Here is a 57671-nt window from a genome sequence, read left to right as displayed (position 1 = left end):
AATTATACACAAGGATGGATGTTCTTTATGGGGGAAGCTTCATCAAAAAAACGACCGGATGGAATCAAACCTCCCATCTCAGTCGTTCATTGCACGCTATTCTATATCTTTTTTATTCGGACTTAAAGGCGTTTGCACCGGCTTTGTAAAAGAAAAACCATTCCATTGTGCCGGTTCGACGTTATGAAACTGCACTTGCTCAAAACCTGAACTTTTGGCTGTGAGGAGGATCCCTTCTATCATTTCCTGAGCAGCCTGAAAATTCATTGAATTGAGATCCACTTTATCACTAAATGAAATATTGACGATATTCTCCTCTTCTTTCACGCTCATTGAAAGATCTTTGGGTATGACACTTTTATAAAGGTCCGATTGTGTTTTTTTCATAGCATTTATCGATTGTTTTACATTTTCCCTGTTTATCGAATCCGGTACGAGATACCTGTCCCGGCCGTTAGGCGAATATAAATAAAACGAATGATGTAATGTCTGATCAAGCGGGATGGAAGATAACGCTCCGAGGTGGCCGAACTCAGGTGAGCTTCCATCTTGATTTTGCAGCTTGATTTCCTTGATATTTTTATCTTCAAAAGAATACAGGAGAGATTGATAAAAATTATACTCGTTTGCATTGCTTCCACTGTAAGGGTGATTATCCTCCAATGTCAGCAATACTTCATCCTTATTATCACTAAGGGATAAATCTCCCTTTATCGGCAGATAATCCTGAAACCCCCATTCCGATTCAGGTATCTGCTTTGAAATGGTTTCATAATGCTCTACCCAGCTCTGACTATCATCCGTAGATGTGATGACTGATACCGGAACCGGCACTGCATCATCCGAAACAAGTCCATAGGTATAGTACTCTTTCGCAGCGACATCTTCCTCGTATATAGACAGCCTTTCATGGGGTGAATTTTCAGGAGCTTTGATTTCCCTGTCTCCTTGATCATTATCTTCAGCCATTTTAAGCTGATTCTCTTCTTCTGGAGCTTTTAATATTTCCGCACTTGAGTCATTTGCGGAAGAATCTTTCTCGACTTTCTTATCTCCACCGGCAGAATCTGTGGAATGAGCCCCTTCCATTGCACTTTCTTCAGTCGATTGACTCATCTGTGAAATAAGGGCAGGAGACAGCAAAACGACAATGAACAGTGCAGCAATGGTCACAAGCACAGGAATGTATCGTCTGAAACTGCTCCTGGTCTTCTTGTTATTTTTCACCTTGGTATATATATAAGAAGGATGACGTTTATCTTTTATTTTCGGCAGCTGCTTCATCATCTCTTCAATGTCATGATCGTTCCATTCTGATTTCCTCAATATCTTCCCCCTCCTTCCCTAGCCGCTGATTCATCTCGACTTTAAGCCACTTTAATGCTCTATGTTGAGTTGTCTTCACTTTGCTCTCCGTCCAGTCCAGTATTTCCGCTGTTTCCTTGATGGAAAGTTCCTGAAGGTACCGCATGATGATCACCATCCGATAGTCGGTCGTACAGGGCTTCAGGCATTCATATAACATCTTGATTTCTTCATTGGCGACAACGATTTCTTCTGGCGGCACATCGTTGGACGACAACTCATCCCGGTTCCAGTCGAATTTGTCTAATAAGCGATTCTTCCAATTCTTCTGTTTCCTATAATGGTCGATCGCCACATTCTTCGCAATGGAAAACAACCATGTTTTCTCAGAGCTTTTCCCTTCAAAGTTCTGATGTGATTTAAGAACCCTTATATATACTTCCTGTACCAGATCTTCTGCAAGCTGCCGATTGTGAACCATGTAGATCAGAAAGTTAAAGACATCCTGGTGATAGTTAGAATATAATTCGTCAAAAACGGAGTCCATTTTATACCTCCCCGTCAACTGATTAGTCGATTATTTATTAAAAATGTTACACGGTGGAAAAGTTTTTCTGTATTAATCCGGACATTCATCTAAAAAAGCCAACAGTATTCCCTGCTGTTCGAGGTGTCTACTGTTGGCTTTTCAGGATAAAAATTGTTCCCCATGTAACAAGATTTATCGTCACATTTCTTCAAATTCCTTATTGGGCAGTGTTTTTCATCGATTTATGACTGAAAAGGAAGAAAGAAAGTGAATGTTGTCCCCTGATCAATTTTACTGTGGACCTGTATATGTCCACTGTGCGCTTCAATAATATTCTTAGCAATCGCCAAGCCGAGACCGGTGCCTGATTTCCCTCTGGTCCTTGCCTTGTCCGCCTTATAAAAGCGTTCAAAGACGAAAGGCAGATCTTCTTCCGGAATGCCCGATCCTGTATCTTTTACGTTAAATAAAAATCCACCATTTTCTTCCGTTAATGAAATGGTCACCGTTCCATCTTGAGGAGTGTGCCTCACTGCATTGTCAATGAGATTCGTTAATACCTGCTCAATCCTGTCAGGGTCCATCGCCATTTCCATTTGTGAATTCACATTGCTTTCAAAATAAATAGAGACGCTGTTTTCCCTTGCAATCCCAAGGAATTTATTCGTCACTCTTTCCGTAAACGGCATGATCGGAACAGACTCTTTATTTAACATGATATGTCCCGCTTCCATCCTTGCAAGATCGAGAAGGTCATTTACCAGGCGTCCCATCCTCAGGGATTCATCATAGATGATCCTTGCAATTTCCTTCTTTTCTTCTTCCGATTCTGCGATATCATCCACAATCGCTTCACTATATCCCTGCAGCATGGAAATAGGGGTGCGGAGTTCATGGGATACATTAGCTATAAAGTCCTTTCGAAGCTTATCCAGCCTTCTTTCTTCCGTCATATCACGCACCACCACAACCGCACCCCTGATGGTATTGTTGTTGTATAGCGGACTGACGATTACAACATAAGACCTTCCCTGAAGAGTGATTTCCCCTGTCTGTTCCGTCTCCGTGACCACTACATTCTGAAGTAGTTCCTTAACCGATGTCGGTATAGGTTCATCACTTTTGTCACTTTTTTCGTAATACCACTGCTGAAGGAACCGATCTGCCGGTGGGTTGGTAATCAGTATCGTCCCATCCCGGTTGAACGTAATAACACCGTCAGCCATACTGCTCAGAATGCTTGAAAGCTGTTCTTTCTCCTGGCTCAATGCATTGATATGAAACTTAAGCTGTCTCCCCATCTGATTGAACCCGGTAGCAAGTTCCCCTATTTCATCTTTCGTCAGGATCGGCACCTTCGTATCGAACTTCCCTTTTGCCACCTCAAACGCTGCTTCCCTCATTTTTCTTAGCGGGGCTGTAATTCTGGTTGAAAGGAAGAAGGCAAAAATCGTCGTCAGGATGATCGCAATCCCTGCAGCAAGAAGGATTAATTTTGTCGTCTGCCTGGTAGTATCTTTAATCACGCCAAGTGACTGATATAAATAGACAGCTCCATCACCTTCTTCAATATGCAGCGGAGTTCCGACCACGATGATATTTTCATATCTGTTGGACGATGAATCAGCAGACAATTCGAATTCTTTTATTAACGTCTTTTCTGCATTGACTCTCTGCAGATAGTGATCGTTCATAATTAATTGGTGGATTTCCCGGTGACTTCCTTTTGAATCATGTGAATACACGGTTTTGTTGTCGTCGAGCACAATAAGGATATTGACCGGCTCGTCAATGATTTCCTTTCCAAGCTCCATGCCTAAGTCCAGGTCTTCATGGTTTTCAACGACCCTTGCCACTTTTTCTGCTGTATTCGTTAATTCATTTTTGACTTCGTCCACATGGTAGTTTTGAAAAAACTCCAGCAGTAAAATCGTCAAAATAAAGAGGACAAATGAGACCAGCAATAAGATGGTGACCCATAGTTTTCCTACTACACTGCGCCAAAGTCTCATTCATTCGTAACCTCGAACTTATATCCCACTCCCCAGACTGTGACGATCATTTTTGCAGCCATTTCAGATACTTTATTCAGCTTCTCTCTTAACCGTTTCACATGGGTGTCTACAGTCCGCAAGTCCCCAAAAAACTCATAATGCCATACTTCTTTAAGCAGGTGTTCGCGATCGAAAACTTTATCCGGAGCTTTCGCAAGGAAGTAAAGAAGTTCATATTCTTTCGGGGTCAAGTTAACATCCACTCCATCGGCCGTTACTCGATGAGCATCGTTATCGATCGTCAGATGAGGATATACAATCAGATCTTTCGCCTTTGCTTCTGTTTGTATGTAATTTGATTTCGAAGAACGTCTAAGCAGCGCTTTCACTCTCAACACCACTTCCCTTGGCGAAAATGGTTTTACGATATAATCGTCTGTCCCTACCTCAAATCCTTGCACCCTGTTTACTTCTTCACCTTTTGCCGTAAGCATAATAACAGGGGTGGATTTTGTCTCACGGAGATGTTTGCACACTTCGATTCCATCCATACCCGGCATCATAATATCCAGCAGTATACAATCATATTCGTTTTCTAATGCTTTTTCTAAAGCTTCTTCACCGTTTTCTGCTTCATCGATGAAATAATTTTCTCTTTCCAGATACATCTTCAGTAATCGCCGGATGCGGTCTTCATCATCTACAATCAAAATGCGAATGCTTTCTTCCACGGGTAAGTCCCCCTTTTATGTACTAGTATCATTACCTTTATTGTAATTGAAAAAAGAAGCTGACTCAAAGAGAATTTGATTCCCGTTTTCGTCAGCCTCCCGGTTACACGTATTTATGCATATGAATGTAATCCTGCGATGATAAGGTTTACAGCTACGAGGTTAAACATGATGATGACGAAACCGATAACGGCAAGCCATGCTGACTTTTCCCCATGCCATCCCTTCGAGAGCCGCAGATGCAGGAAAGCGGCATAAAACAAGAATGTGATAAGCGCCCATACTTCTTTAGGGTCCCAGCCCCAGAACCTGGTCCAGGCGATTTGGGCCCAGATCATAGCAAAGATCAATCCGCCCAATGTAAATACCGGGAACCCGATCAGGACTGATCGATAGCCGATTTCGTCCATCAAGTCCAAGTTGACATTCTTAACTGCAGGCTGCAGCTTGGCTGCGATGCGCTTTCTGAACACCAGGCGCAATATTGCGTATAATACGGTCCCGATGATAAATGACCAAATGACCGTGTTCAATTTCTTTGCATTGATCAGTCCCGGCATCTCAGCCAAAGGCTGCATGACGCCTTTCGTTACCAGCACACCTTCATTCGGTCCGACAATTGCAGGAAGTGTATATTCTGAAACGGCCTCCTGCCCCTGCTGATTAACGTAGTTAAAAGTTGCTTCATAATTCGATAGAGTAAATCCTGTGGATGCCACTATGAAACCGAGAACCACGATAATCCCATACATGACTGTTTCAAGCCAGAAGGACTGCCTGCTCCCTTTCACATGATCAACAGACTTCAATAAATAGATCAATCCTGCTACAAAGCTGATGGCGAGAATCGCCTCACCCGCAGCTACTGTCGTTACGTGTATCTTCAACCAGTCACTTTGAAGCGCGGGAATCAGCGGATTGATATCTTTAGGGAACATGCTGGCATACGCGATGATCAACAGCGCGATGGGCAGGGCCACCACACCGAGAATCGTTTTCCGGTAAATAAAGTAAATGATAATAAATGCCCCTACGAGTGTCATACCGAAGAAGGTCGTATATTCAAATAGATTACTTACAGGAGCATGTCCAGCCACTGCCCATCTCAAGAAGAAAAAGCCAAGTTGAGCCGCAAACCCTATTATGGTGATCACAATACCGATAAGTCCCCACTTGCGCTGATTTGTTTCTGTCGTATTCTTTTGACGGATGCTTCCGCCAAGAAACAATGTTGCAACTAAATACATGATAAAAGCGATATAGAGTAAATTACTGCTCCATTCAGCCATCGATGTCGCTGTCATCCTTGTTCCTCCTTACCTCTTCCTTTTCTTGCTGATCCTCAGGCATTTCGATATCCGTACCTTCAAGAATTCCTTTTAGCTCGTTTTTCAAGCCGAACCAGCCTTTATTTGTATGTCCGGCTGCTATTAAACTGCCAGCCCCGCTTCTTCTGAACCAGATTCTGCGGTGATGCCAATATGCACCTTGAACAACCCCTATCATAAATATAGCCCCTCCAAGAGCAATAATCCACAGGGTCAGATCCTTATGAACAGTCAATGCCGATACGTCACGGGTTTCCACACCTGCAAAAGAGAGCTTATATTCATTCTCACCAAGCGGTTCGAGGTTTTTTCTGATCCCGACAAAACTGATTTCACCTTCCGGCTTTTCAGGAGAGAACATTTTAAACAGGAAGGCGGGGTTATCAGGAATAGGTTTATCTGAAACCGGCTCCCCTTTTTCATCAAAGCCTGTAAAGTTAGGGTAGTATCCCATTAACTCAACACTGTATCCATCACCGAAATCATATTTGTGTTTCGGATCGAATAAATCAACGGTGAACTCCCCGAATGTCTTTTCGCTTTCCTTGTTATCAAATGTAAAAGACATCGACTTGAATTCATCTAATTTGTAACTGGTTTGATATACTGCGAAGTTTTCAAATTTTAATGGATGATTTACTTTTATTGAATCCTCTTTTTCCATTTTCAGTTCTGCATTTTCACCTGGAAGGGTATTTCCTGATTCTTTATACAGCACAACATCGGATTGATAATTTTTTGCAATCGTGCCTGCATTTTTAATTGTTTGCTGAAAGACCTCTTTATCCTCAGCATCATAATTCTCCAGAGTGAAATTTTTATTCTCGATGTAATACTCATCTTTTGTACCCGGAACGGCTTTCTTCTCACCTTCGCGGATCCAAACGGTTTCATCGATATACATCCCCGGGACGAATCGGAGCATCCCGCCGATCAGGAAGATGATCAGCCCTACGTGATTGACATAAGGACCCCACCTGGAAAAACGATTTTTCTCAGCAAGGATGTTTCCGTCTTCTTCACGGATCTTGTACTTCTTCGCTCTCAGCTTTTTCTTGATTGTATCAAGGTTATCATCTATGTTCGTCGTTTCTGTCACTCCGTATACCCGCTGACGCTTTAGAAAGCTTTCATGACGTGAAACACGCTGGGTCTTCAGAGCACGATGCAATGGAATAACGCGATCCAGGCTGCAGATGACCAATGATATCCCGATTGAAGCGATTAATAACAGATACCACCAGGAACTGTACAAATCGTGGAAACCGAGGGTGTAATACAATTTCCCGAAAAATCCGTATACTTCCTCATAATATTGTTCGGGCGGGAGTGCAGAAGGGATGTACTGTTCTTGAGGCAATATCGTCCCAACCGCCGATGCGATCAGGGTAATGACGATCAGCCATACTCCAACTTTAACAGATGAAAAGAAATTCCACACTTTATCGATGATCGATTTATTATACGTTTGAGATCGCCTTGCACTGCCTTCATAGCGCATATCATGCAGTTTTTCTTCTTGTGCTTTGGATGTTAGGGCACGTCCGCATGACTCACAGAGAACGGTCCCAATCGGGTTGACGTGTCCGCATTCACATTTTATTTCCTTCATGAATAAAACTCCTTAATCGTAGTTCAATGGATATCAAGGCGTGATACTTTCCATATGTTCTTTAATATCCTCTTCTGTCATGGTGCCTGTAATGACTTTAACGACTTCTCCGTCAGGATTGATCAAAAAGGTGGTTGGCAGCGGATCCACACCATAAGCATTCAATACTTCACCGTTTTTATCAATGACAATCGGGAATTCAAGGTTATGCTTCGAAACGAACCGATTGACCAAAAACTCTGACTCACTCACATTGACAGCGAGCACTTGAACGCCTTGATCTTTAAATTGTTTGTATTGATTGTTCATATATGGCATTTCTTTTTCACAAGGTTTACACCATGTACCCCAGAAGTTCAGGAATACCCCTTGGCCCTCATACTCCGAAAGTTTGTGTTTTTTACCTTCCATATCTGTCAGTACAAAATCAGGGGCTTTATCTCCTGCTTGTATCTGCCCTCTCTCGTCTTTTGTAAAATTGGCATACAGCGTATACACAACCGCAGAGATCAGCAGGATGAGTATGATGCTTCTTATAAGCAGTCTGCGTTTCTTTTTGTTCACGTAACGATCCCTCCACCAATGTAATCGTTCTCACAATTGGAAATGATACTCTTAACAACAGGAAAGGGCCTGATAATATGATCAGTCCCTACAAATAAGCCAGTTATCACTATTTCTATGTAGGGAATTCACCTTCACAGTAAGGAAAATTCCCTTCTCATTATATCATCTATCCCTTATTTCAAAGCTTGAATATATGAAGGATGTGTGACATTTCACTTCATTCTTATCGGATGCTGCCCGTTTCGGCAAGAGTTCTCAACTGTTTGACTTCATGAGGCGTCAGCTCGCGTCCTTCACCGGCATTTAAGCCGTGGAGTGTAAGAAACGCAAATCTCTCCCGCTTCAGTTTCTGTACGGGAAAACCGATTGCTTCGAACATTCTGCGGACTTGACGGTTCCTTCCTTCATGGATGCTGATTTCGGCAATCGATTTGCCTTGCTTTTTGTCGATGCTGAGTACTTTCACTTTCGCAGGAGCGGTCACGCCGTCTTCAAGCTTTATGCCTTTTTCTAGTTCCCGGATTTTGAATTTAGGGGGAATCCCTTTCAACCTTGCTACATAGGTCTTTTCAATTTGACTGCTTGGATGCATAAGTAGATTGGCGAATTCCCCATCATTCGTCAGAAGGAGCAGGCCGGATGTGTCATAATCAAGACGGCCGACTGGATAGATCCTTTCTTCGATTTCAGGGAAGAAGTCCGTTACAACTTTACGATCTTTATCATCCGTGACGGCTGAAATAACACCTCTCGGCTTGTATAACAGATAGTACACTTTGTTCTCCCGTTCGATCTGCACACCGTTCACTTCGACTTTGTCTGAAGACGATACCTTTGTCCCAAGCTCTTTCACGACATTTCCATTCACTTTCACTTTACCTTCTATGATTAACTGCTCGGATTTTCGTCTTGATGCCACGCCGCTGTGAGCAATTACTTTTTGTAAACGTTCCACGGTATTCCACCTCTTCTGATTTTCAAAACTTTTGTCTTCATGAATTATTACATAATCGGGACAAAATAGAAAGGCAAAAAGAAAAAACAGCTCGAGGGCTGTTTTGGTTTTGAATATCGCTTTACCGACTATTTCCATTCCTTCATGCTAATGAAGTTACTAGTTATCAAGCAAACATGATGGTGACGATGAAGATGGCGGCTGCTATTCCGACTATGTCTGCAAGCAGGCCGACTTTGAGGGCATCGCCCATTTTCCGGATTCCCACTGCACCGAAGTAAACTGTCAGGACGTAAAGGGTTGTATCGGTGCTTCCCTGCAGGGTGGATGCAAGTCTGCCGATAAAGGAATCAGGGCCGTATGCAGCCACGATATCGCTCATCATCCCGAGAGCCGCTGTGCCTGAGATCGGCCGGATTATGGCGAGCGGGACTATCTCAGGTGGAATGCCCAGAGCAAGCAGAGCTGGCTGCATGAGGCTGACAAAGAATTCCAATGCCCCGGATTCTCTAAAAACAGTGATTGCGACAAGCATCCCTATCAAAAAAGGAATGATGGATATCGCTATTTTTACTCCCTCTTTGCCTCCTTCGACAAACACTTCGTATGTGGGGACTTTCTTTAGCGTTCCATAGATTAGTATGAACCCGATCATGATCGGGATCAGCCACAGTGATATAGTAGAAATCCATTGCATCTATTTCACCTCGCGACGTGTACGTCTGTAATGAAAATACCGGTCTATCAATATAGCACCTATGGTGGATATCATGGTGGCGATTAACGTAGGACCGACTATTTCTGTCGGCGATGCCGAATCGTATTTCATTCGAATGGCAATGACAGTGGTAGGGATGATCGTAAGGCTTGATGTGTTGATGGCTAAAAAAGTGATCATGGATCTGCTTGCGGAATCCCGACCTCCGTTTAATATTTTCAGCTGTTCCATCGCTTTGATCCCAAGGGGAGTTGCAGCATTTCCCAGCCCAAACATGTTTGCGATCATATTTGAGAGGATATAACCCATGGCAGGGTGATCATCGGGAATTTCCGGAAATAAGCGTTTCACAAACGGCCGGAACAGTTTAGCGAGTTTCTCAAGCAATCCAGCTTCCTGTGCAATCCTCATGATTCCAAGCCAGAAAACGAGAACACTGATTAATCCGATACAAAGCGTAACCGCTTCATTTGCCGACTTGAAAATTGCTTCATTTATTTCTTCCATCCTTCCATTGATGATGGCAAATACAAGTCCGATAATGGTCATCCCCACCCAGATCAGATTAACCATGTTGACTTACTCCAAGGAATGCCTCAAATGAATACGCCCAAAACTTCCACCAGCTTTTCTCTTCCTGGGGTTCCTTCTCACTCTTAAAGAATACCGGGAGTGAATCTACTTCTTTATCATCTAAATAGATGACTGCCTTGCCTACAACGTCTGGTATTTTTTCTTTGTTCCTCCATTCTTGTTGAGGTTTAATCATTTTGTATTCTATTCTTACCAATTGATCTTCTTCATCCTTGAGAGACATAATCACATCGCGTTTTACATATATCCTGCCTTTATAAAATTCATCATCAAATTTCTTAATGATACCGTCTTCCAGGACTGTTTTATAATCAAATTGTTCAAATCCATATTCAAACATGCCGATGTGATCATTCCAATCATCCGGTGCATTCAATGTCACGGCGATTAGGTTCTCCCCGTCCTTAGAAGCAGTGGAGACAAGCGTTCTTTTAGCCCTTTTCGTATATCCGGTCTTGCCCCCTGTACTATGTTTATACAGCTCGGTCACCATCCTGTTTTTATTTTTCCATTTACGATCCCATTTTTCTTCAGGGTTAGGGGCAGTATGGACTTTGGTACCCGAGATCTTCTTATAATGTTCGTTTTCCATTGCATATTTGGTTAATAATGCCATGTCATAGGCTGTTGAATAGTGATCTTCATGATCATCCAATCCATGCGGGTTAGAAAAATGTGAATTCTTCATGCCGATTTCAGCAGCTTTTTGATTCATCAAATGCACAAATCCTTCAAGGCTCCCTCCTACTGCCTCTGCGATGGCAACTGCCGAATCATTTCCTGATCTGAGCATCAATCCATAGACCAGATCTTCAAGCTTTATCTTCTCCCCTGCTTTCAAGTAAAGTGATGACCCCTCCGTTCCTTCTGCATTCGGGGAAACAGTCACTTTTTCATCCATCTTACCGGATTCAATCGCAAGTACCGCTGTCATGATTTTGGTGATGCTTGCGATCCTGCTCGTGCTGTGAGCATCCTTTTCAAACAACACCCTTCCCGTCTCCCCATCCATCAGTATGGCTCTTTGGGCACTCACCGATGGGGCTGCTTGGACTTCCTTAGAGACCAGAACAAACAATAATGTGAATACCAGCATATAATATATGTATAATTTCATTTTTTTCCTGTACACACTCATCTACCCCTTTAATCGAACTTTGAAGTGTTTGTACAAGTTTATGCAGGACAAGTGCTAATATGAACGAAACCTGAACTTTCTCTTCCCTGTGCAGGAGATAATCACATGCCGTTTCTTTCCGGCGAAATGAAATCGATCCTCCAAAAAACAACAAAAAAACACGGCTGTACGTGCCGTGTTTTTTGTTATTCATCACTATTCATCTGTGTCCATCGTTTCCTGGAATTTCTCAAAGAACAAGTCTGCTTCATCCTGTGCAAAATCTTCCTGGATGCTCTCCGGAAGAGGAGGCAGTTCTTCTAGGTTGCTCAGACCAAAGTAATCCAGAAATTCCACTGTGGTCCCAAATAGATAAGCCCGTCCGGTTCCTTCGGCTCTTCCGATTTCCTTCACAAGCCCCTTTGACGTGAGGGTTTGAATCGGTCTTTCTGTTTTGACTCCTCTTATTTGTTCAATTTCCACCCTCGTTATCGGCTGTTTATACGCAATGATCGCGAGAGTTTCCAATGCAGCCTGTGATAACGAGCTGACACTCGGTGACTCCACAAGCTTTTTCAGATAGTCGGCATTACATTTCTTCGTGACGAGCTGGAACGTCCCTGCAAGTTCTGTCATATAAATGCCCCGGTCATGACAATCATCATAGTCTTTCTTTAATTCCTGCAGTAGGCCGCCCGCTTCTTTTTCGCTCAATTCAAGGACAGAACACACTTGTTTTAAAGAAAGACCTTCATCTCCCGCCGCAAAAAGTAAACTCTCCAAGATCCCTTTCCAATTAATGCTGACCAATAAGTCCTACCTCCTCACATGACTCCACGAAGATTTCCGTGAAATTATTTTCCTGATCCACAAAAATCTGCTTTCTCTTCATTAGTTCCAGAACAGCCAGAAAGGTAACAACTAAATGCTCTTTGTCATTAATGGGAAATAACGCAGTAAACGGTGTTCTTTCTTTCACCTTCCGCAAACTGTTTATGATTTCATCCATCCTCTTCTCGATAGATACTTCCTGCCTGGTAATTCTCGTCTGTACCGGTCTCTGGATTTTCTTGCGTCTTAATAATTTATGAAATGCCCCCAGCATATCATACAATGACACGTTCATTTCCGGGTTTTTCAAGCTATCTTCTTCTGTATACTCCGTGAGGTCGCTCGGGGGCTTAGTAAAGACTTGGCCTCTTTCTTCTTCGCGGGCTTTCAGTTCATTTGCCGCTTCTTTAAACTTTCTGTATTCGACGAGTCTCTCTACCAATTCATCCCGGGGATCTTCTTCTTCAAATTCTATGTCCTCATCCACAAGTCCATCATCGTGCTTGGGAAGGAGCATCTTGCTTTTGATGGCAAGCAGCGTTGCCGCCATCACCAGATATTCACTCGCCGCATCAAGCTGTAAGTCCTTCATTGTATGTACATATAATAAATACTGCTCTGTAATCTGAGCCATCGGTATATCGTATATATCCACTTCTAACGAATTGATAAGATGCAAAAGAAGATCGAGTGGACCTTCGAACGCATCGATCTTTACATTGTATTCCACTATATCACCAGTTTCTATTCCATTCTTTCCTAACAGCCGCTTCTATAAGTATAGTAGATTCAACTCTAATCTCCAATAGTAATTTTTTGAATCGCCTCCCGGAGTTTTGATACACTTTTTCCTGGAAGGAATATGATAAACTAGTTGAAAAGGAGGGATATCATGACATATCCTCAGGCATACCTTCAATACCTTGTCCATTTTCACGGAAATCGCGATTATTTTGAATGTCACGAAGTACTGGAAGAATACTGGAAAGAAGTCGATCCCGGTAATAGATCTTCCCACTGGGTAGGTCTCATCCAAATAGCCGTAGGTTTATACCATTACAGAAGAGACAATGTACACGGTGCTGAGAGAATACTTTCAAAAGCGTTATGTAATCTGAAGGACAATCAACCAGCCCTTGACGGACTTGGTTTGGATTCTTCCTCTTTGATACGGACCCTTGATAAGACCATCAGCAATATCGGGGAACAAGTTCCTTACAACAGCCTGGACCTTCCAATAAAAGATCCCGCCCTCCTAAATGAAGCCGAAGACTTATGCAGGAAAGAAGGGTATACGTGGTGCATGCCAAGTGACCTGTCAAATGAGCAGCTCATCCACCGCCATTCTATGAGGGACCGCACCCCAGTGATCGATGAACGTTTAAAAGCGCTGAATAAAAAGAGACTAACGTAGCAGGATGGTTCCGCCGGTTAGTCTCTTTTCTATTATTAAACGATATTTTCTTCGTCACATCTTTCAAAAAAAGAAGCCGTATCTGAATTAGGTTTTACCGATATCTCTGAATACATTTCTTTCAACTGTTTGATCATTGCTTTCCCAATGCCTTCATGACGATGTGAAGGGTTAACCGATATATGCTGGACTTCCATCGTACTATCTGTTTTATACACTCCGATTAAACCGACTATGTCTTCTTCTTTCCATAAAAAGAGCTGCCAATTGTCTTCCGTTTCATATTGTTTCATTGTTTGCTGAAGCTTTTTCAGATCTTTTTCATTTGGCATGAAAGATAGTAGACCCATTGCAATCTTTTCAAATGCCTTTTTATACCGAATTAACATAATTACCCCTCGTTACGTTTTATACCTATAATGGCGTTTATTCTCATTATAGCCAAAAACAATAGTTTTTAAATCTCGATCACGAATTAAATTAATCACGTCAATAAGATGAATGTTTTTATATCTTACTAAATTTGTTTTGTTTATTCAACCTGATTTTCCCTAGCTGGCGGCCAGCACAAACCAGTACAGTATTCCTCCCAAGAGGCCGATCATCAATAATATCAGGAACAGCAGCCCGTTTTTTAATTTCATGCTCTCCTTCACCTTCTGTCGTTTCATTTGAATAACACTGTTATTGTATAAAAAATCAGCCGGGAATGAAAGTATCATAAATAGTGGTGTATAAAAATCATCCATATATTTTATGAAGTTTCGCTGAAATGACTTTTTTTCAAACAATTTCAATAGAAAGAAGCAGTTTGAAGTTAAATGGAAGCTTCAAACTGCTTTCTCTCCTCTATATCAATGATTGGTCAAGTGTGATCAGGTCCTGGTAGGTTTCACGGCGTACAACCAGTTTAGATTGGCCATTCTCGACGAATACGACAGGGGGACGGGGGATGCGGTTATAATTATTCGCCATTGAATAGCCATATGCTCCTGTGCAGAACACGGCCAATATATCTCCCGGTTCCGAATCCGGCAGAGGCAGATCCCAAATGAGCATGTCACCCGATTCGCAGCATTTACCTGCAATCGATACTGTTTCCTCCGGGTCAGCATCCGCCTTATTGGCCATGATGGCTTCATACTTGGCACTATATAATGCAGGCCGGATGTTATCACTCATCCCGCCATCCACTGCAAGGTATTTACGGATATTCGGAACCTCTTTATTTGATCCTACCGTATACAAGCTTGTACCTGCATCGCCTACAAGCGATCGGCCGGGTTCTATCCAGATTTCAGGCATGTCCAGACTGAATTTCGCTGCTTCCAATTTGACTGCATTGATCATTTCCTTCACATATTGCGATGGAGGAATCGGGTCATCCTGCTTTGTATAGCGGATGCCGAATCCTCCCCCCAGATTGATGACCCTGGGGATGAAGCCATATGCCGCCTTCCACTCTGCAACTTTTTCAATAATTTTCTTTGCTGCAAGGATGAACCCGGTTGTTTCAAAGATCTGTGATCCGATGTGACAATGCAGACCCAGCAGTTCTATGTACTCGGATTTCAGTGAATGCTTCATTGCTTCTTCTGCCTGTCCGTTCTGAAGATCAAATCCAAATTTCGAATCTTCCTGCCCTGTCAGAATATAATCATGGGTGTGTGCTTCAATACCCGGGGTCACTCTCAATAAAATATTTATCTGCCGCTTCATTCCATTGGTGATTTCTGAAATAAGCTCAAGTTCATGGAAGTTATCAACAACGATGCAGCCGATATTATAATCAATGGCCATAACGAGTTCCTCCCGTGACTTGTTATTCCCATTGAAATGAATTCTTTCTGAAGGGAATTCAGCCTTCATAGCTGTAAATAGCTCTCCACCTGAGACTACATCCAGAGACATCCCTTCTTCCTTCATTAATTGAAAAATACCTATGCTTGAAAATGCCTTGCTTGCGTATGCTACTTCCGCTTTCACTCCAAGTTCCCGAAACGTCTCCTTGAAGCCTCTGGCTCTTTCCCTGATCAACGACACATCATAGACATACAGGGGGGTACCGTACTGTTTGACAAGATCGGTCGTACTTACCCCGCCTATCATTAAATGTCCCTCATTATTGATTTCTGCTGAACCATGAAGATGCATGAACCCTCTCATTCCCCTCTTTGATCCTTTTCTTGATTAAACGTAATTTACCACAGATCAGGAGGTGTTGCAATATTCTTACGATTTCACAGGCTGCTTATATTTGTTACGCGGCTTCACGATACTGGGACGGATCTTTGCGCCAGGCATCGAACGTCTGATCAAGATCTGCATGAATGCCATCGGGCTGAAAGGGATCAACGGCCACAAGTAAGGTGTATTAAGTGACTTGATATTTGCTACAAACAGGATATAAAGTGTAGAGCCGATGACAAGCCCGGGAATATGGAAGAAAGCCACCCCTACCAGCAGAAGCAGCCGGGCCATTTTATTGGCGACACTCAATTCATAGCTTGGTGTAGCGAAAGTTCCAATCGAGGCCACCGCTACATAAAGAATGACTTCAGGTTGGAACAGGCCGACATCAATCGCTATTTGCCCGATTAAGACCGCAGCGATCAGACCCATCGCGGTCGATAGCGGTGTAGGAGTATGAATGGCTGCTATCCTGAACATTTCCACCCCGAGATCGGCAATGAACAACTGAGCGATGATCGGAATGTTTGTCTGTTCGTTTGGTCCTATATATTCAAGTCCTTCTGGCAGCAGAGTGGGGTCCAGGACAAATAAATACCAGAGAGGTAAAAGAAACAGCGACGCCAGCAGCCCGAGAAATCTGGTCCATCTGACAAATGTTCCGACAGCGGGTGATTGTCTGTATTCTTCCGCATGCTGTAGATGGTGAAAATAAGTGGTCGGTGTGATGATGACACTTGGGGAGGTATCCACAAAGATGAGTACATGACCCTCCAGTAAGTGAGCGGCTGCCACATCCGCCCGCTCTGTATAGCGTACAAGGGGGTACGGGTTATATCCCTGCTTCACCAGGAATTCTTCAACCGTTTTATCGGCCATCGTCAATCCATCGATCTTAATGCTTTTCAATTCTTGCTTAATCACTTTTATCAGGCTGGGGTTTGCCACATCATCTATATAGGCAATTGATATATCTGTTTTCGAACGCTCCCCGATTCGGAAGATTTCAAATCTTAATCTTGGGTCTCTGATTCTGCGTCTTGTCAACGCTGTGTTGATGATTATATTTTCTACATAGCCGTCCCGTGATCCACGGACTACTTTTTCCGTATCCGGCTCCATCGGCTGTCGGCCGGGATAACTTCTTACATCGACGATTAAAGCTTCTGTATATCCTTCAACGACAACCGCGATCAACCCTGACAATACTTCATCTACCGCTTCCTCAATCGTTTTTACAGGTTCAACAGACTGATGGACCAGACGGTTATGGACAATATCGAATAGATGGGTGGAAAGGCGCTCATTATCGTTGATGCCAACAAGTTCTTCCACAAGTTCAATGATGTACCCTGCATCTGTCAAACCATTTATATAGTAAAAATGCACGTTTTTTCTAAGTATCTTTAACTTCCTGACGCCGAGGTCGAAGCTCTTGTTAAGACCGACATTCTTTTGCATATATTCTTCTAACACAGCCACATCCTTGGGAATGGGTGTCTTTTTATCTTCTGGCATGGTATCCGCTCCTTTCAAAAATGATTTCTACCGCTTTTTTTGTAATCGGCGCGCCTTGTGAGGAATCGTCCCTTTTCGCCATCTTCCCTATATCACCGATTCCGACAATGACGGGAACGTCCAGTTCATCCAGGCAATAAACGGTATCTCCGTTCATTCTCCCCATTTCAAGTTCGGGCACACCGAATTTGTCCACCCCAAAGGGCGTTAATTCACCAAACTTATCAATACAGACATCCACTCTTGTCCATTCTGCCTGCCGTGTTTTACTGGCCACTGCTATGATTCCCAGAACGTCAATGTCTGAGTGATTGGCGACGTATTTCAATGCCATTTCACCGGCACCTTCGCCAATGAAGCCGCTATCATCAAACATGACAAAGACAGGGTCATTCTTTGCTTTTTTTATGAGCTTTACAATTTCGGGGCCGGGCAGAACGGAAGGGTTCCCTTTAGAACTCGAAATACAGCGTCCTCCATAATCTATCGCCACCCGTTCGATTGCTCTTTTTGCATATTCATCACCATCAGTTATCAAAACCACTTTTCTTCTTTCACTCATAAAAAAACCCCTGCCTCACACCTATTTATTGATGAACTAAGTACAGCCAATGAAAAAGGGAGCCGAAGATCTTACCTAATACAATAGCCATGATTAATACAACGATCTGCCCTTCGATTCCAATCCGTTTAGCAAGGATCGGAAAGACATTCAGCACTTCAGTCAACGCCGCAGCCAAAAGTCCGATGAATATTCCGCTGGCTAATCCAATCGGTATGAGGATAAGCGGGTTCATATGCATCGTGTAATCGTTGAGACTGATGAACCCTCCCATCAGCGCACCCGTGATAACCGCGATTTCATAATAGTGAATCATTTTCATCGTCTTGGTCAATTGTGTCAATCTTGGAATGATCCCCAGAACAGTTAAAAATGCCACAAATCCCGACCCTACTGCCAATCCTCCTGCAAATCCTATAAATAATGTGAGGATCACACTAATTGTCATCTAGCCGCTTCATACTTTCTTTATTTTCGTGCATTATGACATATTGATCCAAGTCCTGCTGATAATTGAACATCTCCACTTCCAGCGGACTCGGCTCTTCATTAAGCCTTTTCCGGAAGATATGATTAAAGAAGAGGATCATCCCGAGGCCTAGACCAAATGAGTACGGGATTTGAAAGAGTAATGGATGCGGATCTTCATCACCGGTCACAAAATGATAAAGTGTCTGATGGACCTGCCTCATGCTGACATCTTCATGAAAGTTCATGATCGCCATTGCTGCACCTATAAACAAAAGCATCCAAACCCCAATGAATAATGGGAGAGATACTTTCTTCTTCTCATAGATGACTTCAATGATGCTTTGCGCCGGCCCGATCGTCTGAATATCCAAATGAGGGTGGTAATCGGTAATTCTATTGATTACAGTCATGACATCAATGACGACGATGTTTTTATCAGAGGGTGTCACCTGATGAATGCTTATGCTTTTCAACCCGCTGAGTACAGCTTCCGGGGCGATGATCTGCGCTAGTTGACCGAGAGTCACTATACTTTCTGATTTTACCTGCACGCTATGCCTCAACCGAATGTACACAATTCCTTCCATTCTGTTCACTTCCTGAAAACATAATTTTCCCCTCTCGTACCAATAGTATGGGTTAAAGGAAGTAATTTATGTAATAGCAGCAAATCGTCCATATGCTGGATTTTGTTATTTTACCTTGCAAACTGACAAAAAAATAACCCTACCACTCTTACCCACCAAATACGTTGTGGGTGAAGAGGATAAGGTTATTTTTTTATTCTGTATACATATGGTCCTTCATGGTCTGTAATATTTTCTTCTCGAGCCTTGATACCTGTACTTGTGATATACCGAGCCGGTCGGCTACCTCTGATTGGGTCTGGTCTTTGTAATACCTTAAGTATACGATCAGACGCTCTCTGTCATCGAGTTCCCTGATGGCTTCTTTCAACGCGATTTTATCGAACCATTTATGATCTGAATGATCCGCTATCTGGTCCAATAAGGTAATCGGATCACCATCATTTTCATAAACCGTTTCGTGTATGGATGATGGAGCACGACTGGCTTCCTGAGCCATGATCACTTCTTCAACAGAATATTCGAGGTGCTCAGCGAGCTCACTGACAGTCGGGACCCTTCCAAACTTCTTCGAAAGCTCATCTTTCGCCTTCCGGATCTTATTCCCCATTTCTTTCAGGGAACGGCTTACTTTCACAGTGCCGTCATCTCTGATGAATCGCTGGATCTCCCCAATGATCATCGGTACAGCATAGGTCGAGAATTTCACGTCATAGCTTAAGTCAAACTTATCCACTGATTTCAGCAGCCCGATACAGCCTATTTGAAACAGATCATCAGGTTCATATCCCCTGTTAAGGAAGCGCTGAACAACGGACCAAACGAGCCTCATGTTTTTTTGCACGATGGTATCCCTGGCTGACTGATCACCCGCCTGGCTTTGTTTAATAAGTTCCTTCACTTCATGATCCTTCAAAAAAGGCTGGGATTTTTCATTTTTCACTTCGACATCCATAGGCACGACTCCTTAATTGCATAGCGCTTTACTATTGGTCAGGTGCTTCTTCAGTCTTACAGTGGTGCCTGTACCCGGGTGTGATGACACTTCTACCTCGTCCATGAAATTTTCCATAATGGTAAAGCCCATTCCCGACCGTTCCAGTTCGGGCTTAGAAGTATATAAGGGCTGTCTTGCTTCCTCCACATCACCGATTCCGATCCCTTCATCCCGGATCGTCATGTCGATGTATCCGTCCTCATCCATGACTACGGAAATATACACAATGCCATTCGGCTTGTTTTCATATCCGTGGATGATGGCATTGGTGACGGCTTCGGAGACGACTGTCTTGATTTCTGTCAATTCATCCATCGTCGGATCGAGCTGCGCAATAAACGACGCTACGGTCACTCGTGCAAATGATTCATTCTGGCTAAGGGAACTGAATTGGATATTCATTTCATTTCTCATGTTCAGGCGACCCCCAATCTTTGTAATGCATTTTCTTCAGATGGCTCAAGACGGATGATCTTGAACAATCCTGACATTTCAAATAATCGGTTGACAGCCGGGGAAATCGCACAAACCACCATTTCGCCGTGCTTTTGTTTGATTTGCTTGTATCGGCCAAGAATGACGCCCAGCCCTGAACTGTCCATGAAGCCCAGTTCCTCTAAGTTCAGAATGATATGCTTGATATTTTCACTCTCGATAAGCTTTGAAGACTTTTCCCTTAATTCTTCTGCCGTATGATGGTCCAACTCTCCACTTAAACGTATACACAACACATCTTTTTTTACTTCCAGGTTAATAGCAAGACTCACTATCAGAAAGCCTCCTTCTCTGTCGTATAGTGAGTCATTTCGCTATGATTGTGCCGAACTCCTTCTCTCTGACAAAACTAGAAGAAATTCGCCATAATGTGTGCTGATTTTTAATGGATCAGTTCCCAACTTTTGAAAACATTCCAAATGATCGTTTGTATAGCTGCCACCAGCTTGCTTCGTTGACGTCCTGTTTCGCTACGAGTTCGCTCTCAAGAACTTTTCTTCCATTGTTGTTGATTACGAGGGTACCGACTTTGTCGCCTTTTTTAATTGGTGCTTGCAAGTCTTTTGAAAGTGTTACCTTTTGTTCAACTTTATCCAGTTTTTCACCTTTTTTGGTTAGTAAGGATATGGGTTCGTCTGTCACTGCCTGAACTTTATTTTCCTGTCCTTTGGACACTTTTACTTGAGAGAGCGAATCACCTTTCTTGAACATCGGCTTGGTTTGATATTGATTGAAGGCATAATCAAGCATTTTGGTCACTTCACTGTTTCGTTCCTTCGGAGTGGATGCACCAAAAACAACGGCAATGACTCTCATGTTACCTTTCTTGGCGGTCGCCGTCAGACAATATTTCGCTTCATTCGTAAAGCCTGTTTTCAATCCGTCTACACCATCATAAAACCTAACCAGCTTATTCGTGTTGACCAGCCAGAATTTATTCTCGGTGTCTTCTCTCAGATAGGACTCATATGTGCCGGTGAATTTAGTGATTTCATTATATTTCAGCAATTCTTTTGCCATCATGCTCATATCGTGTGCAGAACTGTAATGGTCTTTTGCCGGCAGTCCGGTCGGATTTTTGAATTGAGTATCCTTTAATCCGAGCTCCTTCACCTTTTGATTCATTTTTTCCACGAATGCCTCTTCGCTGCCTGCAATTTGTTCGGCCATCGCTACAGACGCGTCATTTGCAGAACCGATGGCGATTCCTGTCAGCATTTCCTTGACAGTCATCGATTCACCAGGCTCCAGAAAGATTTGTGACCCTCCCATTGAGGCCGCATATTCGCTTGTCCGGACATCGTCCCCCCATTTGATCTGACCCTTCTCAAGGGCTTCCATGATCAGGAGCATGGTCATGATTTTTGTCATTGATGCAGGGGCTAATTTTTCATGACTGTTCTTATCATAGAGAACTGCTCCTGTATCCCGTTCGATCAATATTGCTGACTTCGCTGCCTGAGCTAATTCAGTCTTATTTTCCTGAGCAAACCCAAACGAAGGAAATAAGGAAGCTATAAGAAAGAATGCTGACATTATACATATAAGACGTTTCATTTAACTGTCCTCCAATCAAAATCCATCATTTTAATCAATAATACTTATAGAATCATTTTTTCCACTGCAACCATTTTTATACAATTAAAAATAAAAATTGTCTCTTATTTCTTCAATACCAACATTTTATCAACAAATAAAAAAAGCCTTTGTGAAAGGAAATTTCCTTTCACAAAGGCTATTCAGATCAACTTGTGATTTCGGTGTGGATCAGCGTCGGAGCATCCACTTTCTGAGAGGAGAGCTTGATGCTCTCATATAATTTGTTTTTCACATTTTCAATATCTTCCTGATTACTGTAAATCGTCGCCAGGGATTCTCCTGCTTTGACTTCATCCCCGATTTTCTTGCACAGTTCAAGCCCGACAGCCAGGTCGATTACAGAATCTTTCGTAGCTCTTCCAGCCCCTAGCCACATTGCGGCTGTCCCTACTGAATCCGCAATAATTTCTGAAACAAAGCCATCTTCCTTTGCTTCCAGTTCAACCTTGTATCGTGCTTGAGGAAGCTTGGATGGTTGATCAACTACCGAAGCATCTCCACCCTGGGATTCAAGGAAAACCTTGAAGTTATCAAGGGCTGATCCATCATTCATTGCTTTTTTCAGTAATTCTCTTGCTTCAGTTAATGAAGAAGCTTTTTCAGCCAGATAAACCATATGGCTTCCTAGTGTTAAGCATAATTCTGTCAAGTCGTCCGGACCTTCACCTTTCAAGGTATCAATCGCTTCTTTCACTTCTAAAGCATTTCCGATCGCAAACCCAAGCGGCTGGCTCATATCAGAGATGACTGCCATCGTTTTTCTCCCGACATTATTTCCGATGTTGACCATTGCTTTTGCAAGGCTTTTAGAATCTTCAAGCGTCTTCATGAATGCACCTGCACCCGTCTTTACATCAAGGACAATCGCATCAGCTCCTGCAGCGATTTTCTTACTCATGATGGAACTTGCAATAAGCGGGATAGAGTTAACAGTCGCTGTCACGTCACGTAATGAGTAGAGCTTTTTATCTGCAGGCGTCAGATTTCCGCTTTGTCCGATGACGGCTAACTTGTTCTTATTGACTAACCGGATGAATTCATCATTTTCGATCTCAACGTGAAATCCTTCAACCGCTTCAAGTTTGTCAATGGTTCCACCGGTATGACCAAGTCCCCTTCCGCTCATTTTAGCGACAGGCACACCGACAGAAGCCACTAATGGACCAAGTACAAGCGTGGTCGTATCTCCAACACCGCCTGTCGAATGCTTATCAACCTTGATGCCTTCAATGGCAGACAGGTCAATCTGATCTCCCGATTCGACCATCGCCATCGTCAAGTCAGCACGTTCTCTTTCACTCATATCCTTGAAGAAAATCGCCATCGTCAATGCACTTACCTGATAATCAGGGATTGATCCGTCTGTATAACCATCTATGATAAATTTGATTTCTTCGGTTGTCAGTTCTTTTCCTTCACGCTTCTTTTCAATAAGATCTACCATTCTCATTTACGATCACCAACTTCTAAAAATTTTTAAACCGCTCTTTTTTTCATCAAGGAATTTATTCTTTATAAAGATTTTACAATTTCCTTCACATAAGACAGGAAGTTAGAGCGAACCATTTCTGTTGTTTCGATGACTTCATCATGTGAGAGAGGTTGATCCAAGATTCCTGCAGCCATATTTGAAATGCAGGAAATCCCAAGAACTTTAATACCAGCATGACGGGCCACGATCACTTCAGGTACAGTGGACATCCCTACAGCGTCGCCTCCCAGTGTGCGGGCGAGCTTCACTTCTGCAGGAGTTTCATACACAGGACCGGTATTTCCTACATAAACGCCTTCCTGAATTTCAAGAGAAAGTTCACTTGCAATCTCTTTCGCTTTTTGGCGGAGTTCTTTATCATACGCTTGGGACATATCGGGAAATCTTGGGCCAAGACGGGAATCATTCGCTCCGATTAAAGGATTTCCTCCCATATTGTTAATATGATCAGAGATCAGCATAAGATCTCCCGCTTCGAATTCTTCGTTCACCCCGCCTGCGGCATTGGTTACGATCAGGATTTCCACTCCAAGTTCTTTCATCACGCGAATCGGAAACGTCACTTTATCAAACCCATATCCCTCGTAGTAGTGAAAGCGTCCCTGCATGGCAACAACTTCTTGTCCTGATAATTGTCCGAACACCAGCTGTCCTGCATGACCGGCCACTGTGGAGACTGGGAAATCAGGAATCTCCTTATAAGGAATTTTTACGGCATTTTGGATTTCATCGGCAAGGACACCCAGCCCCGACCCCAGTATGAGGCCGATTTTTGGCTGACCTGTATAGTGGTTTTTCAAGTGATTAGCAGCATTTTGAATATTTTCGTAGTTCATATTTAATTACTCCCTTTTAGTAGTGTAAACAGAAAGAGGAGATGAGATGGAGCATAAGCACTTCCATTCATCCCTGTTCTGTGTTCATTCTTTTCCATTATTTCATTTCTGGTAAAAAGCTTTTTCCGAACTTAGGCATGGTTACATTGAAATTGTCCGCTACCGTTGCCCCGATATCCGCGAATGTTTCTCTGACAGGTAGCTCTTTTCCATCGGTGAAGCGCTTGGAATAAGCCAGAAGAGGCACATATTCCCTTGTATGGTCGGTCCCCGGAGCTGTCGGATCGTTCCCATGATCAGCAGTGATGAGGAGGAGATCATCCTCTGTCATCTTTTCAAATACCTCCGGGAGACGCGCGTCGAATTCTTCCAACGCTTTCCCATATCCTTCCGGGTCGCGTCGATGTCCATAGAGGGCGTCAAAGTCCACCAGATTCAGGAAACTCAGTCCGGTGAAAGATTCGTCGAACGTTTTGATCAATCCGTCCATCCCGTCCATATTGTGTTTCGTACGGATTGATTTCGTCACGCCTTCCCCGTTATAGATATCAGAAATTTTCCCGATTGCGATCACATCGAATCCGGAGTCCTTCATCTCATTCATGACAGTCCGGTCAAATGGCTTTAGTGCATAGTCGTGGCGGTTGGCTGTACGCTTAAAACTGCCCGGTTCTCCCACAAATGGACGTGCTATGACACGCCCTACCAAAAATTCTTCTTCTTTGGTAATTTCACGCGCGATTTTACATATTTTATATTGTTCTTCGATCGGGATGATGTCTTCATGTGCCGCGATTTGCAGTACTGGATCTGCAGAAGTGTATACAATCAGCGCACCTGTGTCCATATGTTCTTTTCCCAGTTCTTCAATGATGGCCGTACCGCTTGCCGGTTTGTTTCCAATGATTGTTCTGCCTGTTTCCGCCTCAAGCTTCTGAATCAATTTCTCCGGAAAACCGTCCGGATATGTTTTGAAAGGTGTATCGATATTAAGTCCCATGATTTCCCAATGTCCGGTCATTGTATCTTTCCCGACCGACGCTTCCTGCATCTTCGTGTAGTATGCAAGCGGCGAGTCAGCTTTCTCCACCCCTTTCACTTGCCTGATGTTCGAAAGCCCCAGCTTCGCCAAATTGGGCATGTTCAACCCATTCACTCGTTCAGCGATATGACCAAGAGTGTCTGTCCCTTTATCGTTAAACAGTTCAGCATCCGGTGCTTCGCCGATACCAACTGAATCCATGACGATCAGGTGAACCCTTTTATATGTATAATTGCTCATTTATAATCCTCCTAGATTAACTGCTGTGTTTGTCCTTTTTCTGTATACTCTCTATGAAAACCGTTTAAGGCGTGCTTTTAAAAAAGCGGTTACATTTTGTATCTCTAAACGTATCTTACCCTCAACCCTGACGTATCAATCGAACAACACGCACGTCAGAAGTCTGACATCTATATTCTACTTTTCCCTTTCAAAAAAAACAAGAGAGAACCTCTTAAAGTTGGTCAATTCTTTAAGAAGCCTCTCTTTTATTATGCTCTGGGATGAAATTTCGAATAAACATCTTTTAAGCGTGTTTTCGTCACATGTGTATAAATTTGGGTCGTCGATATATCTGCATGTCCGAGCATTTCCTGGACTGCCCTCAAATCGGCTCCATTTTCCAATAAATGAGTGGCAAAAGAATGCCTTAAAGTATGTGGAGTCAAATCCTTTTCAATATTCGCTTTTTTGGCAAGCGCCTTCAGGTTTTTCCAAAATCCCTGCCTGGTCAATCCTTTTCCATGGTGATTTAAAAACAGATGATCATCCTTATGTTTTTTCGACCTTAATTTCAGCCTGGCATCTTCCAGGTATTTCTCAAGCACCGTCATGGCAGTCCTTCCGATCGGGATGATCCTTTCCTTATTCCCTTTCCCGATGCATCGGACAAACCCCATTGTCAAATGGACATCCTCAAGCTTAAGTGAAATGAGTTCACTCACGCGGATACCGGTTGCATAAAGGATTTCGAGCATTGCTTTATCCCTCATTCCGAGAGGGGTCGAGACTACGGGTGCCTCAAGCAAGGCCTCCACTTCTTCTATACTTAATATTTTCGGTAATGTCCGTTCTGTTTTAGGTGTTTCAATGTGAACAGTCGGATCCTGATTTGTATTTTTTTCCCTTAGGAGAAACTGGTGGAACGAACGAATCGATGCCACATGTCTGGCGAGCGTTTTAGAGGATTTTCCCTGTTCTTTCAGGTGACCCAAAAATTGTACGATATTCACCCGGGTCACCTCATTGAGTGACGATATTTCTTCGACATTCGTCAAGTACAAGGCATAGTTATTCAGATCACGCTGATAGGATTCGATGGTATTCTTTGCGAGTCCTTTCTCCACAATCAAAAAATGCATATAGTCTTTAATTTGGTCTTCCAAATTGCATTACTCCCCGTTCATATAAAAAAATAATAACCGGTCATACCAATGACTGTCTTCATCAGCTACAGAAGAAGACACTTTGACCGCAGCTCCCTCTGGTTCATCGTATTTGTGATACCCTTCGTACTCTTCACTAATCCATATAATTCCATAATAAAACAATATCGTCGATCCGGTAAATAATATAAATACTTTAATGGTCTGCCAAACCATCCCAAGTCCTTTTTTCATCGGTTCGTCCTCCATTTGATATGATATCTCACAGTCCACCAGGCTCTATAATACAAGCTATGACGATTTTGGACTGTTTTATACCAAGGGGGACGCAATTTTTCAGTCATTTTGTGTTCTTTCCGGTCCCTTTGCAGGAATCACGGTGCCGGATTGATTAAAAAAAGCCCTTAAAGATATGTATACAATCGTTTCAGGACGAAACAATAATCAGCTTCTTCAGGGCTTTTCCTATACTATTCAGATTCTTCCTCTTTATCCTGGCATCTTGAACATATGCCATGAAAGGTTAATCGGTGATCTTTTATTTTGAATTTCCAATCTCTCTCAACAATCTTTTCAACGTCTTCAAGCAGGTCATCCTGGATCTCATCAACCGCTCCGCATTCGATACATACCAGATGATGATGAAAATGGGCGGCTCCTTCTTGACGGAGGTCATATCGGGATACACCATCACCAAAGTTGATCTTATCCACGACTTTCAGTTCAGAAAGCAATTCGAGTGTACGATACACCGTTGCCAGTCCGATTTCCGGAGACTTTTCCTTAACGAGGAGGTATACATCTTCGGCACTCAGGTGATCTTCTTCATGCTCTAACAGCACACGTACAGTAGCTTCACGCTGAGGAGTCAACTTATAGCTGGCGGAATGAAGCTGTTTTTTGATTCGTTCGATACGACTTTCCATTGTCCTTCCCTCCCTCGTCAATGTCTATATTATTATATCAAAAAGGGAGGAATAAGCAAAATAAAATAATTATAATCAAGAAACTGAAATGGTTATTACATAATAATGATTATTTAATCCTGGAGATGACCGCTTCCATTAAATGAGGTGAAAGATACGCTTCTATACTTGCAGCAACCGTCACGATCGCCACTGCAATGACGAAGAAAATAACATACCTCGACAGGAAGGGAAGGATTTGAAATTGCATGGATGCACTGTGCCGGACAAATATTTTACGGATTAATGTGAGAGAGAAACCTGCACTGATCACACCGATGAAGATGAAAGCCGGAATAATAATGATGTTTTGCGGCAGGACGCTGACGAAAGAAAGCAGAAAACCGCTCCACCCCATTTGATTCACAAGGAAACCGACGGAAAACCCGACTACAACCCCTTTCATGAAAAGAAGCACAAAGATCAGGGGAAGCCCAATGATTGAAATGCCCAAAATCCAAATCAGTCCAAGATATTTCACATTATGAAGGAAGCTTTGTCTGAACAGTTCTTCCGCTGACGTGATTCTGCCCCCTTCAATTTCACTGAAAAACTTACTCAAATAAAAATAAAGGTCCTCTTTTTGGGCAAAAGACAGCGAATTCACAACAATTGCCCCAAAGATGATTCCCATTAAAAACAGTGTAATGATGAATAAGTAAATTGAGGAATGTGCTTGTACATGTTGTACGACTGGATTTGAATTTGATAGTTTTTTGCGCATCACAATGCTCCTCCCAGATATCAATTAGTAGAATATATGCTGGAAGGGACAAGTTTATGCGCCGCTTTCCGTCAACCTGAGTATAAGCGGAAAGCGGCTTTTATCGTGCTGGGTACGTGTAAATGGTTATTGATTGAATTGCTGCAGCTTTAGATACTGAACTGCATAAGCAGTTTTTGCATCATGAATTCTTTTCTCTTCGATCAGCATGGAAGCCTCTTCCACGGTCACCTCTATTTGTTCTACAAATTCGTCCTCATCAAGTTCTCTTGCTTCTTCTATGCGTTTTATATTTTTTGCTACGTATAGATGCACAAGTTCATCCGCAAATCCCGGTGATGTGTAGAAGGAAATAAGATGCTCAAGCTTCTCGCACCCGTAACCCGTTTCTTCTTCGAGCTCCCTGGCAGCCGTGACGATCGGCTCTTCGCCGGGTTCAAGCTTTCCGGCTGGAATTTCAACTATTGATTTTTCCAGTGCTTTGCGATACTGCTCCACCAGCACAAGTTTGCCTTCCGGTGTCAAAGCGATGACCGCAACGGCCCCCGGGTGTTTAATCAGTTCTCTTTTTGACGTCTTTCCATTTGGAAGGGTCACCTCATCCACCTGCAGGTCGATGATCTTTCCTTTATATATTTTTTCAGTACTGATTGTCTTTTCTTCGAATTTTTTCACTAATCATCTCTCCTTGTTCTGTCACTCGCCTTTCCTTCATACATTCTACCATATTTAATAGAAAGTTTGAGGTGATCCCCCTGCAGGTAATCATTGAAAAAGACCGGGTCATTCTTGCCGGGAAAGCTTGGGAAGTCAAAGCGAAACTGAAGGAATACAGCAGAAAATATGACACCGTCAAAGAATGGACAACCGCTGCAGATAAGTCATTCTGAGGGGAACCATCCTTCTTTGTAAGTCTCCCCCTCCAACAAGGTAATGCGTATCTTTTGTTTAACCGTTCCCGATTTCGTTAAAATAAAAGATAGAGAATGAGGAAATTGAAAGGACGGGTATAATGGAAAAACGACAAATCGGGAACTCGGATCTTTATGTTTCAAAAATGGGACTTGGCTGCATGTCCCTCGGCACTGATGAAAAGAAAGCAAAAGAAATCGTTCAAACTGCGATAGAAAATGGGATCAATTATTTTGATACAGCTGATTTGTACGACTTCGGGCAGAATGAGGAAATCGTGGGGAATTCATTAAAGGACGTGCGTGATGACGTTGTAATCGCCACAAAAGCAGGTAACAGATGGAACGATGTAAAAGAAGGCTGGAGATGGGACCCGTCCAAAGAATATTTGAAATCGGCAGTGAAGGACAGCCTCTCCAGGCTCAAAGTGGACTATATCGATTTGTACCAGCTTCACGGAGGAACCATTGAGGACAACTTTGAAGAAAGTATCGAAGCATTTGAGGAATTGAAGTCAGAGGGTTATATCCGGCAATACGGGATTTCTTCGATCCGCCCGAATGTCATAAAGAGATTCTTATCGCATTCCTCCATCCAAAGTGTCATGATGCAGTACAGCCTGCTGGATCGCCGCCCTGAGGAATGGATGAATCTCCTTGAAGAGCATAACATAAGTGTGATTGCCAGGGGGCCTCTTGCAAAAGGCATGCTTTCAGAAAAAATGCTGGCCAAAGCTTCCAAAAAAATAAAAGAACACGGCTATCTTGACTATTCATATGAAGAACTTGAGGAAGTTCTTCGCTCGATTCGGGATAAATCAAGAGATGATCGGAGCATGAATGAGCTTGCCCTTCAGTATGACCTGGCACACCGCCCGGTCGCATCCGTCATCCCGGGAGCCAGTTCCATCAGGCAGCTGAAGGAAAATATCCAGGCTGTCAATGGAGCCCCTCTGGCGGATGAAGAACTTGGCGTGCTGAAAGCATTGGCGAAGCTTTCCCGGTATGAACAGCACCGGGACTGACATCCCACTCACCAGTTTGTGTGCACCAGCAGCTTTGGCGTTGTAAAAAACGGGTATGGAGAATCCATGCCCGCTTTTTCTGTAATGGACTGTTTTATTTCTTATAATTCTTCCAGTTCATGTCACTTTCATTCAATAATTCTTCAAAAGATTTATTTTTCTCTCTTTGTTTTCTTTCCTCCGCTTTTCGCTGAGTCTCTTCTTCTTTTTTCACTTCTTCCACTTTTTCAAGTTCTTTTTTCTTACTCTTCAATTGTTCAAACAGGTCGGCATTTATGGAGTTCTTTAACGTCAACTCTGCTTCTTGTTTCTTTTTCTTTGACATTCCGGATCCCCCTTGGTCATATCTATCTTATATTTATAAAACTTTTTCCCGCATTCGTCAAAAAGACGGCTCATCCCCCAGAAAATGTTGCAAAAAAACTAAAAAGCCATCCAGGGAGATTTTTCTTTCTCCCTGGATGGCTGGTGTTTTAATAAGCTTCGAGTTTCACATCGTCGGCCACTTTAAGCTCGGCTGCGGTAGAGGATAGAATGTCTTCCACTGTGAATCCGTTTGCCACTTCCCGCAGAAGCAGCCCTTCATGTGTCACATCCATGACTGCACGGTCGGTGATGATCCGGTCGACTACCCCTTTACCTGTTAGCGGTAATGTGCATTCTTTCAGAATCTTACTCTCACCGCTTTTGTTCACATGTTCCATGATGACAATGATTCGCTGCGCTCCATGGACCAGATCCATCGCGCCGCCCATTCCCTTGATCATCTTACCTGGAATCATCCAGTTGGCAAGATCGCCATTTTCAGCAACTTCCATGCCGCCCAGGATGGCAATATTGATATGCCCTCCGCGAATCATCGCAAATGATTCGGCACTATTAAAGTAAGAAGATCCCGGAATGGCAGTGACCGTTTCTTTCCCTGCATTGATCAGGTCAGCATCCAATTCTTCTTCTGTCGGATAGGGCCCTATCCCAAGCAGCCCGTTCTCCGACTGCAGCACAACCTGTTTATTCTCTGTAATATAGTTGGCGACAAGCGTCGGCATTCCGATTCCTAAGTTCACGTAAAAACCATCCTGTATCTCTTTTTCCGCTCTTCTGGCGATCTTTTCACGCATCTTAGCACGATCCATCCTATCCACTCTCCCTTCTAGGCTTTGACTGTTCTTCTTTCTATGCGTTTTTCCTGCTCTGCCTGAATCAATCGTTGAACATAGATGCTCGGAGTATGTACCTCCTGTGGATTGATGTCCCCGATCTCCACAATCTCCTCTGCTTCAGCGATGGTCACTTTTCCTGCAGCAGCAATCATCGGATTGAAGTTCTGCGCTGTTTTGTTGTAAATCAGATTCCCCATCTTATCTGCTTTCCACGCTCTTACAAGTGAGAAATCAGCCGTAAAGGCTTCCTCCAGCAGATATTCCTTTCCATTGAACGTCCGCGTTTCTTTCCCTTCCGCTACTGGTGTACCCACCCCGGCGGGTGTATAAAACGCAGGGATCCCGGCGCCTCCTGCCCGGATCTTCTCGGCTAATGTTCCTTGAGGAACCAATTCCACTTCAAGCTCTCCTGAAAGCACCTGTCTTTCAAACTCTTTATTCTCTCCTACATAGGACCCTATCATTTTGTCAATCTGTTTATTCTGGAGCAATAAGCCAAGTCCCCAGTCATCCACACCGCAGTTATTTGAGATGACTGTCAGTTTCTTAACCCCTTTATCCACAAGGGCAAGTATCAATTTCTCAGGAATGCCGCACAGACCGAATCCGCCTACCATAAGAGTGGCCCCGTCATGTATATCCGCCACAGCTTCACTGTATGAAGTATAAACTTGTTTCATCGTATTCCCTCCTCATTTCTTTCTTAATCAGCCTTCTTATCTATTCATCTCGACGACTGTCGCTACACCTTGCCCTCCGCCGATACACAGCGTGGCCAATCCGTGCCGAACCTGTCTTTTCTTCATTTCATGGATCAGTGTGACCAGGATCCTGGTGCCGCTTGCCCCGATTGGATGGCCTAAGGCAATGGCTCCCCCGTTTACATTGAGAGCATCCTGTTTGAACCCCAGTTCCTTGTCGACTGCCAGGGATTGCGCAGCAAACGCTTCATTGGCTTCGATCAGCTCCATGTCCCCGATCGTCAGCTTTGTCTTCTCCAGCACCTTCTTAACTGCCGCTACCGGTCCAATTCCCATTACACTCGGATCAACCCCTGCATTTGCATTTCCTTTTATTGTCACTAGGGGAGTTATACCAAGCTCATCTGCTTTTTTCTTTGACATGACCACAACAGCAGCTGCGCCGTCGTTAATGCCGGACGCATTACCTGCTGTCACACTCCCGTCTTTCTTGAATGCAGCACGAAGTCCGGATAATTTTTCCGCAGTTGAGCCCTTGCGGGGGAATTCATCCTGGCTGAACTCAATCGGATCGCCTTTGCGTTGAGGGATATGTACAGGGACAATCTCATCCTTGAATTTCCCTGATTCAATTGCAGCACTTGCTTTCTCCTGACTCCATGCCGCAAATTTATCCTGTTCTTCACGGGATAATGAATAGCGGTCACACAGGTTTTCAGCTGTCACTCCCATATGGTAATCGTTGAAAGCACACCATAAACCATCGGAAATCATACTGTCCACTACTTTCTGATCTCCCATTTTATATCCATTTCTCGCACCTTTTAATAAATACGGAGCCTGGCTCATATTTTCCATTCCGCCTGCAACTATAATATCGGCATCCCCTGCAAGTATCGCCTGGGTTGCCAAGTGTACGGTCTTTAATCCCGAACCACATACTTTATTTATTGTCATGGCAGGGACATGTTCTGGTAATCCTGCCTTAATGGATGCCTGTCGTGCAGGGTTCTGTCCAAGTCCAGCCTGCAGGACATTCCCCATGATGACTTCATCAACATCTTCTTTTTTCAGTCCGGCCTTTTCAAGGGCATCTTTGATCACGATTGCCCCAAGCTCAGGAGCTGAAACATCTTTCAATGAGCCGTTAAAGCTCCCAATCGCTGTTCTTACAGCGCTGACGATTACAACTTCATTCGACATTTCTCTTCCTCCCATACTATTCTGACTGATTTGCATGAATTTCCTCCCTTTAGAGAAAGGGCAAAAATATCTCCACTGTAACCTTTTCTATGTAAACGCTTCAATTTCCTCTCTCAATCTTAAAAAATTTAGTTGATTTTGTTGTCGAAATTTTCCTACAATAAGAAAAGAGGAGTGAAAACGATGAAATTACCTGAAACGATTACAATTATCGAGGTCGGTCCCCGTGACGGCTTGCAAAATGAAAAGAACTTTGTTCCAACTGACACGAAGAAAGAATTTATCCTGCGCCTGAAGGAATCAGGCATCAAGGAAATGGAGCTGACCTCTTTTGTGTCGCCAAAGTGGGTGCCGCAAATGCAGGATGCCAGTGATATCGTCGACTCTTGTTTAACGGATGATTCGCGCGATTTCGTGCTTGCACCAAATGAATTCGGCCTCCGGCGTGTATATGAAACAGGCTGCAAGGCAGTCGCTGTTTTTGTAGGGGTCAGCAGCACCTTCAACCAAAGGAATATCAATAAAACAACTCAAGACGCACTCTCAGATCTGGAACCTCTTATTTCTCAGTTAAAAGAACGGGGATATTTTGTCCGTGCCTGTATTTCGACCGCTTTTTATTGTCCCTATGAAGGGAAAATCGATCCTGAAGATACACTTTCCCTTTGCAAAAAGTTTGTTGAAATAGGAGCAGACGAGTTAAGCGTCGCGGATACTGTGGGGCGTGCGAATCCTCTTGAAGCGTATACTTTATTCACATTACTAAAAAAAGAACTCCCGGACACACTCATGACTGCTCATTTCCATGACACAAGGAAACTGGCTCTTGCCAATATCCTGGCTTCCATGGAGGCCGGTGTTGACCGGTTCGATACATCAGCCGGCGGACTTGGAGGATGTCCGTTTGCCCCTGGGGCCACAGGGAATGTAGCAACGGAAGACGTCGTATTCATGGCAGAAGAAATGGGAGTGTCGACCGGCATCGACTTAGATAAGCTGTCCCGTGCGATCGATGTCGTGAAGCCGCACATCAGCCGTCCGATTGAAAGCGGGTATTACCGGCTTTACGAACTCAACAAATAAGTTTAGATGAATACCACCTTTCCCCGCCGAGCATTCTAAGACTAATCTGAATGCTGAGGAGATGAAAATATGAGTCAAAAACGTGATAAAGGCATGAGTCAGAAGGGAAAGCCGGCCAGCGACACAGTATCGAATACACTCTCTGCTGAAGAACTGGATAAAGCGATTCATCCGACTAAACGTCAAAATGCCAAATCATGATCCATCCTGCAGAAGCGCCCCCCCTGTGATGGGGAGCGCTTCTCATTTTTCTTTATATCAGTCCACCTTATAAATTCCAATTCTTTCCTCTTAGTGATAAAATGAAAACACCGTTGTTAGACAATGAGGTGAATGATTTGAAAAAAAGATCACTATTTTTAGGCGGGATCCTTTCCGCTCTCGGTATCGGCGGACTCGGATACTTCATCACGAATACTTTCATGTATCTCCCGAAAAAAGATTATAAACTCGTTCGATCAAGGGAAACCGATGCCCAACGCATCATTCAGGAGGAATATGATGCCCTCCCAAAAGAAGAGGTCAACATCGCTTCCCCATACGGCTATCATCTCAACGCCATTTTCGTCACACCCCATCCACATAATAAATACATGATTTTTGCGCATGGCGTCACTGAAAACAAACTCAACTCCATTAAATATATGAATCTATTCATTAAAAAGGGCTTCAATGCCATCATTTACGATCACCGCCGTCACGGAAACTCCGGCGGCAAAACGACCAGCTACGGATATTACGAGAAATATGATTTGAAAGCGGTCGTTGATGAGCTAATCCGGCGGGCGGGTGATGACGTCTTCTTCGGTTTACATGGCGAGTCAATGGGCGCCGCCGTCGTGCTGCTATATGGAGGTAGTGTCGAGGATCGCGCCGATTTCTACATCGCCGACTGTCCCTATTCAAACTTCGGTGAACAGCTTTCCTACCGGATGGGTGTCGAACTCGGGATGCCTGCAAGATTTCTGCTTCCGCTGGTAAACCGCACCCTGAAATTTCGCGAGGGTTACTCGCTGAAAGATTTGTCACCTAGTTCGGTCATTCAGAACATTCAAAAACCCGTGTTGTTCATCCACAGTTTGGAAGATGATTATATACTCCCGCGAATGACCGAAGAATTATTTAATAAGAAACAGGGACCCAAGATGATGCATCTGGATTTCCGAGGAACCCATGCCCAATCATATAACGAGGATCCGGAGAAGTACGACAGCGTCATTCAACGGTTTCTCGAAGAAGTTGAAGCGTCTCAGAAAGGATGATGTATAATGATCCCGGATTACTTTCGGTCTAAAATGAAAGCAATGTATGGGGAGTCCGGTGTCGTATGGGCAGATCAAGCCGAACTAATAATCCTCTCCCTGAAGGAAAAATTCAACCTGACATTCGGGGACCCTTTCTCTTTAAGTTATAATTTCGTCGTCCCGGTCATATTGCCCGGCGATACTTCTGCCGTATTAAAAATGGGGTATCCCAATAAAGATTTTTCTAATGAGTTTCATGCACTCGTGGAGTTCGCCGGCGATGCCATGGTAAAGGTGATCGACTCTGACCGGGAAGCAGGCTGGATCCTCCTTGCGCATCTCGAGCCCGGCACTGGTCTGCATTCAATAGGTGATGAAGACGCACGATTGAAAATCTTCGCTTCAGTGGCCCGGCAGTTATGGCACAAACCTTCAGCTCTTCATACGTTCCCTGATGTTAAAGCCTGGTCAGAAGGAATTCAACGGTACCGGTCCCGCTTTCATGATGCAAACGGTCCCTTGCCGGAAAAAATGATCGCAAAAGCAGAATCGCTGTTCGTACATCTTCTCAGTTCTTCAAACGAACAGTATTTACTTCACGGTGATTTGCATCACGAAAACATTTTGTACTCAGCTTCATCCGGCTGGAATGCAATCGATCCCAAAGGATTGGTCGGAGAGCGGGAATACGATTGCATACAGTACACGTTAAATCACTGGAAGCAGCACGAAGATCCTTATGAACTCTTAAAGCACAGGACTTCTGCTTTATCTTCCCTGCTCTCTCTTTCCTATGAAAGACTCATCGCATACGGGTTCTGTCATTCAGTCCTGTCTGCCTGCTGGTGTGTGGAAGATGGGAGTGATTGCTGGGAAAACGGGGCGGCCATTGCGGAAATGTATGAAAAACTCATAAAAGAAAACAAAGCCGGCTCCCCTCTCTAAATGGGACCGGCTTTTCCACTATTCTTCGGGATACAGGATGAAGTTCATTCTTCCATTGATGATTTGCCCCGGGCTTTTTAATTGGAATGTATTGCTGCTTGATGAGAAATCGATCTTCAATTCTTCATCAAGGAAAACCGTTTTCGACTTCTCTACCAAAATCGGAAGACTATTGGTTTCCACTGTCACATCGTCAGTTTCATCCGGCTTTGTCACATACCATAATGTTGGAATGCCGCTTACCACACACCCGCATCCTTCTATATCATATTTCAATTTCAAGCAGCCTTCCCGGCCCGCTATTTTATCGTTTATCTTTTCTGTCGCTGCATCTGTCAGTTGAATTTTCATATGACTTCCTCCTCCTTTTCATCCTATCATATTTCCACTGTTTCCTTTATAATATTGCATTTTTCCGTCTTTCACTTTACTATCATAATGGGGAAACTTTTGTATTATATAGAAAGGGTGGGTTTTCATGGCAAAAGCTCAAATCAAAGTCAATGACAACGGTTCTCTTCGTGTAAGCGGAGATGTGGAGCTGATCGACGCAGAAGGGAATGTATTTCCTACGAAGCAAGTCTTCTCTTTATGCCGCTGCGGTTTATCTGCAAATATGCCGTTCTGCGATGCTTCTCACAAGGGGAAATTCGAATCTTGTGTACGTGCGGAGAAAGTGCTGGATGAGGAATAAACATGTAACCGGAGAGACTTCAATGCGAAAGTCTCTCTTTTTTATTGGCACATGGCACCCTGCTCACCCTTCAAAAAAACGGATGTCCGAGATGCCCGGTAAACGAATATAGTGAACCTTCCCTTCACGGTCCACCACATGCAGCTTCCCTTCCAGCGCATCAGCATGGTGAATGGATCCGACGAGCTGTTCATGCCGATGATGTACATAATGAGTGATCGATACCGGCTTACCGAACTCCATCGCTTCCGCCACCACCTCGTTCAATACTTCCAATTCTTGTTCATCAAGCTCTTTTCTTTTTTCATACGTATCTTCCTTCGCCCAGTCCCGTAATAATTTCACATGCTCCGGCAGCATCATGGACGTCCATTTGATTCTTCCACGGTCACGAATCATGCCTGCTCACCTCCTGAATCCCGTCACGATTTATGTCCTCCGACGAGCCGCGCACGATGTCTCGCCGTTCCCGCTTCCGTATAGGATACCGCCCTGAGCAGGGAAGCCGACCCATACTTGCGGCGAATCTTATCCACTACATATCCCAATTCGCGCTTCTCCCACCGCTTGGGATCGAATAAAGAAATCTGCATCGTTTCATCTTCTGTAATATTTGAAAGGGCGATGGATATTTTCCGGACAGTCTTTCCGTTATAATTCTCTTCGAAAAGCTGGAGACAGACCCTGTACAAGTCCATCGTGATATTGGTCGGATCTTCCACTGTCCTTGAGCGGTGAAACCCCCCACCGAATTCTTCCTGGCTGTATCCGATCCCAAAACTGACCGTTCTTCCCGCCTTCTTATGCGTCCTTGCTCTTCTTGCCACCTCTTCACACATCTCAAGGATGACAGATTTGATTTCCTTCCTCTCCTTGTAATCCCTGAGGAGGATCTGGCTCTTTCCGAAGCTGATCTGCCCTTCCATGATCGGCGCCCCGATTTCCGATAAATCCACACCCCAGGCATGGTAATAGAGCTGGTTGCCCATGATCCCGAACTTCGCTTCGAGCTTTTCCACCCCATACTGCGCCAGCTGCCCGACCGAGAAGATCCCCATCCGGTTGAGCGTCTTTTCGAGCCGGCGGCCGATTCCCCACATCTCACTGAGAGGAGACAGCGGCCACAGTTTTTCCGGAACGTCTTCATACCTCCACTCTGCAATCCCTTCCTTCTTTGCTTCAAGGTCCAAACAGAGTTTGGAGAGAAGCATATTCGGTCCGATGCCAATCGCACACGGAAGCTGAAACTCCCTTTCCATATCATCTTTGACCTTCCGGGCGATGGTCATGGCGTCCCCCCACAGGTGAGTGGCCCCGTCAATTTTAATGAAGCTTTCATCGACACTGTACGTATGTATGGCGTCTTTCGGGACGTAGCGATGAAACAAGCGGGTGATTTCAGTGGAAATGCGTACGTAGGTGGCCATTTTCGGCTCCACGAGCCTGATGCGGGGATCCTTTGGGATTTCAAACATCCTCGATCCGGTCTTGATGCCAAAGTCCTTCTTTAACCTGGGAGATGCAGCCAGCACAATGCTCCCCTGCCTGTCCGGGTCCCCGACAACCGCCAAGTGGCATTCGAGCGGATCGAGGCCGAGCATGACAGCCGAACAGCTGGCGTAAAAGCTCTTCATATCGATGCATAAAATCTTGTGATGTGGCAGCCCGCTGTAATCGACGGTCATTTCCCATCCCTCCTTCACTCCTTATAATCGAACACTCGTTCTTATTTATTATATCTATGATTTTATACGAATATACGTTCGCTTTCAACTTAAATTACTGGGAATGGAGTTAAAATATTGGGAAACCGAAAAGCGGAGGCGGCTCGCTCAGAGGCGACAAGCATAAGGCAGGGCAGCCATAAAGGCGCTCTTTGCCTTTTTGGATGGCATGACTTATGTCTCGAGCCTCTAGCCGCCGGAGCTGGACAAACCGAAAAGCGGAGGGGCTTTGCTCAGAGGCGTGAGGCATAAGGCGAATCGGCCACGAAGGCGTTCTTTGCCTTCTTGGCCGAGTTGACTTATGACATGTGCCTCTAAGCCCCGGAGCTGGACAACCAGAAAAGCGGAAGGACTTTGAAGCGATGCGGGTAGCATACGACAATTAAAGTGCACCGCGGGACAAACAAGAATCATTCTAAGCAGCGCAATTACCGGGAAAGTGACGCAATAAATTGAAAAGAAGCTCAATTATCCCTAAAATGGCGCAATTAATTAAAATCCGGCGCAATACTTCAAAAAGTGGCGCAATAATCCTCATTACCCGGTCCCAAGAGGAATATACAGAGATGAGCACTGCCTTAAAAACCTACTTATTCAAATAAAAATATAAATGAATGCCCATTTCAGTTGTAACTATCCCGTTTTAATCTCATAAAAGGGTGAAACATCCTCCACATCTGCTGGGACCTCCATCAAATTCACTTTTGCATACAAACCCAAAAAGAGTCTGCTCCATCAAGAGCAGACTCCACCCATAAACAAATCTCACATCACCCTTTGCCGGCTTGAAACCCTGGATACTTCGTCATCCCGCCATCGGCGATCAATGTCGTTCCGGTTACGTAGCTTGCCTGTTCTGACGCAAGGAATGCCGCACAGGAAGCGATTTGTTCAGGTTCCCCTATGTAACCGAGCGGAATGAGTTTCTCAACCCCTTTTTTCTTTTCAGGGTCGGAAAACTTTTCTGCGTTAATGGGGGTATCGATGGCACCAGGGGCAATGTTGTTAACCCGTATGCCGTCAGGGGCAAACTCTAAAGCAAGGCTTTCCATCAACAGCTTCACCCCTCCTTTGCTGGCTGCATAATGAGCAAAATGCGGCCATGGGATGATTTCGTGTACAGATGAAATGTTAATGATGGACCCCTTGATGTTATGGTCCAGCATATATTCAGCCGCTTCCCGGCAGCCGAGGAAGGTTCCCGTCAGATTCGTATTCAATACTTTATTCCAATCTTCGAGGGACAACCTTTCTGACGGCACTTCATTTTCGATTCCTGCATTGTTCACATAAATATCGAGACTGCCATACGTATCGTGGGCGAACTTGACAAAGGCTTCCACATCCTCCTCTTTTGTCACATCCCCCTGAATGATGGAGGCAGTGCCCCCGCTCTGTTCGATTTCCTTCAATAATGCACGGGGGTTCTCTTCTTCACTGAAATAGTTAATGATCACCTTGCATTGTTCCTCTGCAAACCGCTTAGCAATCGACTTTCCGATCCCCGTGGCGGCACCTGTGATAATGACGACTTTTCCTTGTAAATCCGAATACATATGACTTCCTCCTTTATTATTTTTCAGAAAGCTCTGACCGTTGCAGCGATGGCTGCCTGTCTATTCTTTGGTAAAACCGAGCAGCACCCCTCCGATGATGATGAGGATACACCCTGCGATTACAAGCATAATTTGTTTCTTCGATTTCTTTTCCCCTAAGAAGAACAAACCTCCGATTGTTGAAATCACGATTCCTGTCTGGGACAGGGAAAAGCTTGTAGCCACACCGATTCTCGGAAGTGCGAGCAGCAATCCGAGATTTCCGGCTGCCCACATGAGACCGGTCAATATATTCCGGAGTGTATATTGATCAAAGGGTTTATGCCTGATGGTGATGGCGACCGCCCCGATGAACATCCCGATGGCCTGAGGTAAAATGGCTTCCCACCCGTCGATTTTGAACCAGCGGACAATGACGACATACGCTATGTATCCGAGACTTGAAATAAATAATGTAAGAAGCCCTTTCTTTAATTGCTGGTTATCTTTGTCCTCTGATTTTTGAGTATAGGAGGTCAAGACCACTCCAATGATCAGAGCGATGACCGCACCGCTTCCGAGCATGATGGTTTCCATGGTGGTCCACTCTTTGAACACCAGGACACCGAATAAGGTCGTACCGATCAATTGCATCCCGGTAGATACGGGAACGGTTTTCGCAACCCCTATAAACTTGACGCTCGCAAGCTGATTGACTTGTCCCACTGCCCAAAACACACCTGAAATGAAACCGACTCCCCAGACAAGCATGGACAATTCCGGCGATTTAAAAAAGAAAACACCTGCTGCGAACAACAGGGAGCCAATTGTGATTCCAACCGTCTGACTATAGGCATTACCGCCAAGCTTCACGCTGACAAACACAAGGCTTCCCCATGCAACTGCGGGGATCAGGGCTAACAAGATTCCTGTCATATCTTCACTTCCTTTTACATATCTGACACTAGTTTTCCACCAAGGCAGAAAAATAGGCATGGATTTTAAAAAACAGCCCAAAATCCTTGTTCATTGATGCATACCCTTAATTTCTTCTGTATAATCTCCCTGGATCCCGTGCTCGTGAAGCCGTTCAAAAACATATCTAATCAACACAAAAAGAGCGGATCTTTGATGACCGCTCTTTCTTATTCATTGGCAGTAGTTGAAATGGGGACGATGACACGCCTGTCATCAATACTGACAAGCACGTGAACTTCCCTGTTGAGGGATAGATCTTTAAAGCGCAGGGAGTACATGCCTGTTGGATTCTTCTCCATAGACTGCATCACCACTTGGGAAAAACGGGGATCCTTTACGACAAGTTCCACCGCATCCCCTTGTTTTTCACTTTGTTCGTCAGTCAGCAAAATAAATTGATGTGCAGCGGCATTGGAAGGGAAAGATTCCCCGGCTGCCCCATCAAACTTCACCTTTACCTTCTGACCGATTTTTAAATCTTCGCTATGTAAAGATTTCTTCTTATCAGATTTAAATTCTGTTTCTTTATCGAAGGAAAACCAAATGTCGTTAATCAGCACTTTACCATTCTCAAGATCAATATCAGTCGCAAAGCCTATGAAATCTTCATTGTGCTGAGGCTTGCCGGCACCACCCGAATGACATCCGGTTATGAGAAAAAAGACACACAGCATGAATAAGATGGACCGTTTTTTCATAGACTCCCTCCTTATAAGATTAGACGTACTAAAGAACTATTTAGTTTCACTATTTTTTGAAAAAAAGTTTATTTCCTACTTTTTCTACAAAAGATGGAAATAGTTGATAAATGACACTGCCTGCATTCATCCAGACCGGCAAGTTGATTTCCCTTCTGTTTGTAAATAGCGAATTCACCACTTTTTCTGCGACTAAATGAGGATTAAGCATCCATTTACCGACATTCTTCGCATATGTTCCCGACTCATCGGCAATCGAAAAAAAGTCGGTAGCGATCGGTCCGGGATTGACGGCAGTCACCTGTACCCCATAACGCGATGCTTCCATCCGCAGGCTGTTGGTATACCCGAGCACCGCATGTTTAGATGCTGAATAGGCACTTGATTTAGGAGTAGCAAATTTACCCGCCTGAGAAGCTATATTGATGATATGTCCGAAGCCCTGCCTGCGCATATGAGGCAGAAGCTCCCCTGTACATGCAATCAGTCCGAGGACATTCACTTCAAACATCCCTTTCACAACTGAAAAAGGGGCTTCATGCGCTTCTTTGAATATCCCGAAGCCGGCATTATTGATTAAGCCGTGCACTTCTCCGAAGTCATCCATGATCGTGGTGAAAACACCGGGTATTTCGTCGTATTGAGCTACATCCAGCTGATATATCTTAACCGTCGTCTGATAGTCGGCTTCGATTGTTTGTTTCAGGTTTTCCAGCAAATGCAGACGCCGGGCAATCAAAGCCACATTCCCTCCGTTTTCAGCCACTTTCAAAGCCATTTGTTCACCGATTCCGCCGGAAGCTCCTGTTATGATGATGTTCTTCCCTTTGACTCTTTGATTCAAAACGATTCACCCCGATTACGCATAGTAGTAGTAAACATTGTCTTGAATTTCTTTCCGGATGGATCCGACAGATTCAAGATAATCCAGTTGACCGATCGTTTCCGATAAGGTAAGTCCGAGCTCCTTTTGATAAACGGAAGGAAATAAACGTTTGCAAATTTCAAAAACCGTTTGCTGTCCATCCTGCAGCATCACCAGGACTGAACCCGCTCTTTCCTCCTGTTTCCCGAGTCTCTTCGGAATCAGGCCATGAACATCCGCGACTTCTTTCCCATGACCGGTATAGACATAAGATATGGGGATGTTCATTAGCTTTTTCAACGAATCATTGTATTGAAGGAGTGGTTTGGTACGCTCTGTCCCCCCCTCAAAAGGCGGCTCGATGATCGGATTGGGAGAGATATGCTCAAGGATATGATCTCCCGCTATCATCACCCCGTCACTTTCTCTGTAAAAGGAAAGGTGGCTTTGGGCATGCCCCAATGTTTCAATGATCTTCCACCCGGGCATGCCCGGTAAAGGATCCCCTTCTCTTACAGCCTCATCCAAGTTTCTGTTTCCCATATATTTCAATGGGCTTTTAAATTTAGGGATTGCTGAAAGATAGGCTTCGGGAAGTCCTGATTCCAGCCCCAATCGATAGAAAAAACGATCATATTCCTGATGAAAACGCTCATCTCTATTGATCCAGTACTGATTGTATTTATGCCCGATAATTTTTACAGAGTCCGAAAACCGCTGCAGCATTCCAGCGTGGTCGGGATGATGATGCGTGAGGACAATTTGCCCGATATCATCCGCTGAATAGCCTAAAGAGTCAAGCGCACCGGTCAGCTGCGTCCAGGCAATATCCGTAAGCGGCCCGGCGTCCACCAGGGACAGCACATCCCCTTTTATCAAATATACATTGACATCTCCCACCGCATACGGTGTCGAAAGAGTAATTTTAGCAATGTTATTCACAAAACCAGTTGTTGTCATTGTTCCACCACATTCCAGTATATTGAATCTTCCAAAAAAATGAATGATCCTTCATTCTTAGTGTACATTTTAATCCTTTCTTTGTCATTTTTCATATCTTTTGAATATACTGAAATAAACCCTTGACAGACAAGCTGTTTTTTTAAGATAATCACCTATAATATAAAGTTAAAGCGATGATAAAGAATAGTAACGGATAAATGGCGTAAGAGATCGGTGCTCATGGGCTGAAAAGCACTGTCGCCCTCTATGTCCGTGAACCTGCCTTTAGAGCGTCTTAAAACAGAACGTTTCCAGCGTTACATGGAATTCAAGTGTATTCATTCCGCTCTGCCGGATGGATAAAACAAGGTGGTACCACGGAAGCATGACCCTTTCGTCCTTTATGGATGAAGGGGTCTTTATTTTTATTACGAGGAGGGTATGTGAAAATGAAAACATTATTTATCGGAGCCGGCTCGATGGCACACGCCTTATTAAGCGGTGCCATTAATGCACAGGTTTTGAAAAAAGAGGACGTGTATGTGACAAACCGGTCCAATCAACAGCGATTAACAGAACTAATTGGACATTTTGGTGTGAACGGGGTAAGCAGCCGTCTCCCATCAGAGGAGCTCGATGTGATCATCCTTGCCATGAAGCCAAAGGATTTCCACGAGGCAGCACCGGCGATAAAGAGCTTCCTGTCCCCAGGAACCCTCATCATTTCTGTATTAGCCGGCATATCGATCAATCATATCAGTGAAACCCTCTCGTTTAACGGAGCCATCGCAAGAGCCATGCCGAATACCAGTGCTGCACTTGGAAAGTCAGCGACAGCTGTCACATATAATGAATTTCTTTCGGAACAAAACAAAGAATGGACGCTGAAATTCTTCCGTTCGGTCGGTCTGTCCGTGGAGGTTCCGGAAGAACAGATGGATTTAATCACAGCCGTGTCGGGGAGCGGTCCAGCTTACATTTATTATGTTGCAGAGCTGCTCGAGAAAGCGGCAGTGGACTTGGGAATGCAACAAGAACTTGCAAAGGCATTGATCATCCAGACCATTTCAGGTGCATCAAAAATGCTAGAAGCTTCAGGCAAGGAAGCAGGCATACTGCGCAGGAATGTGACCAGTCCTGGCGGAACGACAGAAGCAGGCATTACTGTCCTCGAAGAATCCGGAGTCAGCGAGGCATTCTCAAAGTGTGTTGATGCAGCCAAGGCGAGGTCGGAAGAGATGGGAAAAGAATTAACGTTCAATCATGTAAAATAAACCGAATAGGCAGATTCCTTTTCACGTGTCAATCGAGGTTGCTATAATGAGGGAGTGTAACTATTTAGGAACACGAAACAAATGGCCGAAAGGAGATTTTTTGTTGAAAACAAAGTTATTCGAATCTTATACACTAAAAAATATTGAACTTAAGAACCGTATCGTGATGGCACCTATGTGCATGTATTCTTCACACAATGAAGATGGAAAAATAGAAAACTGGCACCGAACGCATTATGTAAGCAGAGCAGTCGGCGGTGCGGGACTGATTATACAAGAAGCAACCGCGGTCACTCCGCAAGGCAGGATTTCCCCGCAGGACCTGGGTATCTGGAGTGACGAACATATCGAAGGCCTGAGCGGGTTAGTAAACTTGATCAAGGAACAAGGGGCAAAAACCGGCATACAGCTGGCTCATGCCGGCAGAAAAGCCGTATTGGAAGGCGACATCATCGCTCCTTCCGCCATCCCTTTCAACGATGAGATGAAAACCCCTCTGGAAATGACTTCCGAGGATATCAAAGAAACCATCGCTGCATTCGTGAAAGGTGCGGAAAGAGCCAAGAAAGCGGGATTCGATGTCATTGAGATACACGGGGCTCATGGATACCTCATCAATGAATTCCTCTCTCCTTTATCGAACACAAGAACCGATGAATACGGGGGATCTCCCGAAAACCGATACCGCTTCCTCCGTGAAGTGATCGACGGGATAAAAGAAATATGGGATGGCCCGCTACTCGTTCGTGTGTCCGCAAAAGACTATCGTGAAGACGGATTGAATGTCGAAGATTATGTTGTATTCGCGCAATGGATGAAAGAACAGGGGATCGATCTGATCGACGTAAGTTCGGGAGCGGTAGTTCCTGCACGAATACCGGTATACCCCGGTTATCAAGTGACACTTGCTGAAACCATCAAGAAAGATGCCCTCATCCCTACAGGAGCCGTGGGACTCATCACCTCCGGACTTCAGGCAGAAGAGATCCTTCAAAATGAACGTGCCGACCTGATCCTCCTCGGCAGAGAGCTGCTGAGAGATCCATATTGGCCACGCAGCGCCGCGAAAGAACTGAACCAAGAAATACAAGCGCCGAAGCAGTATGAGAGAGGCTGGTAATAAGAAAAGCGGAAGGGCTTTGCTCAGAGGCGGGTGGCATAAGACGAACCGGCCGGGAAGGCGGCACTTTGCCTTCTTGGACGGTTTGGCTTATGACATGTGCCTCTAAGCCCTGGAGCTGGACAACTAGAAAAGCGAAAGTGGGCGTTTTGCTCCCTTTGAAAAATGTTCTTTGTCTTTAGAGGCGCTTTTTGCCTCAAAAGACAAAGGTTAATTTTCAAACGGGAGCAGACCACTGGAGCTGGACAAAAAGAAAAGCGGAAGTGGGCGGCAACCATAAGACGAATAACTTCCCTTGAAAACCGAGCAGATTCATGCTCGGTTTTTTTCTGATAAAGTACTTGAAACAGGTCACTATCAATCCATCAACGGACCGTCACGACTCCCAGATTCGTTCAAACCTGCCCCCATCCGTTCTCACAAGGTACACATCCGGATTGGTCAAAGCCAACAATTCATCGAATCCGAATTTCTCATCGAAACAGCGCAAAAGTAAAGTGGTAAGGTTGCCGTGACTGACAACGACTATGTGGTCTTCTTCACTATTCACAATATCCTCGATAACCGAAGCGGCACGCTCCATTGCCTCTTCATTGGACTCTCCTCCGGGGAATGCAAGGGAAAAGTCCTCGAAGCTTTCCCGCAGTTTATCCTTCCAGTCCGGAAGATCCTTTCCACTCAATATTCTCTCACCGAGACGATCATCTTCATGTATCGGCAGCTCTTTACGTTCAGAAAATGGCTGGATCGTTTGCAAAGCTCTTTTATAAGGGCTGGAATAAATGGCTTCAATCGGGTATTTCTCCAAAAAAGAAACCAGGTTTTGTGCCTGTTCCTCCCCATCAAGTGTTAATGATGCATGGAACGGCTGTCCATCTGCTTTAGCATGACGCACAATGTAAATGGTCTTCATGAAAGGTCCTCCTCTCTATTTTTTCAAGGGAATCACATGCTCAAGAAAATCTTTGGCGATATAGCTGTCCGGGAATACTTCCCTTGCCTCTTGCTGCAGTTCCTGCCACGCTTCTTTGGCAAATCGTGAAGAGATATGAGTCAGGAACAGAATAGTCACTCCGGCATCAGCTGCGGTTTCTGCTGCTTGTTTAGTGGTGGAGTGGAAATATTCATGTGCCATCTCTTCCTGATCACTGCTGAAAGTAGCTTCATGGACCAGCACATCAGCTGAACAGGCCAGCTCGGATGCATTTGTACATATGCGGGTATCCCCCAGGATAGTGACGACACGCCCGGGAATAGAGGGACCGATGTAATCATTCCCGTTTAATATACTTCCATCTTCGAGTAAAATCTCTTCGCCTGCCTTCAGCTTTTTATACACCGGACCTGGCTTGACCCCTCTTTCCTGAAGGCGCTCCACCTGCAATTCCCCTCGTTTATCCTTCTCCTCGACCCTGAAACCGAAAGTCGGGAGTGCATGCTGAAGCTCCTTCGCCACTACTCTGAAACCCTCATCCTCAAAGATCACTCCTTCTTCTATCTCGACTATTTGAAGGGGGTACTTCAGATGGGTCTGGCTGATCGATAGCGAGACATCGATGAACTGTTTAATGCCCTTTGGGCCATAGACAGTAAGCCCCGTTTCTCCTCCCTGAAAAGATCTGCTTCCAAGCAATCCGGGCAATCCGTAGATATGATCCCCGTGAAGATGGGTGATAAAGATTTTTTCAATTCTTCTTGGTTTCAAACTCGTATGTAAAATCTGATGCTGGGTGGCTTCACCACAATCAAAAAGCCACACGGCACCTCTTTCCTCTAATAATTTCAACGCAATACTTGTCACATTGCGCAGCTTGGCAGGTACTCCAGCTCCAGTGCCCAGAAATAATAATTCCACATTCTTCACCCCTACTGTGATCGATGATATTCCTATCATAGCACATTTCCCCTGCAAACCCCGGCAGCCAGGCACACCCATATCCCGTTTTAGAAATATTCCTCCCGAAGGATGAAGTAATAAGTTTTAAAAATAAAGCCAACATAAAAGGTGAAGTTCCATTCAGTTAAAAGTTTGTCGGCATATGATTTGCTAAATGCTCCGTTAATCTTTAAAATTAAATAATTGTAATAGATAATAAATAAGAAGAAACATTCTTTTATAACAGATCAGCAACTAGATAAAGTGAGGTCATGACAGTGAAAAATTCTAATACACCCTCTTCTCTGATTACCATTTTTGGAGCTACAGGGGATTTAGCAAAAAGAAAACTATATCCATCTCTTTATCATTTGTTCCGTAAAGGAAAAATCTCGGAACGTTTTGCCGTCATCGGAGTCGGACGCCGCCACTGGTCAAATGAAGAATTTCAAGAGCATGTAAGAACGTCTGTACATAATGCCCTCGGCAATAATGAAAACATCGATGGGTTCGTTTCCCATTTTTTCTATCAGCAAAATGATTTATCGAATAGTGACTCCTATGGGGCGCAGAAACAACTTTCGGAGGAGCTGGACGAACAATATCAATTGGAAGGGAACCGTATTTTCTACCTGGCGATGGCTCCGGAATTCTTCGGAACCATTACAGACCAATTGAAGATACAGGGATTGACCGACACAAAAGGGTTCCAGCGCCTGGTCATTGAGAAGCCCTTCGGACATGACCTTCCATCAGCTGAAAAGCTGAACAGTCAAATCCGCGAGTCCTTCACGGAAGATCAAATTTACCGTATCGACCACTACCTCGGAAAAGAAATGGTGCAGAATATTGAGGTGATCCGTTTTGCCAATGCCATGTTTGAACCGTTATGGAATAATCGGTATATTTCAAACATCCAGGTGACTTCTTCTGAAGAACTGGGAGTGGAAGAACGCGGCCGTTATTATGAGAAAAGCGGGGCTTTGAGAGATATGGTACAGAACCATATGCTTCAAATGGTTGCGCTCCTTGCGATGGAACCTCCGATCAAATTGACGACGGACGAAATCAGAAGTGAAAAAGTCCGTGTGCTGAGGGCACTTCGTCCATTCCAATCCGAAGAAGTCAAAGACTATTTTGTGCGCGGCCAGTATGGTCCAGGTACTTCAAAGGACCAAAAAGTCGTGGGATACCGTGAAGCAGAAAATGTGAATGACTTTTCCAACACTGAAACATTTGTTGCCGGGAAGCTGATGATCGATAATTTCCGCTGGGCCGGAGTACCATTCTATATCCGGACAGGAAAACGAATGGCTGCCAAGTCCACGAAAATCGTCATACAATTCAAGGATATCCCGATGAATTTATACTACAATACTGACAAGCCGCTGGCACCGAATCTGCTGGTCATCCACATTCAGCCTGAAGAAGGCATCACACTTCACTTGAATGTCAAGAAATCCGGCCAGAACATTGAGACAACACCGGTAAAATTAAATTTTGCCAATACAAGTGTCGACGGGCTGAATACTCCAGAAGCATATGAAAAGCTTCTCAATGATTGCATGCGCGGAGATGCCACGAATTTCACCCACTGGGATGAAGTGAAACTGTCCTGGGCATTTGTAGATAAGATTTCTGAAGTCTGGGAAAAGACACGCGATGAGCAGTTCCCTAACTATGATTCGGGTTCAATGGGACCTAAAGCCGCCGATAATCTCTTGGCGAAGGATGGATACTATTGGTGGCCGATAGCCAACCTGGATGTAGAACAATGTTAGGAGCACTCAAGTCAAGAACACTGAGATATCACAGGCATGCATGCTGTTGTTTGTTGAATTGAAGAGAACGGCCAAGGGTCAACTCTTGGTCGTTTTTGTTTGAAATACGTTTTTCGGAAGGAAACGAGGCAGATTTTAGAGGAAAAATAGATCAATGGGACTGTTAAAGTGAATTTGTTACTTTATCTTGCCGAGATCCAAATTATTCTTGCCGTTTCAATGGATAATATTTCCTTTTTGACCATTATTCTTGCCAAAAACTCAATAATCTTGCCGATTAACAATATTATACACATACCACAACCAAGTCTATCCTTTCTTCCAAGTAAAAGCCCCGCTGAATCAGCGGGGCTTTTACTTGCATTTTTATTTCATCCACTCAGTATGGAACGTACCTTCCTTGTCTACACGCTCATACGTATGCGCACCAAAGTAGTCACGCTGAGCCTGTATCAAATTGGCCGGCAGCGTTTCTGTACGATAGCTGTCATAATATGAAAGCGCCGCTGAGAAGCCGGGTACTGGGACACCATTCTGAACGGCTACAGAGATAACGTCACGAAGTGCGTATTGATAACTTTCCACGATTTCCTTGAAGTAAGGATCGAGGAGAAGATTTGAAAGACTTGCTTCACGGTCATAGGCTTCTTTGATCTTCTGAAGAAATTGAGCGCGAATGATGCAGCCTCCACGGAAAATCATAGCGATATCTCCGTATTGAAGGTTCCAATCATATTCGTCGCTCGCAGCACGCATTTGCGCAAATCCTTGGGCATATGAACAGATTTTGCTCATGTAAAGGGCTTTGCGTATGGATTCGACGAGAGCTTGCTTATCACCAGTGAAAGCAGATGTGTCAGGACCTTTCAGGATTTTGCTCGCTTTGATGCGCTCGTCCTTGATGGCTGATATAAAGCGGGCAAATACGGATTCGGTGATGATCGGCAGGGATACACCCAGGTCCAGGGCACTTTGACTTGTCCATTTACCGGTACCTTTTTGGCCGGCTTTATCAAGAATGACATCAACCATTGGCTTGCCGGTTTCCTCATCTTTTTTCGTGAAGATATCAGCTGTTATTTCAATGAGATAGCTGTCCAGCTCACCTTTATTCCACTCAGCGAACACTTCGTGAAGTTCTTCGGCACTAAGTCCAAGAACATTCTTCATAAGGAAGTAAGATTCTGCAATCAGCTGCATATCACCGTATTCGATCCCATTGTGGACCATTTTCACATAGTGTCCGGCGCCATCCGGACCGATGTAGGTTGTACATGCTTCGCCGTTTACTTTTGCAGCAATATCTTTAAGAATCGGAGCAACAAGCTCGTATGCTTCCTTCTGACCGCCCGGCATGATTGATGGGCCGGTCAATGCCCCTTCTTCCCCGCCTGATACACCTGTACCGATAAAGTGAATGCCGGATTCACTCAGTTCATGATTACGTCTTCTGGTATCTTCGAAAAACGTGTTACCGCCGTCGATTAGAATATCCCCTTTCTCAAGGAAGGGTTTCAATTGATCAATGGTAGCATCGGTTGCTTTCCCCGCCTTTACCATAAGAAGGATTTTTCTGGGTTTCTCTAGAGAATTCACAAATTCTTCAATCGTGTATGTAGGTACAATCTGCTTTCCGCTTGATTCATTCACCATTTCATCTGTTTTTTCACGGGAACGATTATAAACAGATACAGAATATCCTCTGCTTTCAATATTCCATGCAAGGTTTTTTCCCATTACTGCTAATCCAATAACACCGATTTCCTGCTTAGACATTTCAGTCCACGTCCTTTCTGTGTAGGTTTTCTGTTTATAAATTATTTCATAAACACGTCAAATAATCCCTTTCAATCTAACAAGAATACACGGACGATGCAACTAATCCGATTCTTTAAATCCCGGCACCTGTCTGCTCCGTTTCTTAGAATGCCCATTAATCTCGTAAAAAGTCTTTATTAAAACTTGTATCCTGCTTGGAATCATAGGCCGATCCCTTCTTTTTTTCTCTGATTCCCTTCGAGATGGAACCTTTACCGAACTTTTCCTGTAGTTTGGAAAGGACATTGTATAAGGGTTCATCTTTTGCCGTTCTTTCATATGAAAACAGATCAAGCTGCTCTGTCGCTTCGTTTTTTTCAATTAAATCCTGTACCGTCACTCCCAAGAGCCTTACAGGATCCCCATTCCAGTGTTTGATAAAAAGCTCCTTGGAATAATGAAACAAATCTTCTCTTTTCATGACTGGGTTTTCCACTTTCCTGCTTCTTGTAATCGTTTTTCTGAATTTGTCACGAATCATAATTTGAACAGTGGTACCTACTACATCCTTCTGTTTAAGCCTCTCAGAAACTTTGGTACAAAGCCGTTCGATTGTTGAGAGGAGTTCATTTTGATTCGTGGTATCCTTCGGGAGTGTCGTCGAATTGCCCACGCTCTTATAATCATAGATCGAATCAGGATCCACAACGCGCCTGTCCGAGCCATTCGCACGTTCCTTCAAGCGTAATCCGTTAATTCCGAGTACGGATTTAAGCTGAATATCATTGGCATATGCCAACTCCTTACATGTTTCGATTCCCAGGCTGTTCAGCTTTTCCGCTGTTTTCGCGCCGACTCCATGCATTTCAATGACGGGAAGCGGCCATAGCTTGGCGGGAATATCCCTTTTTCTCAAAACAGTTATTCCCATAGGCTTTTTCATATCGGAAGCGGTTTTTGCAAGAAATTTGTTTGGGGCAATGCCTATCGAGCAAGGCAGGTCCAATTGACTTTTTATTTGGGTTTGAATAGAAGAAGCTATTTCCAGCGGGGTACCGATTTCATATGAGTCGGTAATATCCACATAACCTTCATCGATGGAGACCGGCTCAACCAGGTCAGAGTATTGTCTTAATATAGCGAACATGCCTTTAGAAGCAGCGCGGTACCGATCGAAATTAGGCGTCTTAATGATCAGGTTTGGACATAGTTTTTTAGCTTCCCAAAGAGGCATAGTCGTTTTCACTCCGAAGCTTCTTGCTTCATAACTGCAAGTAACGATAATGCCTTTTCTCTCTTTCGGGTTTCCAGCTATCGCTAGTGGCTTCCCCTTAAGGCTGGGGTCGTATGCCATTTCAACCGATGCGTAAAAACTGTTCATATCGACGTGAAGAATGACCCTGCCATTCTTGGGGTAATGTGAATTCATACGATCGCGTCTTTCATATCATTAATTTTGTGAGATTTTTTGCTTGTGAACATAATCCTTTATTTCTTTTATTCCTTCCAGACTTTCCACCAAAACCTCCGGGTCAATCTTTGTGATGATCCGATCCTCGAGGTTGATTACACTATTGAAATATTTTGTCTTCGAATAAGCCAGCAATCCGACATCCGTGACCGATTCATCGGCTACTTCAAGAATTTCTTTTGCTTCCTTTACTACAAGCCCGACTTGCAGGGTATCTGTATGTACGACAAGCAGGAATAATCCTTCTTCAGCATTCAAAACTTCATTGTATAAAATGGAGGCAAGATCCAGTACCGGGATGAGTTCATTTCTTACTTTGATTAATCCGAGTACATAAGGAGGAAGATGTGGAACCGGGTTGATATTCTCTAGTTTTTCAATCGAAACTACATTTTGAATCGGCAGTGCATACTCTTCCCTGCCTGCATGGAAAACGACTACTTTTGTCATCATTCTCATTTCTCCTCTCAACACTTTGTTTATGTACTTCTAATGTACCATATTTGAACTATTTTGGAGAGGTTAAACAGCTGTTAGGAATAAGAATGTCCACTAACATAAAATGTTAATGGACATCGTGATTGATGCAGAAGGGGCTTGTCCTATGAAATCAAAAGCCCTGACTCCGTTTTTCTATTTGTCCAGCTCCGCCGGCTAGAGGCTCCAGTCATAAGCCATGACATCCAAAAAGGCAAAATGCGCCTTTATGGCTGCCCTGTCTTATGCTTGTGCCTCTGTGCAAGCCGGCTCCGCTTTTCTATTTGTCCAGCTCCGCCGGCTAGAGGCTCCAGTCATAAGCCATGACATCCAAAAAGGCAAAATGCGCCTTTATGGCTGACCTGTCTTATGCTTGTCGCCTCTGTGCAAGCCGGCTCCGCTTTTCTATTCAGCCACTTCCTGAATGACTGCTACGACCATTTCAGCCAGTTTGTTCAATTCTTCGACTGGCATTCTTTCGCTTTTCGTGTGGATTTCTTCATATCCGACAGCCAAGTTGACGGTTGGTACACCGAAGCCTGCGATGACGTTTGCATCGCTTCCGCCTCCGCTTGTCAGCAGCTCACTCGGGCGGCCGATTTTCTTGGCAGCACGTTTAGCCACTTCGACGACTTCGTCACCATCACTGAATTTGAATCCAGGGTACATTACCTGTACCTCCACTTCGGCTTTCCCGCCCATTTCTTCTGCCACAGTTTCAAAGGCAGATTTCATCTTTTCCACTTGTTTTTCCATTTTTTCAGGCACGAGTGAACGCGCTTCAGCTAAAATGTCTACTTGCTCGCAAACGATATTTGTTGCTTTACCGCCTTCAAACCGTCCAATGTTAGCAGTTGTTTCCTCGTCGATGCGCCCAAGCGGCATTTTAGCAATCGCTTTTGCAGCAATGGTGATTGCGGATACACCTTTCTCAGGAGCGACACCGGCATGTGCTGTCTTACCGAAAATCGTTGCAAGGACTTTTGCCTGCGTCGGAGCCGCGACGATAATGTTACCGACTTTCCCGTCCGAATCAAGGGCAAATCCGTATTTCGCTTTCACGAGGGAAGAATCGAGTGCTTTAGCCCCTACGAGACCGGATTCTTCACCTGCGGTAATGATGAACTGGATATCGCCGTGAGGGATATCTTCTTCTTTCAGGATACGTACGGCTTCGAGCATCGTTGCGAGTCCTGCTTTATCATCCGCCCCGAGGATCGTCGTCCCGTCGGAGTATACATACCCATCATCCTTGACAGTCGGTTTGACTCCTTTTGCAGGAACGACTGTATCCATGTGGGAAGTGAAATAAATGGTATCGACACCTTCTTTATTGCCTTTCAGGTTACAGATGAGGTTACCGGCACCGTGACCGGTCACACTCATTGTGTCATCTTCGAATACATCTACACCCAGATCTGTAAACTTTTTCGTTAAAACCTTTGCAATTTCTGCTTCATCTTTTGTTTCGGAATCGATTTGTACCAATTCCAGGAATTCATTTAATAAACGTTCTTGATTTATCATTAGACTGACCTCCACAATATGTATTCACTGTTCTAGTATATCGTGAATGTGAGAACCGGACAAATAAACTTCCTTATAGAGGAATATTTCCGTGTTTTTTCGCAGGTCTCTCTTCTTTTTTGTTTCTCATCATTTCAAGTCCCTGAATAAGCTTGATCCGGGTTTCTCTTGGATCGATGACATCATCGACCATCCCGCGTGATGCGGCTACATAAGGATTTGCAAATTTCTCGCGGTATTCTTCGATTTTCTGTTCGCGAAGCTCTTCTGGGGCATCGCTTCCGGCAATTTCCCGTGCAAAAATGATATTGGCGGCTCCCTGTGGCCCCATTACGGCAATTTCTGCATTCGGCCAGGCAAATACAAGGTCTGCACCGATCGACTTGCTGTTCAGCGCCACATAAGCCCCGCCGTATGCTTTTCTTAGAATGACCGTCATCTTTGGCACAGTCGCTTCTGAATAGGCGTATAGGATTTTCGCTCCGTGACGGATGATGCCCCCATGCTCCTGTTTGATCCCCGGGAAGAAGCCTGTGACATCTTCAAATGTGATCAATGGAATATTAAAGGAATCGCAGAACCGGATGAACCTTGACGCTTTATCGGAAGAGTCGATATCCAGCCCTCCCGCCATAAATTTCGGCTGGTTACATACGAGCCCTACCACTTCACCCTTAATACGTGCCAGGCCAACCACGATATTCTTGGCAAACTCCTTTTGCACTTCCATGAAACTTCCCTCATCGACGATTTCATTGATGACAGTCCGAACGTCATACGGACGGATTGCATCGAATGGGATAAGATCTGTTAAATCAGCACGGTAATCATCATCTTCCGAAACCTCGAGACGGGGTGGCTTCTCCTCATTATTCTGGGGTAAATAACTTAATAACCTGCGGACGTCGAGAAGGACTTCTTCTTCTGTCTTCCCCCTGAAATGCGCATTACCGCTGATCGTATTGTGTACTTTCGCACCGCCAAGGTCCTCGGAACTTATTTTTTCACCGGTAACCGTCTCGATTACTTTAGGACCTGTGATGAACATCTGGCTCGTTTCATCGACCATGAATACAAAATCGGTAATCGCAGGGGAATAAACTGCCCCGCCTGCACACGGACCCATGATGACAGAAATTTGGGGGATGACTCCTGAATAAATCGAGTTACGGTAGAAAATATGCCCGTACCCGTCAAGGGAAACCACACCTTCCTGGATGCGCGCACCACCCGAATCATTCAACCCGATGAAAGGTGCTCCATTTTTGACGGCCAAATCCATGACATTGGCAATTTTCTTCGCATGCATTTCCCCGAGCGCACCGCCAAACACGGTGAAATCCTGAGAAAACAGATAAATCGGATTTCCGTTGACTTTGCCGTAACCGGTGACTACCCCGTCCCCGGGACCGTTCACTCCGTTCAACCCGAAATCTGAACATCTATGTTCAATGAAAGGGTTCAATTCAACGAAGCTTCCGGGATCGACCAGGATGTCGATTCTTTCCCTTGCGGTCAACTTCCCTTTTTCATGCTGTTTATCAATTTTGGCATCCCCGCCGCCAAGTTCCACTTCTCTTCTGCGGTCATATAATTCATTAATCTTTTCATAAATATCCATTATGCACGATCCTCCTTGATGTTCGTTTTATCACAAAGCTCATACAGAACGCCATGTGATGATTTCGGATGCATGAAGGCAACCATGGCCCCGCCTGCTCCTTGCTTTGGCTCTTCATTGATCATTTTCACACCTTTTTCGCGCAATTCCAGGATACGTTCTTCGATTCCTTCTACTCCAAAGGCTAAGTGATGAATTCCTTCCCCTTTTTTTTCGATGAACTTTGCAATGGGACTTTCTTTATGTAGCGGTTCAAGTAATTCGAGTTTGATATTTCCCCCGTCAATAAATGCAACTTTGACACCTTGGGATGCCACTTCTTCAACTTTCAACAGCTTCAGTCCGAGCGTCTGTTCATAAAATGGAAGAACATGTTGTATAGAAGATACTGCTATCCCGATGTGATCGACTCTTTTCATTCTTGCCATCCCCTCACTTGTTGTACTCCTATCTCTATAACAATTCGATCCCATCTGTCGAAAATCCTCCTATTTTAC

General features: G+C 44.3%; 62 protein-coding genes and 1 other annotated feature. Of the genes, 11 read left to right on the top strand and 51 right to left on the bottom strand.

Going from position 1 to position 57671, the window contains the following annotated elements:
* Positions 1–96: 96 nt before the first annotated feature.
* From V6B33_RS13270 to V6B33_RS13210, 13 genes are all read right to left on the bottom strand, one after another.
* Positions 97–1326 carry a GerMN domain-containing protein gene (locus V6B33_RS13270; RefSeq protein ID WP_334218215.1) on the bottom strand — a complete coding sequence of 410 codons (1230 nt, stop codon included), beginning with the start codon at positions 1324–1326 and terminating at the stop codon, positions 97–99.
* A complete protein-coding gene (sigX, locus tag V6B33_RS13265) occupies positions 1298–1852 on the bottom strand; it encodes an RNA polymerase sigma factor SigX (protein WP_334218214.1) in 555 nt (184 codons plus the stop codon). The genes V6B33_RS13270 and sigX overlap by 29 nt, the downstream gene beginning before the upstream one ends.
* Before the next feature lie 224 nt (positions 1853–2076).
* Positions 2077–3846, bottom strand: a complete 1770-nt coding sequence (locus V6B33_RS13260; protein WP_334218213.1) for an ATP-binding protein — start codon at positions 3844–3846, stop codon at positions 2077–2079.
* Entirely contained in the window at positions 3843–4559 is a 717-nt protein-coding gene (locus V6B33_RS13255) for a response regulator transcription factor (protein WP_334218212.1), read from the bottom strand. Before V6B33_RS13255 ends, V6B33_RS13260 begins: the two co-directional genes overlap by 4 nt.
* Positions 4560–4672: 113 nt before the next feature.
* Positions 4673–5848 carry a c-type cytochrome biogenesis protein CcsB gene (ccsB, locus tag V6B33_RS13250; protein ID WP_334218257.1) on the bottom strand — a complete coding sequence of 392 codons (1176 nt, stop codon included), beginning with the start codon at positions 5846–5848 and terminating at the stop codon, positions 4673–4675.
* Entirely contained in the window at positions 5841–7499 is a 1659-nt protein-coding gene (gene resB, locus V6B33_RS13245; RefSeq protein WP_334218211.1) for a cytochrome c biogenesis protein ResB, read from the bottom strand. The genes ccsB and resB overlap by 8 nt, the downstream gene beginning before the upstream one ends.
* Before the next feature lie 33 nt (positions 7500–7532).
* A complete protein-coding gene (gene resA / locus V6B33_RS13240; protein WP_334218210.1) occupies positions 7533–8063 on the bottom strand; it encodes a thiol-disulfide oxidoreductase ResA in 531 nt (176 codons plus the stop codon).
* A gap of 226 nt (positions 8064–8289) precedes the next feature.
* A complete protein-coding gene (locus V6B33_RS13235) occupies positions 8290–9021 on the bottom strand; it encodes a pseudouridine synthase (RefSeq protein WP_334218209.1) in 732 nt (243 codons plus the stop codon).
* Between the two features lie 166 nt (positions 9022–9187).
* On the bottom strand, positions 9188–9718 hold the full coding sequence (locus V6B33_RS13230) for a spore maturation protein (RefSeq protein ID WP_334218208.1): 531 nt from the start codon (positions 9716–9718) through the stop codon (positions 9188–9190).
* A complete protein-coding gene (locus tag V6B33_RS13225) occupies positions 9719–10312 on the bottom strand; it encodes a nucleoside recognition domain-containing protein (protein WP_334218207.1) in 594 nt (197 codons plus the stop codon).
* The gene (locus V6B33_RS13220) at positions 10305–11471 is read right to left on the bottom strand and encodes a D-alanyl-D-alanine carboxypeptidase family protein (protein WP_334218206.1); all 1167 of its coding nucleotides are present in this window, start codon (positions 11469–11471) and stop codon (positions 10305–10307) included. The genes V6B33_RS13225 and V6B33_RS13220 overlap by 8 nt, the downstream gene beginning before the upstream one ends.
* 195 nt (positions 11472–11666) lie before the next feature.
* Complete coding sequence (gene scpB / locus V6B33_RS13215; RefSeq protein ID WP_334218205.1) at positions 11667–12260, bottom strand: SMC-Scp complex subunit ScpB; 594 nt, start codon at positions 12258–12260, stop codon at positions 11667–11669.
* Positions 12247–13014 carry a segregation/condensation protein A gene (locus V6B33_RS13210; protein ID WP_334218256.1) on the bottom strand — a complete coding sequence of 256 codons (768 nt, stop codon included), beginning with the start codon at positions 13012–13014 and terminating at the stop codon, positions 12247–12249. Before V6B33_RS13210 ends, scpB begins: the two co-directional genes overlap by 14 nt.
* A gap of 159 nt (positions 13015–13173) precedes the next feature.
* Here V6B33_RS13210 and V6B33_RS13205 point away from each other — a divergent pair, with 159 nt between their 5' ends.
* Positions 13174–13695: a DUF309 domain-containing protein gene (locus V6B33_RS13205; RefSeq protein ID WP_334218204.1), complete on the top strand. Its 522-nt coding sequence runs from the start codon at positions 13174–13176 to the stop codon at positions 13693–13695.
* A 35-nt stretch (positions 13696–13730) separates the two neighbouring features.
* Here the strand turns inward: V6B33_RS13205 and V6B33_RS13200 are convergent, their stop codons facing one another.
* The 18 genes from V6B33_RS13200 to V6B33_RS13115 all read right to left on the bottom strand — a co-directional run bounded on the left by V6B33_RS13200 (position 13731) and on the right by V6B33_RS13115 (position 29233).
* Positions 13731–14084, bottom strand: coding sequence for a GNAT family N-acetyltransferase (locus V6B33_RS13200; protein ID WP_334218203.1), 354 nt, complete (start codon positions 14082–14084; stop codon positions 13731–13733).
* A 460-nt stretch (positions 14085–14544) separates the two neighbouring features.
* The gene (lysA, locus tag V6B33_RS13195; RefSeq protein ID WP_334218255.1) at positions 14545–15849 is read right to left on the bottom strand and encodes a diaminopimelate decarboxylase; all 1305 of its coding nucleotides are present in this window, start codon (positions 15847–15849) and stop codon (positions 14545–14547) included.
* 78 nt (positions 15850–15927) lie between these two features.
* A complete protein-coding gene (locus V6B33_RS13190; RefSeq protein WP_334218202.1) occupies positions 15928–17403 on the bottom strand; it encodes a spore germination protein in 1476 nt (491 codons plus the stop codon).
* Positions 17390–17965, bottom strand: coding sequence for a stage V sporulation protein AE (locus V6B33_RS13185; protein WP_334218201.1), 576 nt, complete (start codon positions 17963–17965; stop codon positions 17390–17392). The genes V6B33_RS13190 and V6B33_RS13185 overlap by 14 nt, the downstream gene beginning before the upstream one ends.
* 25 nt (positions 17966–17990) lie before the next feature.
* Positions 17991–18413, bottom strand: coding sequence for a stage V sporulation protein AB (locus V6B33_RS13180; RefSeq protein ID WP_334218200.1), 423 nt, complete (start codon positions 18411–18413; stop codon positions 17991–17993).
* On the bottom strand, positions 18403–19023 hold the full coding sequence (locus V6B33_RS13175) for a stage V sporulation protein AA (RefSeq protein ID WP_334218199.1): 621 nt from the start codon (positions 19021–19023) through the stop codon (positions 18403–18405). The genes V6B33_RS13180 and V6B33_RS13175 overlap by 11 nt, the downstream gene beginning before the upstream one ends.
* A 193-nt stretch (positions 19024–19216) precedes the next feature.
* Positions 19217–19978, bottom strand: a complete 762-nt coding sequence (gene sigF / locus V6B33_RS13170) for an RNA polymerase sporulation sigma factor SigF (RefSeq protein WP_334218198.1) — start codon at positions 19976–19978, stop codon at positions 19217–19219.
* Between the two features lie 12 nt (positions 19979–19990).
* Positions 19991–20434 (bottom strand): anti-sigma F factor, encoded by a 444-nt coding sequence (spoIIAB, locus tag V6B33_RS13165; RefSeq protein WP_334218197.1) that lies wholly within the window; start codon positions 20432–20434, stop codon positions 19991–19993.
* 2 nt (positions 20435–20436) lie between these two features.
* Positions 20437–20787: an anti-sigma F factor antagonist gene (gene spoIIAA, locus V6B33_RS13160; protein WP_334218196.1), complete on the bottom strand. Its 351-nt coding sequence runs from the start codon at positions 20785–20787 to the stop codon at positions 20437–20439.
* Between the two features lie 118 nt (positions 20788–20905).
* Positions 20906–22072 carry a D-alanyl-D-alanine carboxypeptidase family protein gene (locus V6B33_RS13155; RefSeq protein WP_334218195.1) on the bottom strand — a complete coding sequence of 389 codons (1167 nt, stop codon included), beginning with the start codon at positions 22070–22072 and terminating at the stop codon, positions 20906–20908.
* Positions 22073–22259: 187 nt separating this feature from the next.
* Complete coding sequence (locus V6B33_RS13150) at positions 22260–23564, bottom strand: pyrimidine-nucleoside phosphorylase (RefSeq protein WP_334218194.1); 1305 nt, start codon at positions 23562–23564, stop codon at positions 22260–22262.
* A 62-nt stretch (positions 23565–23626) separates the two neighbouring features.
* Entirely contained in the window at positions 23627–24442 is an 816-nt protein-coding gene (locus V6B33_RS13145; protein ID WP_334218193.1) for a purine-nucleoside phosphorylase, read from the bottom strand.
* A gap of 97 nt (positions 24443–24539) precedes the next feature.
* Positions 24540–25724, bottom strand: coding sequence for a phosphopentomutase (deoB, locus tag V6B33_RS13140; RefSeq protein ID WP_334218192.1), 1185 nt, complete (start codon positions 25722–25724; stop codon positions 24540–24542).
* Between the two features lie 251 nt (positions 25725–25975).
* On the bottom strand, positions 25976–26869 hold the full coding sequence (gene xerD, locus V6B33_RS13135; RefSeq protein ID WP_334218191.1) for a site-specific tyrosine recombinase XerD: 894 nt from the start codon (positions 26867–26869) through the stop codon (positions 25976–25978).
* Between the two features lie 6 nt (positions 26870–26875).
* The gene (locus tag V6B33_RS13130; RefSeq protein ID WP_334218190.1) at positions 26876–27103 is read right to left on the bottom strand and encodes a YqzK family protein; all 228 of its coding nucleotides are present in this window, start codon (positions 27101–27103) and stop codon (positions 26876–26878) included.
* Between the two features lie 236 nt (positions 27104–27339).
* Positions 27340–27795, bottom strand: a complete 456-nt coding sequence (gene fur, locus V6B33_RS13125) for a ferric iron uptake transcriptional regulator (RefSeq protein WP_175991141.1) — start codon at positions 27793–27795, stop codon at positions 27340–27342.
* Positions 27796–27904: 109 nt separating this feature from the next.
* A complete protein-coding gene (gene spoIIM / locus V6B33_RS13120; protein WP_334218189.1) occupies positions 27905–28558 on the bottom strand; it encodes a stage II sporulation protein M in 654 nt (217 codons plus the stop codon).
* A gap of 126 nt (positions 28559–28684) precedes the next feature.
* Positions 28685–29233, bottom strand: coding sequence for an NUDIX hydrolase (locus tag V6B33_RS13115; protein WP_334218188.1), 549 nt, complete (start codon positions 29231–29233; stop codon positions 28685–28687).
* 80 nt (positions 29234–29313) lie between these two features.
* Between V6B33_RS13115 and mciZ the strand changes: the two genes are divergently transcribed.
* Both mciZ and V6B33_RS13105 read left to right on the top strand, forming a co-directional pair.
* Complete coding sequence (gene mciZ / locus V6B33_RS13110; RefSeq protein ID WP_334218254.1) at positions 29314–29448, top strand: Z-ring formation inhibitor MciZ; 135 nt, start codon at positions 29314–29316, stop codon at positions 29446–29448.
* 122 nt (positions 29449–29570) lie between these two features.
* Entirely contained in the window at positions 29571–30494 is a 924-nt protein-coding gene (locus V6B33_RS13105) for an aldo/keto reductase (RefSeq protein ID WP_334218187.1), read from the top strand.
* A 94-nt stretch (positions 30495–30588) separates the two neighbouring features.
* Here the strand turns inward: V6B33_RS13105 and V6B33_RS13100 are convergent, their stop codons facing one another.
* From V6B33_RS13100 to V6B33_RS13085, 4 genes are all read right to left on the bottom strand, one after another.
* Positions 30589–30819, bottom strand: a complete 231-nt coding sequence (locus tag V6B33_RS13100) for a YqkE family protein (RefSeq protein WP_334218186.1) — start codon at positions 30817–30819, stop codon at positions 30589–30591.
* 148 nt (positions 30820–30967) lie between these two features.
* Entirely contained in the window at positions 30968–31630 is a 663-nt protein-coding gene (locus V6B33_RS13095; RefSeq protein ID WP_334218185.1) for a CoA transferase subunit B, read from the bottom strand.
* 17 nt (positions 31631–31647) lie between these two features.
* The gene (locus tag V6B33_RS13090; RefSeq protein WP_334218184.1) at positions 31648–32337 is read right to left on the bottom strand and encodes a CoA transferase subunit A; all 690 of its coding nucleotides are present in this window, start codon (positions 32335–32337) and stop codon (positions 31648–31650) included.
* A 36-nt stretch (positions 32338–32373) separates the two neighbouring features.
* Positions 32374–33561 (bottom strand): acetyl-CoA C-acetyltransferase, encoded by a 1188-nt coding sequence (locus V6B33_RS13085; RefSeq protein ID WP_334218183.1) that lies wholly within the window; start codon positions 33559–33561, stop codon positions 32374–32376.
* A 183-nt stretch (positions 33562–33744) separates the two neighbouring features.
* On the opposite strand from V6B33_RS13085, the gene V6B33_RS13080 reads away from it, so the two are divergent.
* From V6B33_RS13080 to V6B33_RS13065, 4 genes are all read left to right on the top strand, one after another.
* Positions 33745–34644 carry a hydroxymethylglutaryl-CoA lyase gene (locus V6B33_RS13080; protein WP_334218182.1) on the top strand — a complete coding sequence of 300 codons (900 nt, stop codon included), beginning with the start codon at positions 33745–33747 and terminating at the stop codon, positions 34642–34644.
* A gap of 69 nt (positions 34645–34713) precedes the next feature.
* Entirely contained in the window at positions 34714–34845 is a 132-nt protein-coding gene (locus V6B33_RS13075) for a hypothetical protein (protein ID WP_334218181.1), read from the top strand.
* Between the two features lie 137 nt (positions 34846–34982).
* Positions 34983–35906, top strand: a complete 924-nt coding sequence (locus V6B33_RS13070) for an alpha/beta hydrolase (RefSeq protein ID WP_334218180.1) — start codon at positions 34983–34985, stop codon at positions 35904–35906.
* 6 nt (positions 35907–35912) lie between these two features.
* Positions 35913–36833: an aminoglycoside phosphotransferase family protein gene (locus V6B33_RS13065; RefSeq protein ID WP_334218179.1), complete on the top strand. Its 921-nt coding sequence runs from the start codon at positions 35913–35915 to the stop codon at positions 36831–36833.
* 18 nt (positions 36834–36851) lie between these two features.
* Here V6B33_RS13065 and V6B33_RS13060 read toward each other — a convergent pair whose 3' ends face one another.
* Positions 36852–37184 carry an iron-sulfur cluster biosynthesis family protein gene (locus V6B33_RS13060; RefSeq protein WP_334218178.1) on the bottom strand — a complete coding sequence of 111 codons (333 nt, stop codon included), beginning with the start codon at positions 37182–37184 and terminating at the stop codon, positions 36852–36854.
* Between the two features lie 127 nt (positions 37185–37311).
* Between V6B33_RS13060 and V6B33_RS13055 the strand changes: the two genes are divergently transcribed.
* A complete protein-coding gene (locus tag V6B33_RS13055; protein ID WP_334218177.1) occupies positions 37312–37527 on the top strand; it encodes a CDGSH iron-sulfur domain-containing protein in 216 nt (71 codons plus the stop codon).
* Between the two features lie 63 nt (positions 37528–37590).
* On the opposite strand, the gene V6B33_RS13050 is transcribed toward V6B33_RS13055, so the two are convergent.
* The 7 genes from V6B33_RS13050 to V6B33_RS13020 form a co-directional block, all read right to left on the bottom strand.
* Positions 37591–37926 (bottom strand): YolD-like family protein, encoded by a 336-nt coding sequence (locus tag V6B33_RS13050; protein WP_334218176.1) that lies wholly within the window; start codon positions 37924–37926, stop codon positions 37591–37593.
* A gap of 23 nt (positions 37927–37949) precedes the next feature.
* Positions 37950–39212 carry a Y-family DNA polymerase gene (locus tag V6B33_RS13045; protein ID WP_334218175.1) on the bottom strand — a complete coding sequence of 421 codons (1263 nt, stop codon included), beginning with the start codon at positions 39210–39212 and terminating at the stop codon, positions 37950–37952.
* Positions 39213–40021: 809 nt separating this feature from the next.
* Entirely contained in the window at positions 40022–40807 is a 786-nt protein-coding gene (locus V6B33_RS13040; RefSeq protein ID WP_334218174.1) for a glucose-1-dehydrogenase, read from the bottom strand.
* Between the two features lie 60 nt (positions 40808–40867).
* Positions 40868–41722: a GRP family sugar transporter gene (locus V6B33_RS13035; RefSeq protein ID WP_334218173.1), complete on the bottom strand. Its 855-nt coding sequence runs from the start codon at positions 41720–41722 to the stop codon at positions 40868–40870.
* Positions 41723–41931: 209 nt separating this feature from the next.
* Positions 41932–42462: a DUF3221 domain-containing protein gene (locus V6B33_RS13030; RefSeq protein ID WP_334218172.1), complete on the bottom strand. Its 531-nt coding sequence runs from the start codon at positions 42460–42462 to the stop codon at positions 41932–41934.
* A gap of 49 nt (positions 42463–42511) precedes the next feature.
* On the bottom strand, positions 42512–43306 hold the full coding sequence (locus V6B33_RS13025) for an SDR family NAD(P)-dependent oxidoreductase (protein WP_334218171.1): 795 nt from the start codon (positions 43304–43306) through the stop codon (positions 42512–42514).
* Positions 43307–43321: 15 nt separating this feature from the next.
* Complete coding sequence (locus V6B33_RS13020; RefSeq protein WP_334218170.1) at positions 43322–44287, bottom strand: MBL fold metallo-hydrolase; 966 nt, start codon at positions 44285–44287, stop codon at positions 43322–43324.
* A gap of 167 nt (positions 44288–44454) precedes the next feature.
* Positions 44455–44674 (top strand) — a binding site (T-box leader).
* Between the two features lie 44 nt (positions 44675–44718).
* Between V6B33_RS13020 and proC the strand changes: the two genes are divergently transcribed.
* Together proC and namA are read left to right on the top strand one after the other, a co-directional pair.
* Positions 44719–45543, top strand: coding sequence for a pyrroline-5-carboxylate reductase (proC, locus tag V6B33_RS13015; protein WP_334218169.1), 825 nt, complete (start codon positions 44719–44721; stop codon positions 45541–45543).
* 103 nt (positions 45544–45646) lie between these two features.
* Positions 45647–46663 (top strand): NADPH dehydrogenase NamA, encoded by a 1017-nt coding sequence (gene namA, locus V6B33_RS13010; protein WP_334218168.1) that lies wholly within the window; start codon positions 45647–45649, stop codon positions 46661–46663.
* A gap of 376 nt (positions 46664–47039) precedes the next feature.
* Here the strand turns inward: namA and V6B33_RS13005 are convergent, their stop codons facing one another.
* Positions 47040–47576 (bottom strand): histidine phosphatase family protein, encoded by a 537-nt coding sequence (locus V6B33_RS13005; protein WP_334218167.1) that lies wholly within the window; start codon positions 47574–47576, stop codon positions 47040–47042.
* A 15-nt stretch (positions 47577–47591) separates the two neighbouring features.
* A complete protein-coding gene (rnz, locus tag V6B33_RS13000; RefSeq protein WP_334218253.1) occupies positions 47592–48518 on the bottom strand; it encodes a ribonuclease Z in 927 nt (308 codons plus the stop codon).
* A 299-nt stretch (positions 48519–48817) separates the two neighbouring features.
* Here rnz and zwf point away from each other — a divergent pair, with 299 nt between their 5' ends.
* Positions 48818–50320: a glucose-6-phosphate dehydrogenase gene (gene zwf, locus V6B33_RS12995; protein WP_334218166.1), complete on the top strand. Its 1503-nt coding sequence runs from the start codon at positions 48818–48820 to the stop codon at positions 50318–50320.
* Between the two features lie 366 nt (positions 50321–50686).
* Here zwf and gndA read toward each other — a convergent pair whose 3' ends face one another.
* From gndA to mce, 6 genes are all read right to left on the bottom strand, one after another.
* On the bottom strand, positions 50687–52096 hold the full coding sequence (gene gndA / locus V6B33_RS12990) for an NADP-dependent phosphogluconate dehydrogenase (protein ID WP_334218165.1): 1410 nt from the start codon (positions 52094–52096) through the stop codon (positions 50687–50689).
* Positions 52097–52253: 157 nt separating this feature from the next.
* Entirely contained in the window at positions 52254–53507 is a 1254-nt protein-coding gene (locus tag V6B33_RS12985) for a DNA polymerase IV (RefSeq protein WP_334218164.1), read from the bottom strand.
* A gap of 21 nt (positions 53508–53528) precedes the next feature.
* Entirely contained in the window at positions 53529–54002 is a 474-nt protein-coding gene (locus V6B33_RS12980) for a chemotaxis protein CheW (RefSeq protein WP_334218163.1), read from the bottom strand.
* A 429-nt stretch (positions 54003–54431) separates the two neighbouring features.
* On the bottom strand, positions 54432–55553 hold the full coding sequence (locus tag V6B33_RS12975; RefSeq protein WP_334218162.1) for a M20/M25/M40 family metallo-hydrolase: 1122 nt from the start codon (positions 55551–55553) through the stop codon (positions 54432–54434).
* 73 nt (positions 55554–55626) lie between these two features.
* Entirely contained in the window at positions 55627–57174 is a 1548-nt protein-coding gene (locus V6B33_RS12970; protein WP_334218161.1) for an acyl-CoA carboxylase subunit beta, read from the bottom strand.
* Positions 57174–57593 (bottom strand): methylmalonyl-CoA epimerase, encoded by a 420-nt coding sequence (gene mce, locus V6B33_RS12965; RefSeq protein WP_334218160.1) that lies wholly within the window; start codon positions 57591–57593, stop codon positions 57174–57176. The genes V6B33_RS12970 and mce overlap by 1 nt, the downstream gene beginning before the upstream one ends.
* Between the last annotated feature and the right edge of the window lie 78 nt (positions 57594–57671).

The sequence above is a fragment of the Mangrovibacillus sp. Mu-81 genome, assembly GCF_036867415.1.
Lineage (GTDB): Bacteria > Bacillota > Bacilli > Bacillales > Bacillaceae_B > Rossellomorea.
Note: the sequence above shows the minus strand (reverse complement) of the source record. Positions and strands in the feature narration are given on the sequence as shown.

Bases quoted from the DNA above. Each gene is read 5' to 3' on its own strand.
- sigX (WP_334218214.1), bottom strand. From the start codon at position 1,852: ATGGACTCCGTTTTTGACGAATTATATTCTAACTATCACCAGGATGTC.
- V6B33_RS13260 (WP_334218213.1), bottom strand. From the start codon at position 3,846: ATGAGACTTTGGCGCAGTGTAGTAGGAAAACTATGGGTCACCATCTTA.
- ccsB (WP_334218257.1), bottom strand. From the start codon at position 5,848: ATGGCTGAATGGAGCAGTAATTTACTCTATATCGCTTTTATCATGTAT.
- resB (WP_334218211.1), bottom strand. From the start codon at position 7,499: ATGAAGGAAATAAAATGTGAATGCGGACACGTCAACCCGATTGGGACC.
- V6B33_RS13230 (WP_334218208.1), bottom strand. From the start codon at position 9,718: ATGCAATGGATTTCTACTATATCACTGTGGCTGATCCCGATCATGATC.
- V6B33_RS13225 (WP_334218207.1), bottom strand. From the start codon at position 10,312: ATGGTTAATCTGATCTGGGTGGGGATGACCATTATCGGACTTGTATTT.
- V6B33_RS13220 (WP_334218206.1), bottom strand. From the start codon at position 11,471: ATGAGTGTGTACAGGAAAAAAATGAAATTATACATATATTATATGCTG.
- V6B33_RS13205 (WP_334218204.1), top strand. From the start codon at position 13,174: ATGACATATCCTCAGGCATACCTTCAATACCTTGTCCATTTTCACGGA.
- V6B33_RS13200 (WP_334218203.1), bottom strand. From the start codon at position 14,084: ATGTTAATTCGGTATAAAAAGGCATTTGAAAAGATTGCAATGGGTCTA.
- lysA (WP_334218255.1), bottom strand. From the start codon at position 15,849: ATGCATCTTCATGGTTCAGCAGAAATCAATAATGAGGGACATTTAATG.
- V6B33_RS13190 (WP_334218202.1), bottom strand. From the start codon at position 17,403: ATGCCAGAAGATAAAAAGACACCCATTCCCAAGGATGTGGCTGTGTTA.
- V6B33_RS13185 (WP_334218201.1), bottom strand. From the start codon at position 17,965: ATGAGTGAAAGAAGAAAAGTGGTTTTGATAACTGATGGTGATGAATAT.
- V6B33_RS13180 (WP_334218200.1), bottom strand. From the start codon at position 18,413: ATGACAATTAGTGTGATCCTCACATTATTTATAGGATTTGCAGGAGGA.
- V6B33_RS13175 (WP_334218199.1), bottom strand. From the start codon at position 19,023: ATGGAAGGAATTGTGTACATTCGGTTGAGGCATAGCGTGCAGGTAAAA.
- sigF (WP_334218198.1), bottom strand. From the start codon at position 19,978: ATGGATGTCGAAGTGAAAAATGAAAAATCCCAGCCTTTTTTGAAGGAT.
- spoIIAB (WP_334218197.1), bottom strand. From the start codon at position 20,434: ATGAGAAATGAAATGAATATCCAATTCAGTTCCCTTAGCCAGAATGAA.
- V6B33_RS13155 (WP_334218195.1), bottom strand. From the start codon at position 22,072: ATGAAACGTCTTATATGTATAATGTCAGCATTCTTTCTTATAGCTTCC.
- V6B33_RS13150 (WP_334218194.1), bottom strand. From the start codon at position 23,564: ATGAGAATGGTAGATCTTATTGAAAAGAAGCGTGAAGGAAAAGAACTG.
- V6B33_RS13145 (WP_334218193.1), bottom strand. From the start codon at position 24,442: ATGAACTACGAAAATATTCAAAATGCTGCTAATCACTTGAAAAACCAC.
- deoB (WP_334218192.1), bottom strand. From the start codon at position 25,724: ATGAGCAATTATACATATAAAAGGGTTCACCTGATCGTCATGGATTCA.
- V6B33_RS13130 (WP_334218190.1), bottom strand. From the start codon at position 27,103: ATGAAAAAAGGACTTGGGATGGTTTGGCAGACCATTAAAGTATTTATA.
- fur (WP_175991141.1), bottom strand. From the start codon at position 27,795: ATGGAAAGTCGTATCGAACGAATCAAAAAACAGCTTCATTCCGCCAGC.
- spoIIM (WP_334218189.1), bottom strand. From the start codon at position 28,558: ATGCGCAAAAAACTATCAAATTCAAATCCAGTCGTACAACATGTACAA.
- V6B33_RS13105 (WP_334218187.1), top strand. From the start codon at position 29,571: ATGGAAAAACGACAAATCGGGAACTCGGATCTTTATGTTTCAAAAATG.
- V6B33_RS13100 (WP_334218186.1), bottom strand. From the start codon at position 30,819: ATGTCAAAGAAAAAGAAACAAGAAGCAGAGTTGACGTTAAAGAACTCC.
- V6B33_RS13095 (WP_334218185.1), bottom strand. From the start codon at position 31,630: ATGGATCGTGCTAAGATGCGTGAAAAGATCGCCAGAAGAGCGGAAAAA.
- V6B33_RS13090 (WP_334218184.1), bottom strand. From the start codon at position 32,337: ATGAAACAAGTTTATACTTCATACAGTGAAGCTGTGGCGGATATACAT.
- V6B33_RS13085 (WP_334218183.1), bottom strand. From the start codon at position 33,561: ATGTCGAATGAAGTTGTAATCGTCAGCGCTGTAAGAACAGCGATTGGG.
- V6B33_RS13080 (WP_334218182.1), top strand. From the start codon at position 33,745: ATGAAATTACCTGAAACGATTACAATTATCGAGGTCGGTCCCCGTGAC.
- V6B33_RS13075 (WP_334218181.1), top strand. From the start codon at position 34,714: ATGAGTCAAAAACGTGATAAAGGCATGAGTCAGAAGGGAAAGCCGGCC.
- V6B33_RS13065 (WP_334218179.1), top strand. From the start codon at position 35,913: ATGATCCCGGATTACTTTCGGTCTAAAATGAAAGCAATGTATGGGGAG.
- V6B33_RS13060 (WP_334218178.1), bottom strand. From the start codon at position 37,184: ATGAAAATTCAACTGACAGATGCAGCGACAGAAAAGATAAACGATAAA.
- V6B33_RS13055 (WP_334218177.1), top strand. From the start codon at position 37,312: ATGGCAAAAGCTCAAATCAAAGTCAATGACAACGGTTCTCTTCGTGTA.
- V6B33_RS13050 (WP_334218176.1), bottom strand. From the start codon at position 37,926: ATGATTCGTGACCGTGGAAGAATCAAATGGACGTCCATGATGCTGCCG.
- V6B33_RS13045 (WP_334218175.1), bottom strand. From the start codon at position 39,212: ATGACCGTCGATTACAGCGGGCTGCCACATCACAAGATTTTATGCATC.
- V6B33_RS13040 (WP_334218174.1), bottom strand. From the start codon at position 40,807: ATGTATTCGGATTTACAAGGAAAAGTCGTCATTATCACAGGTGCCGCC.
- V6B33_RS13035 (WP_334218173.1), bottom strand. From the start codon at position 41,722: ATGACAGGAATCTTGTTAGCCCTGATCCCCGCAGTTGCATGGGGAAGC.
- V6B33_RS13030 (WP_334218172.1), bottom strand. From the start codon at position 42,462: ATGAAAAAACGGTCCATCTTATTCATGCTGTGTGTCTTTTTTCTCATA.
- V6B33_RS13020 (WP_334218170.1), bottom strand. From the start codon at position 44,287: ATGACAACAACTGGTTTTGTGAATAACATTGCTAAAATTACTCTTTCG.
- proC (WP_334218169.1), top strand. From the start codon at position 44,719: ATGAAAACATTATTTATCGGAGCCGGCTCGATGGCACACGCCTTATTA.
- V6B33_RS13005 (WP_334218167.1), bottom strand. From the start codon at position 47,576: ATGAAGACCATTTACATTGTGCGTCATGCTAAAGCAGATGGACAGCCG.
- gndA (WP_334218165.1), bottom strand. From the start codon at position 52,096: ATGTCTAAGCAGGAAATCGGTGTTATTGGATTAGCAGTAATGGGAAAA.
- V6B33_RS12985 (WP_334218164.1), bottom strand. From the start codon at position 53,507: ATGAATTCACATTACCCCAAGAATGGCAGGGTCATTCTTCACGTCGAT.
- V6B33_RS12980 (WP_334218163.1), bottom strand. From the start codon at position 54,002: ATGATGACAAAAGTAGTCGTTTTCCATGCAGGCAGGGAAGAGTATGCA.
- V6B33_RS12975 (WP_334218162.1), bottom strand. From the start codon at position 55,553: ATGATAAATCAAGAACGTTTATTAAATGAATTCCTGGAATTGGTACAA.
- V6B33_RS12970 (WP_334218161.1), bottom strand. From the start codon at position 57,174: ATGGATATTTATGAAAAGATTAATGAATTATATGACCGCAGAAGAGAA.
- mce (WP_334218160.1), bottom strand. From the start codon at position 57,593: ATGAAAAGAGTCGATCACATCGGGATAGCAGTATCTTCTATACAACAT.